Annotated in this window: 50 protein-coding genes, 1 tRNA gene and 1 pseudogene (2 of these 52 only partly in view); 30 read left to right on the top strand and 22 right to left on the bottom strand. The window is 67.8% G+C overall.

Annotated elements, in window-relative coordinates:
* The 6 genes and pseudogenes from zorA to ACUN0C_RS11575 all read left to right on the top strand — a co-directional run.
* Nucleotides 1-1,145, top strand: partial view of an anti-phage ZorAB system protein ZorA gene (gene zorA, locus ACUN0C_RS11600; protein ID WP_445466512.1) — the 3' portion only. Its footprint begins 973 nt before the window's first position; only the last 1,145 of its 2,118 coding nucleotides appear in the window; the start codon falls outside the window, past its left edge; its stop codon occupies nt 1,143-1,145.
* Between the two features lie 9 nt (nt 1,146-1,154).
* The gene (locus ACUN0C_RS11595) at nt 1,155-2,021 is read left to right on the top strand and encodes an OmpA family protein (protein ID WP_445466511.1); all 867 of its coding nucleotides are present in this window, start codon (nt 1,155-1,157) and stop codon (nt 2,019-2,021) included.
* Between the two features lie 95 nt (nt 2,022-2,116).
* Nucleotides 2,117-3,433: an EH signature domain-containing protein gene (locus ACUN0C_RS11590; RefSeq protein ID WP_445466510.1), complete on the top strand. Its 1,317-nt coding sequence runs from the start codon at nt 2,117-2,119 to the stop codon at nt 3,431-3,433.
* 409 nt (nt 3,434-3,842) lie between these two features.
* Complete coding sequence (locus ACUN0C_RS11585) at nt 3,843-6,428, top strand: DEAD/DEAH box helicase (RefSeq protein WP_445466509.1); 2,586 nt, start codon at nt 3,843-3,845, stop codon at nt 6,426-6,428.
* 225 nt (nt 6,429-6,653) lie between these two features.
* Nucleotides 6,654-7,064 (top strand): annotated as a pseudogene (locus ACUN0C_RS11580) (IS110 family transposase); the annotation flags it as partial.
* 50 nt (nt 7,065-7,114) lie between these two features.
* Entirely contained in the window at nt 7,115-7,303 is a 189-nt protein-coding gene (locus ACUN0C_RS11575) for a hypothetical protein (RefSeq protein WP_445466508.1), read from the top strand.
* 45 nt (nt 7,304-7,348) lie between these two features.
* Here ACUN0C_RS11575 and ACUN0C_RS11570 read toward each other — a convergent pair whose 3' ends face one another.
* The 8 genes from ACUN0C_RS11570 to ACUN0C_RS11535 are packed head-to-tail and all read right to left on the bottom strand — an operon-like array spanning nt 7,349 to nt 16,783.
* Nucleotides 7,349-9,388 (bottom strand): UvrD-helicase domain-containing protein, encoded by a 2,040-nt coding sequence (locus ACUN0C_RS11570; protein ID WP_445466507.1) that lies wholly within the window; start codon nt 9,386-9,388, stop codon nt 7,349-7,351.
* Nucleotides 9,385-9,720, bottom strand: coding sequence for a DUF4357 domain-containing protein (locus tag ACUN0C_RS11565; RefSeq protein WP_445466506.1), 336 nt, complete (start codon nt 9,718-9,720; stop codon nt 9,385-9,387). Before ACUN0C_RS11565 ends, ACUN0C_RS11570 begins: the two co-directional genes overlap by 4 nt.
* Nucleotides 9,720-10,619, bottom strand: coding sequence for a hypothetical protein (locus ACUN0C_RS11560; RefSeq protein WP_445466505.1), 900 nt, complete (start codon nt 10,617-10,619; stop codon nt 9,720-9,722). Before ACUN0C_RS11560 ends, ACUN0C_RS11565 begins: the two co-directional genes overlap by 1 nt.
* Entirely contained in the window at nt 10,616-11,596 is a 981-nt protein-coding gene (locus tag ACUN0C_RS11555) for an HNH endonuclease (RefSeq protein WP_445466504.1), read from the bottom strand. The genes ACUN0C_RS11560 and ACUN0C_RS11555 overlap by 4 nt, the downstream gene beginning before the upstream one ends.
* 6 nt (nt 11,597-11,602) lie before the next feature.
* The gene (locus tag ACUN0C_RS11550) at nt 11,603-11,860 is read right to left on the bottom strand and encodes a hypothetical protein (RefSeq protein ID WP_445466503.1); all 258 of its coding nucleotides are present in this window, start codon (nt 11,858-11,860) and stop codon (nt 11,603-11,605) included.
* Nucleotides 11,860-12,768 carry a hypothetical protein gene (locus ACUN0C_RS11545; protein WP_445466502.1) on the bottom strand — a complete coding sequence of 303 codons (909 nt, stop codon included), beginning with the start codon at nt 12,766-12,768 and terminating at the stop codon, nt 11,860-11,862. Before ACUN0C_RS11545 ends, ACUN0C_RS11550 begins: the two co-directional genes overlap by 1 nt.
* Entirely contained in the window at nt 12,765-13,730 is a 966-nt protein-coding gene (locus ACUN0C_RS11540) for a PGN_0703 family putative restriction endonuclease (RefSeq protein ID WP_445466501.1), read from the bottom strand. The genes ACUN0C_RS11545 and ACUN0C_RS11540 overlap by 4 nt, the downstream gene beginning before the upstream one ends.
* Nucleotides 13,727-16,783 (bottom strand): BPTD_3080 family restriction endonuclease, encoded by a 3,057-nt coding sequence (locus tag ACUN0C_RS11535; RefSeq protein ID WP_445466500.1) that lies wholly within the window; start codon nt 16,781-16,783, stop codon nt 13,727-13,729. Before ACUN0C_RS11535 ends, ACUN0C_RS11540 begins: the two co-directional genes overlap by 4 nt.
* A gap of 301 nt (nt 16,784-17,084) precedes the next feature.
* Between ACUN0C_RS11535 and ACUN0C_RS11530 the strand changes: the two genes are divergently transcribed.
* Nucleotides 17,085-17,160 (top strand) — tRNA-Val (locus ACUN0C_RS11530).
* Between the two features lie 65 nt (nt 17,161-17,225).
* Here ACUN0C_RS11530 and ACUN0C_RS11525 read toward each other — a convergent pair.
* Nucleotides 17,226-17,531, bottom strand: coding sequence for a hypothetical protein (locus ACUN0C_RS11525; protein WP_445466499.1), 306 nt, complete (start codon nt 17,529-17,531; stop codon nt 17,226-17,228).
* 394 nt (nt 17,532-17,925) lie between these two features.
* Here ACUN0C_RS11525 and ACUN0C_RS11520 point away from each other — a divergent pair, with 394 nt between their 5' ends.
* Nucleotides 17,926-19,047: a hypothetical protein gene (locus tag ACUN0C_RS11520; protein ID WP_445466498.1), complete on the top strand. Its 1,122-nt coding sequence runs from the start codon at nt 17,926-17,928 to the stop codon at nt 19,045-19,047.
* Nucleotides 19,048-19,519: 472 nt separating this feature from the next.
* Here ACUN0C_RS11520 and ACUN0C_RS11515 read toward each other — a convergent pair whose 3' ends face one another.
* The 7 genes from ACUN0C_RS11515 to cysD form a co-directional block, all read right to left on the bottom strand.
* Entirely contained in the window at nt 19,520-19,897 is a 378-nt protein-coding gene (locus ACUN0C_RS11515; RefSeq protein ID WP_445466497.1) for a sensory rhodopsin transducer, read from the bottom strand.
* 138 nt (nt 19,898-20,035) lie between these two features.
* Nucleotides 20,036-20,254: a hypothetical protein gene (locus ACUN0C_RS11510; protein WP_445466496.1), complete on the bottom strand. Its 219-nt coding sequence runs from the start codon at nt 20,252-20,254 to the stop codon at nt 20,036-20,038.
* Between the two features lie 20 nt (nt 20,255-20,274).
* On the bottom strand, nt 20,275-20,988 hold the full coding sequence (locus ACUN0C_RS11505; protein WP_445466495.1) for a hypothetical protein: 714 nt from the start codon (nt 20,986-20,988) through the stop codon (nt 20,275-20,277).
* Between the two features lie 66 nt (nt 20,989-21,054).
* On the bottom strand, nt 21,055-22,533 hold the full coding sequence (locus ACUN0C_RS11500; protein WP_445466494.1) for a protein adenylyltransferase SelO: 1,479 nt from the start codon (nt 22,531-22,533) through the stop codon (nt 21,055-21,057).
* Between the two features lie 46 nt (nt 22,534-22,579).
* Nucleotides 22,580-23,944 carry a UDP-glucose dehydrogenase family protein gene (locus tag ACUN0C_RS11495; RefSeq protein ID WP_445466493.1) on the bottom strand — a complete coding sequence of 455 codons (1,365 nt, stop codon included), beginning with the start codon at nt 23,942-23,944 and terminating at the stop codon, nt 22,580-22,582.
* Nucleotides 23,945-24,261: 317 nt separating this feature from the next.
* A complete protein-coding gene (gene cysN, locus ACUN0C_RS11490) occupies nt 24,262-26,154 on the bottom strand; it encodes a sulfate adenylyltransferase subunit CysN (RefSeq protein ID WP_445466492.1) in 1,893 nt (630 codons plus the stop codon).
* Complete coding sequence (cysD, locus tag ACUN0C_RS11485; protein WP_445466491.1) at nt 26,154-27,056, bottom strand: sulfate adenylyltransferase subunit CysD; 903 nt, start codon at nt 27,054-27,056, stop codon at nt 26,154-26,156. The genes cysN and cysD overlap by 1 nt, the downstream gene beginning before the upstream one ends.
* A gap of 625 nt (nt 27,057-27,681) precedes the next feature.
* On the opposite strand from cysD, the gene ACUN0C_RS11480 reads away from it, so the two are divergent.
* Nucleotides 27,682-30,480, top strand: coding sequence for a glycosyltransferase (locus ACUN0C_RS11480; RefSeq protein ID WP_445466490.1), 2,799 nt, complete (start codon nt 27,682-27,684; stop codon nt 30,478-30,480).
* Nucleotides 30,477-31,313 (top strand): Stf0 family sulfotransferase, encoded by an 837-nt coding sequence (locus ACUN0C_RS11475; RefSeq protein WP_445466489.1) that lies wholly within the window; start codon nt 30,477-30,479, stop codon nt 31,311-31,313. Before ACUN0C_RS11480 ends, ACUN0C_RS11475 begins: the two co-directional genes overlap by 4 nt.
* Nucleotides 31,314-31,329: 16 nt before the next feature.
* On the opposite strand, the gene ACUN0C_RS11470 is transcribed toward ACUN0C_RS11475, so the two are convergent.
* Together ACUN0C_RS11470 and ACUN0C_RS11465 are read right to left on the bottom strand one after the other, a co-directional pair.
* A complete protein-coding gene (locus ACUN0C_RS11470; RefSeq protein WP_445466488.1) occupies nt 31,330-31,983 on the bottom strand; it encodes an ABC transporter ATP-binding protein in 654 nt (217 codons plus the stop codon).
* 74 nt (nt 31,984-32,057) lie between these two features.
* Complete coding sequence (locus tag ACUN0C_RS11465) at nt 32,058-33,182, bottom strand: hypothetical protein (RefSeq protein ID WP_445466487.1); 1,125 nt, start codon at nt 33,180-33,182, stop codon at nt 32,058-32,060.
* Nucleotides 33,183-33,495: 313 nt separating this feature from the next.
* Here ACUN0C_RS11465 and ACUN0C_RS11460 point away from each other — a divergent pair, with 313 nt between their 5' ends.
* The 3 genes from ACUN0C_RS11460 (at nt 33,496) to ACUN0C_RS11450 (ending at nt 38,377) form a co-directional block, all read left to right on the top strand.
* Nucleotides 33,496-34,653, top strand: a complete 1,158-nt coding sequence (locus ACUN0C_RS11460) for a polysaccharide biosynthesis/export family protein (protein ID WP_445466486.1) — start codon at nt 33,496-33,498, stop codon at nt 34,651-34,653.
* A 68-nt stretch (nt 34,654-34,721) separates the two neighbouring features.
* A complete protein-coding gene (locus tag ACUN0C_RS11455) occupies nt 34,722-36,746 on the top strand; it encodes a capsular polysaccharide biosynthesis protein (RefSeq protein ID WP_445466485.1) in 2,025 nt (674 codons plus the stop codon).
* 371 nt (nt 36,747-37,117) lie between these two features.
* Nucleotides 37,118-38,377 carry a capsular polysaccharide export protein, LipB/KpsS family gene (locus ACUN0C_RS11450; protein ID WP_445466484.1) on the top strand — a complete coding sequence of 420 codons (1,260 nt, stop codon included), beginning with the start codon at nt 37,118-37,120 and terminating at the stop codon, nt 38,375-38,377.
* An 8-nt stretch (nt 38,378-38,385) separates the two neighbouring features.
* Here ACUN0C_RS11450 and ACUN0C_RS11445 read toward each other — a convergent pair whose 3' ends face one another.
* Entirely contained in the window at nt 38,386-39,375 is a 990-nt protein-coding gene (locus ACUN0C_RS11445) for a hypothetical protein (protein WP_445466483.1), read from the bottom strand.
* Nucleotides 39,376-39,773: 398 nt separating this feature from the next.
* Here ACUN0C_RS11445 and ACUN0C_RS11440 point away from each other — a divergent pair, with 398 nt between their 5' ends.
* Together ACUN0C_RS11440 and ACUN0C_RS11435 are read left to right on the top strand one after the other, a co-directional pair.
* Nucleotides 39,774-40,970 (top strand): porin, encoded by a 1,197-nt coding sequence (locus tag ACUN0C_RS11440; RefSeq protein ID WP_445466482.1) that lies wholly within the window; start codon nt 39,774-39,776, stop codon nt 40,968-40,970.
* Between the two features lie 390 nt (nt 40,971-41,360).
* Nucleotides 41,361-41,717 carry a sulfotransferase gene (locus ACUN0C_RS11435; RefSeq protein WP_445466481.1) on the top strand — a complete coding sequence of 119 codons (357 nt, stop codon included), beginning with the start codon at nt 41,361-41,363 and terminating at the stop codon, nt 41,715-41,717.
* 12 nt (nt 41,718-41,729) lie between these two features.
* On the opposite strand, the gene ACUN0C_RS11430 is transcribed toward ACUN0C_RS11435, so the two are convergent.
* Nucleotides 41,730-43,985: a transglycosylase SLT domain-containing protein gene (locus ACUN0C_RS11430; RefSeq protein WP_445466480.1), complete on the bottom strand. Its 2,256-nt coding sequence runs from the start codon at nt 43,983-43,985 to the stop codon at nt 41,730-41,732.
* A 151-nt stretch (nt 43,986-44,136) separates the two neighbouring features.
* Between ACUN0C_RS11430 and dapA the strand changes: the two genes are divergently transcribed.
* Entirely contained in the window at nt 44,137-45,015 is an 879-nt protein-coding gene (gene dapA, locus ACUN0C_RS11425; protein ID WP_445466479.1) for a 4-hydroxy-tetrahydrodipicolinate synthase, read from the top strand.
* A gap of 4 nt (nt 45,016-45,019) precedes the next feature.
* The gene (smpB, locus tag ACUN0C_RS11420; RefSeq protein WP_445466478.1) at nt 45,020-45,493 is read left to right on the top strand and encodes an SsrA-binding protein SmpB; all 474 of its coding nucleotides are present in this window, start codon (nt 45,020-45,022) and stop codon (nt 45,491-45,493) included.
* Here smpB and ACUN0C_RS11415 read toward each other — a convergent pair.
* Both ACUN0C_RS11415 and ACUN0C_RS11410 read right to left on the bottom strand, forming a co-directional pair.
* Nucleotides 45,490-46,143 carry a uracil-DNA glycosylase gene (locus ACUN0C_RS11415; RefSeq protein WP_445466477.1) on the bottom strand — a complete coding sequence of 218 codons (654 nt, stop codon included), beginning with the start codon at nt 46,141-46,143 and terminating at the stop codon, nt 45,490-45,492. The two genes, smpB and ACUN0C_RS11415, sit on opposite strands and share 4 nt — an antisense overlap.
* On the bottom strand, nt 46,140-46,751 hold the full coding sequence (locus ACUN0C_RS11410; protein WP_445466476.1) for a LabA-like NYN domain-containing protein: 612 nt from the start codon (nt 46,749-46,751) through the stop codon (nt 46,140-46,142). Before ACUN0C_RS11410 ends, ACUN0C_RS11415 begins: the two co-directional genes overlap by 4 nt.
* A gap of 176 nt (nt 46,752-46,927) precedes the next feature.
* On the opposite strand from ACUN0C_RS11410, the gene rpoZ reads away from it, so the two are divergent.
* The 13 genes from rpoZ to gatA all read left to right on the top strand — a co-directional run.
* Entirely contained in the window at nt 46,928-47,299 is a 372-nt protein-coding gene (gene rpoZ, locus ACUN0C_RS11405) for a DNA-directed RNA polymerase subunit omega (protein ID WP_445466475.1), read from the top strand.
* A gap of 132 nt (nt 47,300-47,431) precedes the next feature.
* A complete protein-coding gene (locus ACUN0C_RS11400) occupies nt 47,432-49,639 on the top strand; it encodes a RelA/SpoT family protein (protein ID WP_445466474.1) in 2,208 nt (735 codons plus the stop codon).
* Nucleotides 49,640-49,695: 56 nt separating this feature from the next.
* Entirely contained in the window at nt 49,696-50,325 is a 630-nt protein-coding gene (locus ACUN0C_RS11395) for a DUF2062 domain-containing protein (protein ID WP_445466473.1), read from the top strand.
* Nucleotides 50,294-51,058, top strand: a complete 765-nt coding sequence (locus ACUN0C_RS11390; RefSeq protein ID WP_445466472.1) for a pyridoxine 5'-phosphate synthase — start codon at nt 50,294-50,296, stop codon at nt 51,056-51,058. The genes ACUN0C_RS11395 and ACUN0C_RS11390 overlap by 32 nt, the downstream gene beginning before the upstream one ends.
* Nucleotides 51,055-51,471, top strand: coding sequence for a holo-ACP synthase (gene acpS, locus ACUN0C_RS11385; protein ID WP_445466471.1), 417 nt, complete (start codon nt 51,055-51,057; stop codon nt 51,469-51,471). The genes ACUN0C_RS11390 and acpS overlap by 4 nt, the downstream gene beginning before the upstream one ends.
* Nucleotides 51,472-51,546: 75 nt before the next feature.
* Entirely contained in the window at nt 51,547-52,311 is a 765-nt protein-coding gene (gene lepB / locus ACUN0C_RS11380; protein WP_445466470.1) for a signal peptidase I, read from the top strand.
* Nucleotides 52,308-53,006, top strand: a complete 699-nt coding sequence (rnc, locus tag ACUN0C_RS11375) for a ribonuclease III (protein ID WP_445466469.1) — start codon at nt 52,308-52,310, stop codon at nt 53,004-53,006. The genes lepB and rnc overlap by 4 nt, the downstream gene beginning before the upstream one ends.
* Nucleotides 52,991-53,926 carry a GTPase Era gene (gene era / locus ACUN0C_RS11370; RefSeq protein ID WP_445466468.1) on the top strand — a complete coding sequence of 312 codons (936 nt, stop codon included), beginning with the start codon at nt 52,991-52,993 and terminating at the stop codon, nt 53,924-53,926. The genes rnc and era overlap by 16 nt, the downstream gene beginning before the upstream one ends.
* A gap of 9 nt (nt 53,927-53,935) precedes the next feature.
* Complete coding sequence (gene recO, locus ACUN0C_RS11365) at nt 53,936-54,673, top strand: DNA repair protein RecO (protein ID WP_445466467.1); 738 nt, start codon at nt 53,936-53,938, stop codon at nt 54,671-54,673.
* 32 nt (nt 54,674-54,705) lie between these two features.
* A complete protein-coding gene (locus ACUN0C_RS11360) occupies nt 54,706-55,404 on the top strand; it encodes a metal-dependent hydrolase (RefSeq protein ID WP_445466466.1) in 699 nt (232 codons plus the stop codon).
* A gap of 79 nt (nt 55,405-55,483) precedes the next feature.
* Complete coding sequence (gene gatC / locus ACUN0C_RS11355) at nt 55,484-55,771, top strand: Asp-tRNA(Asn)/Glu-tRNA(Gln) amidotransferase subunit GatC (RefSeq protein WP_445466465.1); 288 nt, start codon at nt 55,484-55,486, stop codon at nt 55,769-55,771.
* A 3-nt stretch (nt 55,772-55,774) separates the two neighbouring features.
* Nucleotides 55,775-56,251 carry a GNAT family N-acetyltransferase gene (locus ACUN0C_RS11350; protein WP_445466464.1) on the top strand — a complete coding sequence of 159 codons (477 nt, stop codon included), beginning with the start codon at nt 55,775-55,777 and terminating at the stop codon, nt 56,249-56,251.
* On the top strand, nt 56,248-57,149 hold the 5' portion of the coding sequence (gene gatA / locus ACUN0C_RS11345; protein WP_445466463.1) for an Asp-tRNA(Asn)/Glu-tRNA(Gln) amidotransferase subunit GatA. The gene runs 592 nt beyond the window's last position; 902 of the gene's 1,494 nt are visible here — the first part of the coding sequence; the start codon lies at nt 56,248-56,250; the stop codon falls past the right edge of the window. Before ACUN0C_RS11350 ends, gatA begins: the two co-directional genes overlap by 4 nt.

The following is a 57,149-nucleotide window of genomic DNA, read 5'->3' as shown; positions in this document are numbered from 1 at the left end:
GCCGTATTGAGCAGAGCAGCCAGAGCGGTGTTTCCGAGCTGATCGAGCGGTTCACGCAAGGGGTCCAAAACGGGGCCGGTGCGGAGCTTAGAGAGCTGTCTCTCACTCTGAAGACCGTTCATGACTCCCTCCTCGCAACACAGCGGGGCATATCCGGGACTGGAGAAGACTTTGGTCGGCGCATGTCAGAGTCAGCCGAAAACCTCAACAGACTCATTAGCCAAGCCGGCGAGCGGCTCGACGGTAGCGCCGAAAAGAGTCGCAATGCTCTTCTGGATGCTGTCCAAGCACTTCAGCAGACGTTCGAGCGCGCAAATACGCAGGTGGAGAAGGAGCTCGGAAGCTCCGCAGCCGGCGCATCAGCGAAGATCGAGGAGGCAATGGGCCGAGTGCTTGATCGACTCGAAGCGCAGATCTCCGGACTCAATTCGGGTGTTGGCAACTTCCAACAAACCTTGGCCCGGCAGCTCGACCAGACGCGGGAGCATGTGACGGCCGCGCAGGCGAGCGCCACTGCTGCGATCGGTGCCATCGCGACTGAGGCGGCGACAGCACTAAGAGAAGGGTTGGCGGAGGCAATGCAGGCGATCCGTTCTGAGATTCAGAGCTTCAGCCAAGCCCTGAGCGCCTCGGAAGCCAGCTTGGCCGCGCAGGCGAACGCCGTTCGCGAAGCGAGCGATCAATCGCGCCTGGTCTCGGACGCCTTCAGCCGCACGGCTCAAGACGTCCGCACGGCGTCGGTGCCTTTGGTCCAGTCCGGCGAACGCGTGGCTGGTGCCACCGAGAAGATGTCGCAGGTCATCGAGCGAGCCGTGTCTGCCCTCGGCGTTGAGCAAGAGGCATCGCGGAGTCTGGCGGCTGCGCTACAGTCCCACATCGAGCACTTGGGCAATCTCTGGTCGACCTACGCGGCCCAGTTCGAGAAAGTTGATGCGGAGTTGGGCAGCGCTGTTGCGAAACTCGCAGAGGCAACCCACCAGCAGGGGCAGACGCTCGCTGACTACGCAGCCCGCGTTGACGAGGGATTCGCAAAGGCGATCCAAAACCTGACGCCAACCCTTGAAAGTTTGCAGGAGAGCGCTGAGGGTATTGAAGAAGCGGCCGACGGCCTCCGCCGTGTTCTTGTACGCGAAGCCGCGGAGTAGAGCTCGATTATGATCGCCCAAGAAGAGGTCTCTCCAGGGTCGGCCGAAGAGGGTGAAAACTATTTTGTGTCGATGACCGACATGATGGTCGGTATCCTCTTTATCTTCATCATTATGCTTATGGTTTTCGCTCTTGATTTCCGTACTCAGACTGACGTGCAGGAGAACGCCATTGAGATCGCAAAGGAGATAGCTCAGCGGTTGAGCGAACTGGAGGAAGAAGTGCGAGAGCAGATTTCCTCCTTGGACGAGGCACAGGATACACGTCGTCGTATGCTGGAGGACATTCAGAACCAACTCGCCAGTCGGGGGTTGCATGTCCAGATTGATGAGGCTCATGGGGTATTGAGACTGACAGAAGAGGCCGTGCGTTTTCCCGTTAATAGCACGGAGCTTGGAAGCCAGGCGCGCGCTAATGTCGAGACGATTGCGCTAGTCTTGGCCAACGTCCTTCCGAACTACAGTGCGTGCGATTCCGGATTGACGGATAGAAGATGCTCAAGCTCTGGATTGGCATTCGTTGAGACCGTCTTCGTCGAAGGTCACACCGACGTGACAGGCAATGATGAACGAAACTGGCAGCTCTCAACTGAGCGCGCGGTGAATACGTATCGCGCCCTCGTGACTGCGGCACCCTCCCTGCGTGACCTTCGAAACGAGAAAAGCGAAGAAGTGCTCTCGGTGTCCGGCTACTCCTCCACGCGTCCCATCAATGCGGCCGAAACTAAAGCGGCTTGGGAGGAGAACAGGCGGATCGATTTGCGATTCGTGATGGAGGTCGATAACCGCAAGCGGCTTCAACAGATTATGGGCCTCACTGACGAGATGAAGATCGAGATTGACCGCCTCGTTAACGCGAGCGGGGATGGCTCGTGAGCAGTCTGCGGGAGGCCATCAGATCGATTCTTGAGGCTCGGCTTCCCCCCCTGAAGCTCAGGGCGGTGCCAGTCACGGTAGCGGAAGCTGAAAGAATGGAACAGCGCCCTCCAGAGGACATGGCGACCCGGCGGGGCAAAGACTACGACGCGATTTCGAATGAACTGAGGACTCGGCTTCGGGAGGGCGGCGTGCTGTCATGGAAAGAGGCACGCGACGCAGCCTGGTGCCTCTGGACGACCGACCCGGCACTTGCAGCCGAGCCCGCCCTCCTCGCGGCGATCCTCGCAAGGATCGAACCGTCCGAGCGCCGGAAGCCCTACCGCGCGCTTGCCGCCGCCTTTCTTCGAGACTTCGATCTTGGACGTCCAGGCATTAGGGACGTAGCCCGCACCCTCGCGACCAAAGCAGATGAAGCCGGAAGGCCTTGGTCCGGACTTCAGAAGGAGCTGGCCCTATTCGACATTGAAGAGGGCCCGGCAAAGGTAGGGAGGGTTGCGATTCAGTCGGGAAACTCGCCCAGCGAGGTCCTTCGCGCGAACGGGCTGGGCGCGCTGGGCGCAGATACGGGTTTCGGGCGGGCCTGCGTCGCGGCCATCCTCCGCCACCTTCGCGACGGAGCTGAACCCGATCCCCTTGAACGACTGGAACTCGTCAGACAGGTGGCCTTGAACGAGAGCGCTCGCCTCCGTTTCGACGAGCTTGCGCCTCTCGTCGCGGATGCCCTGCTCATCCCTTTCGGCAACACAATGCCAGACAAGATCCTGCGGGATCGGTTCCTAGGGCTCCTGATCTCCCTCTTTGGAGATCCTCGCATCAATGACCCTCGCCTCCCTCATCGCCGGTGGGTCAGGATGCCTGATGCAGAGGCCATCGTACGCCGGTGGCTCACGGAACAATCTCTGCGCCAGTTCCTCGACATCGTGGACCGCGTGGCAGTCGAGCGGATGTGGAAGTATCGGAGAGCATTCTGGGAGGCAGTTTATCACGCGGGCCTAGTCGAGGAAGCCTGGGTTGTGTTTGATACCTATGGTGTGGAGGAGGCGCGCCGAGCTTTTGGGCGTGCAGCTTCTTTCGGTCAATTTCAGGGAGGCGGCCGGAAGCAGGTTCAGAAGGGGCATGCGGTGTTGCTTCTGCGGGTAGGGCGCGGTGTTGTTGCGGATTGGAGCCATAACGGAAAATGCAATATTTGGAACGATGCATCGGAGAGGGGAGCGCCCGTCCTCTACCGCAAGTACTACACGTCGAGTGAATTCCTGCATGTATGGGATTCCGGCGATGCAATCGATCGCTCCACATTCAGCACGGCACATATGGGGCCCGAGACGTACAGCTGGCAGCGCAAGGTTGCTGCGAAGCTCCACAACATGACTGGCGTTCGTATAAGTCCGTCGAGCTACGTCGTGCGCTGATATGGCCATCCGATTTCGCTCCCTCATTCACGGTGATGGCGTTCGCGTGATTGCGGCCCGTTCGAGGCTCTTCTCGAAATCGATAATCAATCCGGCAGGCTGGACTGACCTCGAGGGGTCTGCCGGCGCCGCCGCTCGCGTGCTCCTTGGCCAGCTGACGACCGGCTCGGCGGAGCTGACAGATAACGGTGTTGTTCTCAGCCATGCCGCAGCCGCAACGCTCCCGCAGTCCATTGCTCAGGCCATCGCCCTACCGCCGCTTGCACGGATGTCGGTTACCCTGTCGTTCGATGGACGCGTGGACACTTTGGGGGGCTCGGTTCGTGCGCGCTGGTTTGACGAGAAGGCCCGGGCTGTAAGCGCCAGGAGGACAGGGGCGTTCTTGCAATGGGGGGAGGAGACCGGTCGCTTGTCCTCCAACCTCTTCACTTTGATGGAGGCGATCGACGGCTTCAACGGCACGGTGGGGCAACCGACGGAGGCGAGAGTTGCTGCATGGCGACCGGTTCAATCCGCCCTCCGCGCCACCATTGGACGCGAGGTCAGGGCCGATGATTATCTCGGCAGCCTGACGATCTACCAGGCTGGGAGCTTCGCTCTGGACGTAAGGGAGACGGAGCGCGGTCCCGACTTCGTGCCAATCCTGATGAGCCACGATTGGGCGAACTCTATTGAAGACGATGCACCTCTCGACGAGGAAGGCGGCGGAGTCAGACCGTCACTGCCCAACGCGGAAGACGCTGCCCTCCTGACGCCGGACTTGCATGACACCTTTGTCCGCGAACGCTGGGCCCGCAGTCGTTCGACAAACGACGCTTATGTGCTCGGGCGCAACACCTTCCTGGTGCTCGATCCAGCGCTGAAATGCGCACTCGATGTCGTTCGGCTGAAGCGCGCAGCACCGCTGACGGAGCGCCGCGATTTCGTCCGTAACCCTCGGCCGTCCATCGCTGAGGCTTTGGGGGGCGACGACGCGGACCTTCTTTCAGCTGTTCTGTTCGTCGAAACCGCTCAATACTCGGAACGAGTGACGGGCCTGCAGGTATGGAACCCTCCAAAGCTGCCGTGGCTGACGAAGAAGGCTCAGCAGTGGCTGCCCGAGCGCTTTTCGGTGGCGATTGGCGACACGAAGATCGACCTTACCCCCGCGCGCGTGGAGGATCTCGCAGACAAGGTCGAGGCCGCCCGGTCGGAGGGTCGGTCGACCATCGATGTGGACGGCACGCCGCATCTGGTCGAGGACGTGGTCCAGGCGATTGCGCCATTCCTCGGAGGCCAGAATCTGCCGGAGCCCGAGGAGAACAAGGAGGATTGGGCCGCTCTCGTGGGTGCAGCGGAGGAAGCGGAAGAGCGGAAGGTGCTCGATATCGACCAGAACCTGGAGGAACTGCGCTTCTCTGCTGCGCTTAAGCCACGCAAAGCAGCTATTCCAAGTGAATTCCCAACTGACCTCTGCCCACATTCCAGGCCGAAAGAACATCAGCGCCACGGATTCGCTTGGCTTGTCGATGCGTGGGCCAGTGGACTCCCCGGGGTGCTTCTGGCCGACGATATGGGTCTGGGTAAGACCTATCAGGCTCTCGCCTTCCTCGCGTGGTTCAGGAAGAACCGACCGTGTGTCGGAAGCGGAGCACAAACGGGTCCCATATTGGTGGTGGCGCCAACGGCATTGCTCCGGAACTGGGCTGCGGAGGCGGAGCGCCACCTAGCTGCGGGCGCTCTCGGGGGGAGGATCGACGCGTTTGCTCCGGACCTGAAACGCCTGAAGAGGCCGAAAACCGCTGACTGGACACCGGAGGATGCGCTCGACGTCCAGGCGCTGCGGGATGCGGACTGGATTCTGACGACCTACGAGACGCTCGCCGACAACCATCGCGCTTTCGCACGCGTCGGCTATCCCGTCGTGGTCTTCGACGAGATGCAGAAGGTAAAGTCTCCGAGCACGATCAATACCCACGCAGCCAAGGCGGTGAATGCGGATTTCGTAGTTGGACTCACCGGCACGCCGATTGAGAACCGCCTTGAGGACCTATGGTGCATCATGGACCGGGTTTTTCCGGGTTATCTCGGTACCCTGAGGGCATTCTCAAAGGAGCATGAGGATGAGAACCCGGCCTCGCTGTCCGCCTTGAAGGACAAAATGGACAAGCCGCATCCGATGCCGCCCGCTCCGGCCGTGATGCTGCGGCGGATGAAGGAGGCGATCCTCGAGGGTCTGCCCTCGAAGACTGTGCAGGTGCGGCGACTGCAGATGCCGGCGCCGCAGGCAGAGGCTTATCAGCGCGCAGTTGGGCTGGCGATGACGGGTGAGCGCTCAAAAGGGGCCATGCTGAAAGCCCTCCAGGCGTTTCGGGGCATCTCGCTTCATCCAGACGGTGCAGAGGGCGTGGATCCTTACGATCCGAAGTCGGTTCAGGAATGGGTTTCTCGATCGGCGCGCCTCACCCAGGCTGTATCAATCCTGCATGAGATTGAACGCCGGGGCGAAAAGGCGCTGCTGTTCCTTGAAGACCGAGCGGTGCAGGCTGCATTCGCCGCAGCATGCACGACACTGTTCGCCATCAGGTCGCAGCCGCCAATCATCAACGGTGCTCTGCCCGGTGCAAAACGACAAGCAGTCGTTGACGAGTTTCAGGCAATGCCGCCAGGCTTTCACCTCCTCGTCCTCTCACCGAAAGCAGCAGGGATTGGTCTGACCATCACAGCCGCAAACCACGTAATTCATCTGAGTCGCTGGTGGAATCCGGCGGTCGAAGACCAGTGCAATGATCGCGTGTATCGGATCGGTCAAGATAAACCCGTCACCGTGCACGTGCCAATGGCAGTCCATCCTGATTACGGCGAGGGATCATTCGATGTTACGCTGGACAGACTGCTTGAGCGAAAGCGCAAGCTCTCGCGCGAGATGCTTACGCCGCCGGTCAGTGAGAGTGATATCGAAACCCTGTTCGGCGCAACCGTCAGCTCCCCAGAACAGAGGGGGCAAGCGCAGTGAACGGTCTCGTCATAAGTGAGGCTTGGATTGACCTGACCCGTTTGTTGAGGGCGGTGGTGGACCTTGCCCGCCGTGAGATGGATGGCGGCCGAGGAGGTCGGCGAGGACGTGCATTTTGGTGGTGCGGCCGCCCCGCGAGACGCCGATCGCCTGTGCCTTCGCCCCCCTTTATGGAATGGCCCGCCCCTCTCCTCCACCATGATCGGGTGGCGACAGGAGGGTAGCATGAAGGGCATTCAGATTCTCGGAGTGGACTTGGGCAAGAACAGCTGCAGCGTGGTCGGTTTGGACGCTGCGGGACGGGTCCTGCTGCGTCGTCGGATGCGGCGAGAGGGCGTCATAGCGCTTGCGACGAAACTGCCGGGCTGCGTGGTGGCGATGGAGGCGTGCTGCGGAGCACATCACCTCGGGCGCGTTCTGGTTGGGCAGGGACATGAAGTGCGGCTGATGTCGCCCGAGTATGTCCGGCCCTACGTCAAGGCGCAGAAGAATGATGATCGCGATGCGGAAGCGATCGCCGAGACCGCGACCCGGCCAACGATGCGGTTCGTGGCGCTGAAGACGGAGGCGCAGCTCGACGTGCAGGTTCTGCATCGCGTCCGCGACCGGCTGGTCGGACAGCGGACGTCATTGATGTGAACCGCGCCGGGTTTGCCGGAGGCTCCGAACCTTGAGAGGACGGAGCCATGACGAAGAAGACGTCAACGAGATACTCAACCGGAGCTTCGTCGCGGCGTCCGGTCAAGTCGTCCAAAGAGATCTTCCAGGGAGTGGCAATTCGTTTGGTGGCGCTGCAGGTGAAAAACACTGTCAAAGCCGCCCGCGACACCGCAGGTCGACCTGTGCCCATCGTGCAACCTTCCGCTCCGGCGTGAGAAGTGGACCACAAAGTATGGGAACAAACATGTAGGCTGCCGCTTCTATTCGCTCAGATCCTGCAGGAACTCCGAGGCGGGCTCGGTGGCGGTGACGAGGAGGTGCTCGCGGGCGCGCGTGCAGGCGACGTAGAGGAGGTGCCGCTCGGTGGCGTAGACCTCCGCGAGGCTCGCTTCGTCCGAAACTTCCGTCATGCGCGCTTCGGACGGGATCACGCCCTCGTCGCAGGCGATCACCGCGACGGCACGGAACTCCAGCCCCTTCACGTCGTGCATGGTCGCGAGGCGGACGGCGTCCAGCTCGGCGCCCGCCGGCGAGGTCGGCGCGTTCGCGGCAGCGGCCGCGGCGGCGGCCCGGCCGAGGAGCTCGGGGGAGCGGACCACGAGGGCGATCGAGCGCGGCTCCAGGCCCTCGGCGAGCCGCTCCGCGAGCCATGCGGAAACCGCCTCGCGCTCCTGCTCGACCGTCACGAACACGCGCACGACCGGGGCCGGGCCGGTGAAGAGCGACTGCACGCCGCGCCGGTCGTCCTCGGAGCCGTCCGCCTCGACGAGGGTCGAGGGCAGGAGCCCGTCGGCCTGCTGCCTGATCTGCTGCGAGGTCCGGTAGTTGACGCGCAGGCTGCGGGAGCGGCCCTGGATGTCGACGCCTTCGGACTTCCAGGAGAAGGGCGGGCGGAAGATGCGCTGGCCGATGTCGCCGGCGAAGAAGAGGCCGTTCGGCCGCGCGCCCGCGAGCGCCGCGAGGATGCGGAGCTCAGCCGCCGAAACGTCCTGCGCCTCGTCGACGACGACATGGTCGAAGGGCGCCGCGCCGGCCGCCGCGAGATGCGTTGCGAGGCGGCCGAGCATGGCCGGGTAGGTGGTGAGGCCTTCGGCGGCGAGCCGCGCCCGCGCGTGCTCGAAGAGGGTCCAGAGCGCCTCGCGGCGTTCGCCCGCGAGCCGCCGCTTGCGGCCGAGGCGGGGGAGGTCGCGATAGGTCTCCCGGTCCGGCACCTGCCGGCCGTCGACGATGAGGCGCCATTCGTCGAGGAGGAAGCGGTCGTCCACCTCGAACCCGACGTCGCGCTTGGCCGCCTGAAGCGCGCGGGCGACGTCATCGTCGTCCGCGAGCCGGACCGGGCCGACGAGGCGCTCGTGAAGCGCGTGCGCGGCGCCGGGAAGGTCCGCCACCGTGATGCGGTCGAGGAGAGGCGAGGCGGCGCCGACCAGCGTCGCGACCTTCCGGCGGAGGGCGGCGGCGAGCACCGTGTTGAAGGTGGTGAGGAGGACGCCCGCGTCCGGGTTTGCGCGGGCGAGGCGGACGGCGCGGTGCAGCGCCACGACCGTCTTGCCGGTGCCGGCGCTGCCGATGACGCGGGCAGGGCCGGCGAAGTCGCGCGCGACGAACTCGCGCTGCGCCGGGTGCAGGAAGACGGCCCAGTCCTCCCAGGGCGCGTCGAGCGCGCGCCGGAGATCGTCCTCGCCGGTGAGGAGCAGGAAGCGGCGCTGCGCGTCCGGGTGGGCGAAGGGGTCTTCGGTGGGGGCGGGCGGCGGCGGCGCGACGCCGGTCGCGAGGTCGAGGAGCGCCTCCATCGCCTCCGCCGGCAGGCGCCCGGCGAGCGCGAAGATGGTGTCCTCGTCGACGGCGCGGACGTCGGCGAGCCAGTCCTCCGGCACGCCGCAGCGCAGCAGCGTCTCCTCCGGCGTGTCGGCGAAGAGGGGCGGCTTGGGCGCCTCCCGCGCGACGTAGACGGGGACGACGATCTCCTCGACGGTCTCGCGGATCTCGACGAGCTGGGCCGCGCCGGTGACGGGATGGGCGTCGAGCCGGTGCGTCTCGGCCCAGCGATAGGCATCGTCGTGATGATCGACATAGGCGAGGGTGGTCGCCTCGCCGCGGCGGTGGAGCACGATGCGGATGTCGTCGTTGACGCGTGCGGTCCAGAAGCCCTTCTCGCGCGCGCGGTCGACCCGGTGGAGCGCGAGGCCGGGGCGGGCGAGGCCCATCTGCAGGTCGAAGGCGGTCTGCTTCACCAGCCCCTGCTCCTGCGGCGTCAACCTCGCGAGCGCGCCGGTGAAGCTGGAGGCGATGCGGAGGGTCACGGCTTACGGATTCTTCGGCGATCTTGGAGCGTTTCTTTGGTTTTCACATGTTTCCAATGCTTCGGCCCGCTGGCATTTCCGTCGATAATCACACCAGTCGCCTTGCTCACGCTAGAAAACTCGTGGTCACAAGTGAAGACATACGTAGCGTCGTCCCAGGGAATCAGTACGCCAGCGTCCACCAAACTTTTCTGATCCTCCTTATCTCTCTTCTGAATTGGGGATCCATGCTTCATCGCTGTCGATCCGACACGCACCAGGAACTTGCCATCTTCTGTCTCTCGCCCCGTTGCCTGAGCACTCTGTTTCTGCATCACGAACCAATCGCCCATCACACCCTCAGCACCTTCATGACCTCGTCGCCGAGGTGGTTGATGACCTTGACCGCGATGCGGCCGGATTTGGGTTTGGGGAAGGGGCGGGAGACGGTGCGCTTGAGGCTGTCCCAGGCGTCCTCGTCGATCTCGGCCTTCAGCGTCGTCTTCAGCGCCTTGTAGGGCACGTCCGCGCCGGGGAAGTAGGCGTGGCGGACGAAGAAGCTCTCCATGTCGTAGTCGGTGTCGACGAACCAGCAGGCGATGTCCTCGGCGTCGGAGGAGACGACCTCGCCGGTCTGCGGCTTGAAGACGTCGAGGCCCTTCAGCTCGACGCGGAGCCCGTCGCCGTCCTGCTTGAGCGCGATGTCGGGCTCGCCGAAGACGACGAAGAGGTTGCCGCCGCCGGCTTTCAGGTCGCCGGCCATGTGGAGGTCGGCGTTCATGCGGGCGCGCAGCACCGGCACGGCGCCGAGCCGCTGCAATTCGCCGGCATGGGCGTCGAAATTGAAGGCGCAGGCGATCAGAACGTCGAAGCCGGCCTCGGCCGCCTCGCGCGCGGCGGCGACGAGATCGGCGCGCTGCACGGTGCCGTATTCCGGACCGATGAAGATCGCGGCGCGCTTCTCGCTCTCGCCCTCCTGGTAGCGGCCGTCGGCGGAGACGTACTCGCCGGGCCAGGGTTTCAAGGTGGTGAAGGCGATGCGGTCGGCCCGGTCGCGCTGCTGGACGCCGGCCTTGCGGAGGTTTTCGAGGATCGCCTCGTAATAGTTCTCCGCCTCCTGCGCCTCGCGCCGGCGCAGCCCCTCGGAGGCGGCGAGCGCATCGATCAGCTCGCCGTCCTCGTCGACGCCGACGGAGCGGTGCGGCGAGAGGCTCTCCACCGTGAATGGGCCGGCGACGCGGATCTCGATCAATCGCCTATGTAGCAGTTTTCGCGATGCCATCGGAGGTTCTCAATCGATGGGCGGTGAGTCTCAAGGCGTGGCGTACGTAAGAGCCTTCCGTTCAGCTGAAGGTATTCATTCCCATTGTTGAAGATCTCCCTGACTTGGGGACTGACCCGAAATCTCATGTCGGGATCGACTGTAGCAAGGCCTGCATCAAGGACGCTGTGGATGTCCTTTCGTAGCAGCAGGCCATTGGCAAACGAGTGGTCGCCACCCCTAGCATAAGGGCGGATGTGCACCGCATCCAGTGCAGGCATCACGCGCGTATCCGACAAGGCACAACGGTGCTCGTACACTCCGGCGATAGCTAGGCGGAACGAGCCTTGCCCGAGTCGAGGAACGATCGTCGTTCTGTTCCCAAATCGTAAGGCAGCGCTCGGCATGTTCGGCGCAATGAAGCTGCTTTGATCTTCCTCCGAAAGTCCTTCAAAATCGCGCCGATCTCGCTCAAACAGAATTGCGTGGGATGTTCGCTGTTCAAGGGCAGTGATAAGCCTTGCGCCTTCCGTCGACTCGGCTGCGTACACTTTTCCGGTGACTATGTTGCTCGACCAATCGGACGGTACATCAAACCAGTCCGATTCCTCAAAAAAGACCGGATTAGCGAGCAGGCGGCAGCCAATAAGAGAGTGTTCACTTGTTTGGCGAGAGGTTCGATAGCGCGCAATGGCTCGGATCATCGAGTCCAAATCCGGAATGCCGTTCCCCTGTCCGATTGAGTCCCAAGCGAGGCGGATGGAAGCGTTGATGCTGCTAACGAGAACTCCGTATCCGCCAATGACGTTTCGCGGTGCCTTAAGGCGAAACACGAAAAGTCCACCTTCCTCAATGGCTTTGAAGTTTTGCTGAGAAGGCTTCCAGAAGTTGATCTCATCCCACGGCTGTCGTGATTTCAGGAAGTCGAACCACTCGTTATCCGTATTGGCAACGTACAACTGGGGCATCTGAATTCACCTCCCAAGGAGGCCTCGTGCAAGCCAGCGAAAACCACCCCTGGGCGGCGCGTCGACCACGAGGTCGGACCAGTCGGAGACGTCCTTGCCGCGCCAGACGAGCTGCGGGTCGAGATCCTCGTTGCGCCGCTCGTAGGCGACGCGGACCGGCCGGCGGTCGTCCTCGGCGAGCACACTCTCCAGCTCCGCCGGCGGGATGTTCGCCCGCTTCTGCGGGTAGGTGATCGCCTCGACGGGGGTTTTCTTGTCGGCCATCATTGCGATCCGATCCGTTCGGCGAGCCGCCGCCGGTAGGTGTGGACGGTCAGGTGGAGCCAGTCGATGGCGGCCGGCCAGTTCGCGCGGTCGCTCATGTCGGCCTTGCGCTCCTGCCCGAGGAGGGCGTCGCCGGAGGCGCCGAACGGCGCCTGGAGCGCGCGCTCGAGCTCGGCCGCGTGGGGCGCAAGCCTTGCGAACGTCTCTTCGCCGTCGGCGCCCCGATGCCCGCGCACGAACACGCCGACGCCGCCCTTGCCGACCCATGCGGAGACGACGACATCGCCGAGCGGCATCCACATGGAGCTGGCAGCGCTCGGCCGGATGCCCAGTTCGAGGTCCTCGGGATGCGCGGCGGCGTATGCGTCCCAGAAGGCGCGTCGGAAAGCGGCGATCTCGCTCGGCTCGGCCGCCGACCGTGCGGCATGGACCTGCCGGTCCCAGCCGTTCGGCTTCTCCACCACCTCGAAGACCGGCGCGTAGGGGCTGTCGCCGATGCGCACGACGCGGAGCTTCACGGCGAAGAAGGCGAAGCCGTCGGCGGTGTGCCGGTTCAGCCAGCGGATGGCGGAGAGGTGCGGCTCGCGGAAGCTCGGCGCGATCCAGACGACGGTGTGCGCCTCCAGCCCGGCGAGATAGGTCATGATCTGGCCGAGATGGGTGTGGTCGGTCGGCTCCAGCTGGTTCTCGACGAGGACGATCGTGTCGTCCTGCGGGTTGCGGGCGAGGATGTCGGCGGCGAACGCCTCGACCCGCACCTCCTGGCCGGTGAGTTCGAGCGGGATGCCGATCGCTGCGGCCAGATGATCGATGTTCGCCGCAAGCCAGGGCGTGAACGCATGGGCCTCATGCCGCCACGCCTCGCGCGGCGGCATGTCCTGGAGCCGGCCGAAGGCGATGTCGCTCACTCAGCGGCTCCGGCCATAAAGTCGTAGCGCTTCCAGAGGTAGTGCACCCACGCCTGCGTGTGTTCGTCCAACTCGGGTTCGGAGAGAAGGCGGGCGAAAACAGCCTCGGTGGTCCGAGAAATGAACTCGTCGGGCTCCTGAAGCACATGTCGGAAGACGGCGAAGGCGTCCGTCCCGAATCTCGCGAGAGCCGGCGCCGTCACACGATGGAGCGCGAGATTTCCGGCCGGCGAGATGTGCAGGACGCGGACCCGGGTCGCACCGTCCTCTTGCGCCCTCTGCATGCGCCAGGCCAGCATCTGCTGGCGCAGGAGCTGATAGAACGGCTCGTAGAAGAAGTCCTCGAGCTTCAGGCCAAGGTCGTTTCGGATTGGACCGTTCGGAGCGAACGCTTTGTCCGTATAGCGTGCAATTCGTGTCGGATTGCCTGCGTCTCCAGTTGGCTTGCGGCTGTAATGTTCTGTATACTTCCACTCAATAAGAATAGTTTCTGGATCACCACTCTTGTTCTCAAATCGGACGACCGCGTCTGCGCTCGTGGCGTTCTGGCCGCGATTAACAACGCCGTTACGCCATTCGCTAAGATGGTCCTGTCGGCCAGTCCACTCAAACCCAACATATGAGGGGTTGCCGTCGGGCGCGGTCTCAACGGGAAGCATATTGGGCGGCGGCATATCAAGCGCACGACCAATTATCTTTGCCAAAAGTACCGGTCGCGATGCAAGCGGCATCAGGAAGTTCAGGCATGCCACCTGCGACGAGAGCGCGTGATTGGCATGGGTGTGCCAAGTGACATTGTGCAGACGGAAATAATCCACCGCTTGCGCCCGGATGAGCGGCGCGAGATTCGCGGACGCTCGCTCTCGCTGCAATTGAAGGCCCGAGGGCAGGACGTCGGCTGGAGCAAACTCATTCTCCCAAGCTTCCTTGAGGCGTCGCCTCTCTCTCTTCTCGAACATCATGCTGCTCTCCCCCCCACATGTTTCATGATCAGCTCGTCGAGCTCCTCGGCCATCCGGTACGGGTCGCGGAGCTCGCCGAAGTCCCAGCGGCCGAAGCGGCCGAGCCGGTTGACGGCCGGGACCCAGCGGTCGCGGATCGCGGCGACCTTCAGCGGCACGTCGTGGCCGCGGAAGCCCTTCACCTCCAGCACGAGGGTGAGCGGCGTGTCGCCGCCATCGTCGACCCGGACGAGGAAATCCGGCCGGTAGCGGCGCGGCTCGCCCTTTGCGAGGTAGGGCACCTCGAAGCCGAGATTGTGGTTCTTGGCGTAGGCGAGGACGCGCGGATGGTCCTCGATCGCCTGCGCGCACTGCGCCTCCCAGCCGGAATCGAGCACGATCCAGTTGACGTGGCTCTTGTCGGGATCGGGCGAATAGAGGTCGGCGCTGGTGACGTTGAAGGCGACGTCCATGGTCGAGCCGGTGGGGGCGTAGGGGTCGAGGATGGCGCGGATCGCGCCCGCGCCGCCGGCGCCGACATTGATGGAGGCGGCGATCTGCTCCGTCACCTCGTCGGCGAACTGCTTGTAGGTGATCTGCGCCGGCACGGTGCCGCCCTTGCAGACGAGGAGGCCGGCATCGAGCCATTGCTTCACGAGCCGCTGGCACTGCGGGAAGAGGTGGAGCTTCGGCGCCTCGTCGGCGTCGCGCAGCTTTTCGGTGAGGAGGTGCGTGGCGAGGCGGAAGACGATCTCCGACGGCCGCATCGCCTTCAGGTGCTCGAGGGTGAGCTTCTCCGGCATGCCGACGATGCCCTGCATCGTCACCTCCGTAGAGCCGACCTTGTCGGGATCGAGCACGTAGGGCTCGAGCCGCGAGAAGTCCGCCGTGAGCCGCTCGCCCGGCAGCTCGAGGCGGAAGCCGGCGACGCGCGGGAACTCGATCTCCAGATGGTCGCGCTCGGGGCTGACTGCGCGGATCGTGACGATCTCGCGCGGCGGCTTCACCGGGGCGGCGATCGCCTGGGCGGAGAAATTGAGGTCGTCGATGCCCATGATGTCGGCATATTCGACGCCGAAGAGGCCGGTCGCGGGGTCCGTCTCGTAGGACAGGCGCCGGAGCGCGCGGCCGATCACCTGCTCGCAGATGAGCTTGGTGGAGAAGGCGCGCAGGCCGAGGATGTGGGTGACGGTGTTGGCGTCCCAGCCCTCCGTCAGCATGGAGACGGAGACGACACAGCGCACCTCGGCGCCGAGCCGGCCCGCCTTGCCGACCGTGTTCAGCACCTCGCGCAGGATCTCCTCGTCTGAGAGCTTCTGCGCCTCGCCGGCGCCGTCGCGCTGCGCCTTCTCCTTTCGGAAGGCCTCGATCTCGGCCTCGTAGGCGTCGCGGAACTTCGCATCGATCGCCTCGCCGGAATCGATGCGCTGGCTGTCGATGAGGAGCGTGCGCGGCCGCGACAGGCGCTCGCCGCCGTCGGTGTAGTTGCGGAAGAGCTCCAGCCGGCCCTGGTGGAAATGGATTTCGCCGTCCTTCGTCTCGCGCTCGAAGCCGGCGATGTAATCGGCGACGAGGGCGGAGTTCACCGTGTCGTTGCAGACCACGATGAAGACGGGCGGCACGCCGATGCCCTTCGCCCTCCAGGCGTTGTAGGTCTTCTCGTAATGGCCGTAGAGCGCTTCGAGCGCGGTCTGCAGCTCGATCGGCAGGCTGAGCGGATCGGGCTTTCCCGAACCGCGCCCCTTCTTCGGCATCTTGTCGCGGATCGTCGGCCAGAGATTGCGGTAGAGCGGCGTGCGGCCGGAGGCGAGATTGTCGGCGACGGGGACGCGCGGCAGCTTCACGATCCCGCATTCGATCGCGTCCATGAGCGAGAAGTCGCTGACCACCCAGGGAAAGAGCGTGCCCTCCGGCCAGCCGGAGCCGGCGAGGAAGAAGGGCGTCGCCGACAGGTCGTAGACCGCGGCGACGCCGAGGCTCCGCTTCACCGCCTCGATGCCGGAGATCCAGAGCCGCGCGGCCTCCTCGTTCTCCTTCGCCTCGGCCTTCTCCTCCCTGGAGAGCGCGACCGCCTCCTCCTGCGGCCGCTCCCGGTAGCAGTGATGCGCCTCGTCGTTGATGACCATGATCGGGCCGAGGCCCATGAGGTCGGCCATCACGCGCTGGAGCATCTGACCTTCGGTCTCGAGCGTCGCGATGTCCGCGCCGTGCCCCTTCAGCGCCTCGCGCGTGCCGCGCGCGAGCGGCATCCGCTCGCGGAGCTGGAAGGCGTGGTAGTTGGTGATGACGACCTTGGCGGCGCCGAGTTCTGGCATCAGCTCGGTCGGCACGAGGTCGAGCCGGCGGTAGTAATTGTCCGGGTCGCTCGGCAGGAGCACGCGGAGCCGGTCGCGGATGGTGATGCCGGGGGCGATCAGCAGAAAGCCGCGCGAGAAGAGCTTCGAGTTCCGCATCCGCGCCGCATTGAGCGCCTGCCAGGCGATCAGCATCGCCATCACGGTGGTCTTGCCGGCGCCGGTGGCGAGCTTCAGGGCGATGCGGAAGAGCTCGGGCGCCCCCGGCGCGGTCGCGCTCGCATTGGCGTCCTTCAGCCAGTCGAGGAAGCGCCGCCCGCGGCGCCCCGCCTTCGGCGCGACCTCGGCCAGCCAGATCGCGGTCTCGACCGCCTCGATCTGGCAGAAGAAGGGGCGGATCGGGCGCGTGGGATCGTTCTGGAGCGCGCGCCAGTGCCTGAGGAGCGTCGCGGTGACCGGCGTCACCTGCCACTGCTCGGGATTGGGCAGGTTCCGCCAGGTCTCGATCTCCTGGCGGAGCTCGTTGATGATCGGGGTCGGGTTGTATTCCTGCGCGTCGGTGGAGAGCCCGTGGCCGGTGTCGTAGACCATCTCGCGCTGCTCGAAGCGCGTCCGCCTGCGCGGCGCCGGTATGGCGGAGACGAGCTCCGCCTTGCGGCGGGAGGGCAGGATCCGGTCGGTCGGGCGGCCCTGCAGGTCGAGCTCCCAGTGCCGGGAGGGCTCCGCGTAAGGCGAATTCAGGATCGGCTGCTCGAAGAACTTCTGTGTCGCGGGTGTCATCCGAGATCAGGCGCCCGATTCAACCGGTGGTCTGGAGAGCGTAGCGGATTCACCTCTCCATGCAATATGACGGGCCGGCTCTGTGCACTGCTCCCCAACTGAGGCGGCAGCGTCGCGGCCGGGCACAATCCTGGCACGGTGAGCTTCGTCTTCCTGGAACGAAGGTCTTGCGGAAGCGCGTAAGAGGCCAAACCTGGCCGACGTGTCAGCCGCTGCGTGGCGTCCAAGAAGAAGGAGGATTTTGAGGAGCTTAGGGGACTTCCGCTCGGGCGCTGCCCCAGTTTCCGGCGCCCCAGTTTCCGGGCGCGTAGCTCAGCGGGAGAGCACTACGTCGACATCGTTGGGGCTCATAGGTTCAATCCGGGTCGCGCCCACCATTTTTCCCTGCGGTTCTCTTGGTTTCTTCCCTCGGTTCCCTTCGCTTGCAGCGCAGGCTGCGCCGTCAGAGCGGCACCACCAGGTCAGGGTCCCAGGGGTCGTCGTCCTCGCCATCGACGGGCTTGTCCTCCGCCACGCGCGCGAACTCCGCCTCGGCCCAGAGGTCCTCGACCTCATGATCCGCAATGATGCGGTCATCGGTCCGGATCCACGCCAGCACGAGTTCCCCGGCACGGTTCCGGCTCGGACGGTGGAGGGCAGCGAGGAGGGCCGAACTCAGCGTGGCGAACTGCCGCGCTTCGTTCCAGGCGCCTGCAGGCGGGGGCCTGCTGGTGACGATGAGCTTTGCCGGCCTCGAGAAATCCAGCATGGGCAAGTCCTCACGGCTTCACGATCAGCCAACCCGGCGCGGATTTGTTTTGTTCCCCGGCCCCTGGTCGACGCTCCCCCGGGGAAGCGGGCCCGCCTTCCTCGCGATCCCGTGCGGGCGAACCCGGCGGAAGGGATGCCCGGGTGAGGAGGCGCGCTCGAGCAAAGCGCGGCGTTCCGAGGTGAGCGCCTGCAGCCGGCGGAAGCGGCGAGGGGCGATCGGCGCGACCGGACGTGCGCCGCATCGCGGCGAGGCCGGCTGCATGGACCGGTCCAAGTCTTCCCCGCCACTTCACCGCCGCCGCATTGCGGTCACAGAAATGGATGAACAGACCGGGCAGCTTAAGGCTCGACTCGTCAGAACAATCCGAGCCGCGAAGCGGAGGCAAGATCTGATGCTCGCAGTACAACCGAAGGAAAGCGTGCCGAGGCCCCACGTCCTGCCGCCGGAGTTCGAGGACGATCTGCTCACCGATCTGGTTCGTGTCGTCGGCGCAGACGCTGCCGGGCAGGCCGGCCAGGCCGGGGCGAGCGCGATTGCCTTTGCCGATTCAGCTCCGGTGCTGCCGGAACTCGAAGATCAACTGGCACGCGAGGTCGAGAAGGCGCTCCGACCGCCAAGGCAGCGGCAGCTTGCAGGCGTGCTTCGAGGCGGCAACCTCGCCGCGCAAGCCCGTCGCGTGGCGGGGCGGGTCTCCGGGCGAGGGCAGGCCTGCATCGCCGTCGCGCGGCGCTCGGTCGGCGCGAGACCGAGAGCCCGACTGGCGGTTGCCGGAGCGGCTTTCCTGGTCGCGGTCGCGGCCGCGGTCGGGTCGGTGGCGCTCCTCGACTATCCGCGCAGCACGGGCGCCGCCTCCGGGCCGCAGGCTCCCTCGGCGAACGCGACGGTGGAGCGCGCGACGGTGGAGAGCGCGAGGGTGGCGAGCGCATCCCCGTCTTCGCCCGTGCCGGACCGTGACTTGCCCGGTTCGGCGCCTCAGGCCGATTCATCTCCCCGCGCGGCGACCGCAGTGGAGAAGACCGTTGCTGCAGCGCCGGCTGCTCCGGCAACGAACGAGGCCGTCGCGGAACGGACCGTTCCGACCTACGTCGTGAGGCCGGACGGCAGCATGCGCCCGACGCCCGCCGGGCTCTCGGCGCCTAGTGCGTCCGGCGAGCATCCGGACGCACGCACGGCGCTGCTCGACGACGCGGCCGTGTCCGAGCCGAGGCCGGTGCGCACCGTCGACGTGCATGTGCCCGAGGGCGAGGCCCAAATCGGGCTGGCGGGCGGGGCGGCCCCGGCGATGCCGACGGCCACAGTCGGGACGGCGGGGACGAACGCCGCAGCCGATGCCGGCGAGGCGGTCGCCCCGGCCGACGCGCCGGTGACGACCGGCTCGACCGCCCTGCAACCCCTGCCGCGGCCCGCCCCGGCGGCGATCCGGCCGAGCGTTCATGCCGAGCGCGCCTCCGGGCCGCGGCTCCCCGTGGCGCGGCCCGAGCCGAGAGACGCTGCGATGACGGCGATGCGCTGAGGCGGGGCCAGTCCCCGCCGTTCATCACGGCACGCGTCCGCCTTCATTCGGGCCCTCGATGCGGGACGTCCGGCCCGTTCGACGTCCGTGCGCCGAACGCCTCCGATCGGCCGGGCATCGCGGCTGCCGCGGCGATCGCGAGCATCGGCGGCAGCAGGTCCTGGAACATCCCCGCTTGTTGAACCGTTCGCCGGCAGCGGAAATGTTCGAGAGGCAGCAATGAACAGCATCATCTACCTGGTCGGTCTCGTCGTGGTGGTCGTGGCGGTCCTGGCGTTCTTCGGCCTTGCCTGAGGCTCGGGCGGCCAAACGGCGCCTGCAGGATTTTCTCTGCGCGGCTCCGCCAGCTGCCGCTCTAGCGGAACCTCGTCGGCGGGACGTGACCTTGCCCGGCGGCTCATAGCGATCGGGCACGCTGCCGAGGGGACCGTGCGCCTGCGCTCTCGCACCCGTCCTCGATCTTCGGCAGCGGTCACTCCGCCGGGAAAGCGAGCGTCGACAGGAGCGCAAGCTCTGCCTTTCGGGAATCGAGGCGGCTGTGCTGGACGACGACCGGCACGTCCGATTGGATGATCGAGGAATATGCCGTGCCGCGGGGGATGGGCTCAGGATCCTTCAGATCGTTGAAGCGGACGTGCCTGGTCCGCTTGGCGGGAACGGCGATCCGATAGGGCCCGACGGGGTCGCGATCCTCGAAGAACAGCGTGATCGAGACGTTCGCGTCGCGATCCGACGCGTTGAGGATGCATGCGGTCTCGTGCGAAGCGAGCGCCGGGTCCGCGCTGGTGCTCTCGGCGGGGATGTAGCCCTCCGGGATGGCCCAGGTCCTGCGCCCGACCTCCTGCCGCATGGCTTTTCCTCCGCCGCCGTCCGGCCCCCAGGCCAGCCAGCATCGAACGCCTCCGGCATGCGGGAGGTTCCTGTTCGCCGCGGCACGGACGGGCTGACGGTCGGCTGTCGGCGACGGGGTGCTTTGGCCGGGCCACCGTCACGCCATCTCCCGCCCGGCGAAGCGGCCGTCGCGGAGGAGGTGGATGTCGTCGAATCGGTCGAAGATCTTCTCGTCACGAGTGACGGCGATCACGGCTGCGTCCCGATCGCCGGCGAGGACGATGCGCGGCCGGTTGGCGAGCGCGCGGGCGATCGCCACACGCTGGGCCCTCGCCGCCGGAGAGCTTCGCCGGAAGACGTGCCCAGCAGCCGTCACCAAGGTGCTGCCGACGGTGTTCAGGCCGAGATCAAGGCGGCGAGCCGTTCTATCGTGCTCCATTGGCCGCTCCGTTGCAGATACCCCGGATGGTACGTGCGGAACGCCATTGCGGGCAAGAGCGAGTGAGACAGGCGCGCGAGTTGCTTCTCAGTGTACTCCGACACGGCAGAATAGCCGATCCCGTCGAAAGTCGCGTTCAGATAGTAGTCGTAGCGAGGGCCGGTAAAGAAGATGACAGCTGACGGGTGAAGCTCGGCGAGCTCGGCCAGGATCGTCTCCTTTTGCCAAGCCGCGACCGCGTCGACCTCCGCATAGGAGAGATTGTCCCACATGCTGGCCTTCGAAGTGCCGGCCCCTGAACAATCGACCTTGACCAGGTTCAGCCAGACGATCCTTCTGTATTCGCCGTCCTCGAGCCGATCGGCCAATTGGCGGTGGGCTCGCCAGAAGGGAGAACTGCGCACCCGCGGATAGGCTTCTTCTGCGAAATCGAACCCTTCGTAGAAGGAGGCCAGCTCGTCGACGATACCGTCGGTCGCCTTGGCCTCGAGCAGGCTCGAGTGCCATTCATTGGTTTCCTGACCGTAGATTGCCAAGCGGTGCCGCGACGACCACCAGACGCCCGGAACATCGACCACGAAAGGACAGCTGAGCTTCGCCGCCAGTTCAGGCGTCAGCGCGCTCGACGTGGCGAGCAGTCTTTCGATCGAAGCTCGTGCCAGTATGGTCATTGCCTGAGGCTCAGAGCAGCGTGCGACGGAGACCGATCCTAGATGGCCATTCCCCATGTGCAAGGGTCAGGTTCCGCAGAAGGTCCTGAGCACGCGTTCCTCCGGCTTCGGCGGGTCGGCATAGTGCGCGAAGGCCGGCTGGTCCCGGTAGGGGTCCGCGAGCACGGCGAGGAGCTCCTCGAAGGGTGCGAAGTCTTCACGGTCGACCGCCGCGCGGATCACGGCCTCGACGCGGTGGTTGCGCGGGATGAAGGCCGGGTTCGCGGCGCGCATCGCGCGGGCGCGCTCCGCCCCGTCCAAAGGCTCGCGGGCAAGGCGCCGGCGCCAGCCTTCGGCCCAAGCGTCGTAGGCGGCCGGCTCGGCGAAGAGGCGGCGGACGCCGTCATCGCCCTCCGGCCCTGCCGCCGCGTCGCAGAGCCTGCGGAACGTGAGCGTGAAGTCGGCGCGGTTCTCCGCCATCACGCGAAGAAGATCCCGCCCGAGCGCGAGATCGCCGTCCTCCGCCGTCGCCAGTCCGAGCTTTGCCCGCAGGCCCGCCAGATAGGCCTCCTCGAAGCGCGGCGCGAAGGCCGCGACCGCCGCTTCGGCTTCGGCGACCGCCTCCGCCTCGCTCCCGGACAGGAGCGGCAGGAGGGTCTCGGCGAAACGCGCCAGGTTCCATTGCGCGATGCGCGGCTGGTTGCCGTAGGCATAGCGGCCGTGCCGGTCGATGGCGCTGAAGACGGTCGCCGGATCGTACTCGTCCATGAAGGCGCAGGGGCCGTAATCGATGGTCTCGCCGGCGATCGACACGTTGTCCGTGTTCATGACGCCGTGGATGAAGCCGACATTGAGCCAGCGCGCGACGAGCGCGGCCTGCGCGGCAACGACCCGTTCGAGCAGCGCGCAATAGGGGCGGGCACTTTCCGCCGCCTCCGGATAGTGCCGGTGGATGGCGTGGTCGGCGAGGAGCCGCAACGCCTCCACGTCGCCCTGCGCGGCGAAGAACTGGAACGTGCCGACACGGATATGGCTCGACGCGACACGGGCGAGGACCGCGCCCGGCAGCGCCTCTTCCCGGTATACGCGCTCGCCCGTCGTCACCGCGGCGAGCGCCCGGGTCGTGGGGATCCCGAGCGCCGCCATAGCCTCGCTGAGGACGTATTCCCGCAGCACCGGGCCGAGCGCGGCGCGTCCGTCCCCGCGCCGCGAGAACGGCGTCGGTCCGGAGCCCTTCAGCTGGACGTCGCGGCGGGTGCCGGTCCGGTCGACGACCTCGCCGACGAGAATGGCGCGGCCGTCGCCGAGCTGCGGCACGAAATTGCCGAACTGGTGGCCCGCATAGGCGGCGGCTAGCGGCTCCGCGCCGGCCGGGACGTGGTTGCCGGCGAGGAACCCGACGCCGTCGGGCCCGGCGAGCCAGTCGGGGTCGAGGCCGAGCCCGGCCGCGAGCGCGCGGTTCAGCCGGACGAGCTTCGGCGCGGCGACGGGCGTCGGGCCGAGCCGGGCGAAGAAGCGTTCCGGCAGGCGGGCATAGCTGTTGTCGAAGGGAAGCGGGACGGTCATGCCGGGTGTTCCTCTTCCTCGTCCTCTTCCTCTTCCTTCGACGACCTCAGCCGAATCCGGCGCGCGGCGCCGCCGCGGGATCCGGCACGGCGGCGACGCCGCCGGGGCGGCCGAGGCCGACACCGAAATGGCGGAACCCGCAGGCCTCCACCTCGGCGGACTTGTAGATGTTCCTGAGGTCGAAGAAGGCGGTGCCCTGCATCAGGCGCCGGAGGCGCGTGATGTCGAGCGCCCGGTAGGCATCCCATTCGGTGATGATGACGAGCGCGTCCGACCCTTCCGCGGCATGGTAGGGGCCGTCGCACCATTCGACGCCGCCGATCAGCTTAGCCGCCTCTTCCATGCCCTCCGGATCGTGCGCGCGGATGCGCGCGCCGGCGGCCGCGAGCGCCGGCAGGATGGCGAGCGAGGGGGCATCGCGCATGTCGTCGGTGTTCGGCTTGAAGGTGACGCCGAGCACCGCGATCGCCTTGCCCGCGACCGATCCGCCCAGTTCCTCGACGATGCGTTCGGCCATCGCCTTCTTGCGTGCCTCGTTCACCGCCACGACGGTCTCCACGATCCGGGTCGGGGCGCCGGCGGCGCGGGCGGTATGGACGAGCGCGAGCGTGTCCTTCGGGAAGCAGGAGCCGCCGTAGCCCGGGCCGGCGTGGAGGAACTTCGGCCCGATGCGCCGGTCGAGCCCGATCCCGCGGGCCACTTCCTGGACGTTCGCGCCGACCGCCTCGCAGAGATCGGCAATCTCGTTGATGAAGGTGATCTTGGTGGCGAGAAACGCGTTGGCGGCGTACTTGATGAGCTCGGCAGTCTCGAGCCCGGTGAAGAGGATCGGCGTCTCGTTCAGCGACAGCGGCCGGTAGAGCTTCCGCATCACGTCCCGGGCGCGGTCGCTCTCCGCGCCGACGACGACGCGATCCGGCCGCTTGAAGTCGCCGATCGCCGATCCTTCGCGCAGGAACTCCGGATTGGACGCGACGTCGATCGTCGCATCCGGCCGCGCGGCCCTGATTCGGCGCAGCACCTCCCGGTTCGTCCCGATAGGCACGGTCGACTTGCAGACCACAATGCAGGGGTCGGAAAGCGTGCGCGCGATCTCTTCGGCCGCCCCATAGACGTAGGTGAGGTCGGCGAAACCGTCGCCGCGGCGGGCCGGCGTCCCGACCGCGATGAACACGGCCTCGCTGCGCGGCATCGCCGCGGCGAGACTGGTGGTGAAGGAGAGCCGGCCCTCCTCGCGGTTGCGGGCGACGAGCTCGTCCAGCCCCGGCTCGTAGATGGGGATCTCGCCGCGCTCGAGCCCCTTCACCCGGTCCTCGTTGGTGTCGACGATGACGACCTCGTGGCCGAAATCGGAGAAGCAGGCGCCGGAAACGAGCCCGACATATCCCGCCCCGATCATCGTGATTCTCATCGTGACTGCCCTGCTTGCGAGTGCCGGCTCGAGGCGCGAGCCGAAGGGGGAAAGGTGCGGCCCGGGCCGGCGTCACCGGGCATGGCGCGCGACTGCGGCCTGCCGGGTCCGGTGCGGCATGCCGCATCCGCACCTCGGCGGCGCACCCCGCCGGGAGCCCGGGAGGCCAGGTCCTCCGATGCGGGCGGAATGCGCGTCATCCGGTCGCGGCTCCATGCCGGCACCCGAACCGCCCGGGCCGATGCCGGCTCGAGCCACGATATGGCGCAGGTCCGCGGACTTTCCAATGGGCGAGGAGAGGGGGGTGTCGCGGGCGCTCAGATGCCCGCGAGCCGGCCTTCCGCCTCGAGAAAGGCGACGATCCGGTCGGCCAGGGCCTCCGGCGTCTCGTCGACGGTGCTGAGGTGCACCTCCGGGGCCTCCGGCGCCTCGTAAGGCGAATCGATGCCGGTGAAATTCTTGATCTCCCCGGCGTCGGCGCGCGCATAGAGGCCCTTCGGATCGCGCTCGCGGCAGATCTCGATCGGCGTGTCGACGAAGATCTCGATGAACTCGCCCTCCGGCAGCAGCCGCCGCGCCATGTCGCGCTCCGATTGGAACGGCGAGATGAACGAGACGAGGACGATGAGGCCGGCATCGGCCATCAGCCGGGCGATCTCGGCGACGCGGCGGATGTTCTCCACCCGGTCGGCATCGGTGAAGCCGAGATCGCGGTTGATGCCGTGGCGGATGTTGTCGCCGTCCAGCATGTAGGTGTGGCGGCCGCGGGCGTAGAGCTTGCGGTCGACGATGTTGGCGACCGTCGACTTGCCGGAGCCGGACAACCCGGTGAACCAGAGGACCGTCGGCTTCTGGTGCTTGAGCCGGCCGCGGGCGGCCTTGTCGACTTCCAGCGCCTGCCAGTGGATGTTCGACGCGCGGCGCAGCGAGTGCGCGATCATCCCGGCCGCCACCGTCGCATTGGTGAAGCGGTCGATCAGGATGAAGGCGCCCGTCTCGCGGTTCTCCGCGTAGGGGTCGATGGCGATCGGCTCGCCGAGCGCGAGGTTCGCGAATCCGACCTCGTTCATCTCGAGCACCTTCGCGGCGTTCTGCTCGAGCGAGTTCACGTCCAGCCGGTGCTTGAGGTCGGTGACCTGGGCCGCGACCACCTTCCCGCCGTTCTTCAGGAGGTACTGGCGGCCGGGGAGCAGATGCTGCTCGTCCATCCAGATGAGATGCGCGGCGAACTGGTCTGTGACCTCCGGCCGGGCGTCCTTGGCGACGAGCACGTCGCCGCGGCTGACGTCCACCTCGTCGGCGAGCGTCAGCATGATCGACTGGCCGGCGACGGCGTGATCCCGCTCCTCCGCCCCGATCATGATGCGGGCGATGCGGCTCTCCCGGCCGGACCTGGCGACGACCACCGGATCCCCGACCGAGGCCCGCCCGCTGCCGACAAGGCCGGAAAAGCCGCGGAACGTGCGGTCGGGCCGGCAGACCCACTGGACGGGCATCCTGAACGGTTCGGAATCGGCGCGCGCCCCGATCTCCACCGTCTCGAGGTGCTCGAGCAGGACCGGGCCGCGGTACCAGGGCGTGTTGGCGCTCCTGAGCGTCACGTTGTCGCCGCCCCGCGCGGACATCGGGATCGCCGTGATCCGGCGGAATTCCAGCTGGCGTGCGAACGCCTCGAAATCGGCCACGATGTCGTCAAACGTGGCCTCGTCGAACCCGACGAGGTCCATCTTGTTCACGGCCAGGACGACTTCGCGGATGCCGAGCAGGGACACGATCAGAGCGTGCCGGCGGGTCTGGGTGAGCAGGCCCTTCGTGGCGTCGACGAGGAGGATGGCGAGGTCGGCTGTCGAAGCGCCCGTCGCCATGTTGCGGGTGTACTGTTCGTGCCCGGGCGTGTCGGCCACGATGAACCGCCGCCGCGGCGTGGCGAAGAAGCGGTACGCCACGTCGATGGTGATGCCCTGCTCGCGCTCGGCCTCCAGGCCGTCGACGAGGAGGGCGAAATCGATGTCGTCGCCGGCGGTGCCGTGCTTGAGCGAATCGCGCTCGAGCTCTGCGACCTGATCCTCCATGAGGAGCTGCGAGTCGTAGAGGAGCCGCCCGATGAGGGTGGACTTGCCGTCGTCGACGCTGCCGCAGGTCAGGAAGCGGAGGGTGTCGGCGGAGGCTGCCGCGGCGACGGCCTCCAGAGAGAAGGTGCCGATATTCATCAGAAGTAGCCCTCGCGCTTCTTCTTTTCCATGGATGCCGAGGACTCCCGGTCAATCAGGCGTCCGCCGCGCTCGGAAGTCCGCGCCGCGATCATTTCGGCGACGATCGCCTCGAGGGTCGTCGCGTTCGACTCGATGGCGCCGGTCAGCGGGTAGCATCCGAGCGTCCTGAAGCGGACCATGCGCATCCGCGGCTCTTCGCCCGGATTGAGCCGCATGCGCTCGTCGTCGACCATGATGAGCTGGTCGGACCGTTCCACGACCGGGCGCTCTGCGGCGAAGTAGAGCGGCACGATGGGGATGTTCTCGCGCAGGATGTAGGCCCAGATGTCGAGCTCGGTCCAGTTGGAGAGCGGGAACACGCGCATGGACTCGCCGTCATGCACGCGCGTGTTGTAGAGGTGCCAGAGTTCCGGCCGCTGGTTCTTCGGGTCCCAGGCGTGGCTGGCGCTCCGGAAGGACAGGATGCGCTCCTTGGCGCGGCTCTTCTCCTCGTCGCGCCGGGCGCCACCGAAGGCGGCGTCGAAGCCGTGCGTCTCGAGCGCCTGCTTAAGCCCCTCGGTCTTCATCACGCGGGTGTAGTTCGCGCCATGGTCGAACGGGTTGAGGCCGGCGGCGATGCCATCCGGGTTCGAGTGCACGATCAGGCGCATGCCGGCCTCGGCCGCCATCCTGTCGCGGAACCGGATCATCTCCCGGAACTTCCAGGTCGTGTCGATGTGCATCAGCGGGAAGGGCGGCGGCGCCGGATGGAAGGCCTTCATGGCCAGGTGCAGCATCACCGAGGAATCCTTGCCGATCGAATAGAGCATGACCGGATTGCGGCACTCGGCCGCCACATCACGAATGATGTGGATGCTCTCCGCCTCGAGGCGCTGCAGATGGGAAAGGCGATCAGACATTGACGCACCGCAACATGAATGGGCGTAGGTCCTTACCGGAACCGGCAGTGTAGCTCAAGCGGGCCGTTTCCGGATACCGGCAGATATGCGGCGGTTCGCGCGCGGTCGCCATGCGGTTCGCACCGGATCGAAAGCGCATTACCGGAGGCCACGCGTCCGTTGCTCTCAGGATGTGGAGAAATCTTGACCAAGCCCGAACTTCGTCGCCGGCGGAGGGATCCGGCCCGCGCGCCGGCGCATTCGCATTCCTTCAATTCTTGCGGCGCGTGTTGTACGGTGAGGCGGTTGCGGCGAGCCGATCAGGCGCACGCAATCGCGGCGGGGGCCCGGGGGATGCGGATGGACTCAGGCATCTGGGTCGGCCATGCGTGACGGGACGGGTTCGGGAGATCGGCGACTGCGGCCCGCTTCGTCATTGACTTCACTGGCACGGGCGGGCAGACGAAGGCGCCGCGCCGGCCGGCTCCGTGCGGGTTCGGAGCCGATCGGATCGGACGTTGACGACGCCCTGTCGGCGGGTCGGGCCGCCGGACGGTGCCCTGGAGCGGTCGGGGCATTCCCTCTGCCATCTGCCGGACGTGCGCCTTTCAAGGCCGGTTGAGAGTCCTCAAGGAGACGGGATCAGTTGGTCCGGACCCACGACGACATCGGGAATGCCTTCAAGCCGGCAGGTCGGGACAGCGCCGATCCGGATGCGGGGGAGCGAGGGGCGCCGGCCAGCGGCGGGATTTCGGCGGCGAGCCTCAATCTCGCGGCCCGCAGCACGGTCAAGCAGCTGAAGCGCCTCGGGCCGCGGACCATGATGGCGCAGCCGGTCGTGCAGCAGATGCTGCTCTCGCTGCTGGTGCTCATGCTGCCGATGCTCGAGCGGCGGCCGTTCCGGCGGCCCTGGGTCCAGGTGCAGCGGTTCTGGCTGCGCAGAACGCCCCTGTTCGACCCGGCTTTCTATCGTCACCAGTATCGGGACATCGCCCAGTCGGGCATGTCGCCGCTCCTGCACTTCATCCGTTACGGGCACAAGGAAGGCCGCTCGCCGCATCTCGTGTTCAACACGCAGCATTACCGCAATCAGATTGCGAGCCCGCGGGAGCGGGAACTCAATCCGCTCATCCACTACCTGCTCGCCGGCGGCCGTCAGCGGTTCAGCCCCAGCCCCTGGTTCGAGCCGGAAGTCTATCTGGAGCACAATCACGACGTCCGGCGCGCGGGCGTCGACCCGTTCCTGCATTTCTGCCGCTACGGGATGCGCGAGAACCGGAAGGCCAGCCGATGGTTCGATCCGCGCACCTATCTCGAGCAGCTTCCCGCAGTCGCCGGCAGCGGCATCTCCGCGCTCGAGCACTTCCTGCGCGTCCATGGCGGCGACGGGTCGGACGTGGACAGGCTCGACGCGCTCTGGGACCCTCCCGCCATCCCGGGCGGCATCGAGACCGATTACGGGGCCCTCCTGGCGGGGCTCGCGCCGCGCGACCATGCCGCGGACGCGATCCTGGTGGACGTCGTCGTGCCGGTGCATCGGGGCTTCCAGGAGACGCTCTCGACCATCTACCACGTCCTCGCCTCAGAGAACGCGACTCCGTTCCGGCTGACGGTGATCGACGACGCGTCCCCGGAGCAGGGGCTTTCCGAGGCGCTGCAGGGCCTTGCCGGAGAGGGGCTCTTCGATCTCCTGCGCAACGAGGCGAGCGAAGGCTTCTGCGCAAGCATCAACAGGGGCTTCTCGGTCAGCGCCGACCGCGACGTCGTGATCCTGAACGCGGACACCGAAGTCTACGGCGACTGGCTGGACCGGCTGCGGCGGGCGGCCTATTCGGATGCGCGTGTCGCGACCGCGACGCCGATGACGAACAACGGCACGATCGCCAGCTACCCGCGCTTCTGCAGCGACAATTCGGTTCCGCTCGAGCTTTCCTACCCCGCGCTCGACCGCATCTTTGCCGAGGCCAACAGCGGCGAGACGGTCGTGGTCCCGACGGCGGTCGGGTTCTGCACCTATATCCGCCGCGACGCGCTCGACCAGATCGGGCTCTTCGACGCCGAGACCTTCGGCCGCGGCTATGGCGAGGAGAACGACTTCTGCCTGCGGGCGCAGGCGAAGGGCTGGCACGACGTGATCGCCTGCGACGTCTTCGTCCGCCATATCGGCGGCACGTCGTTCCGGGGCGAGCGGCAGGCGAGGGTCGAGCGCGCTCTGAAGATTCTCGACCGGCGCTATCCGCACTACCGTCCGGCGGTGCACGAGTTCATCGGGCGCGATCCGCTGCGGCCCGTGCGGACGCGCGTGGATCATGCGCGGCTCCTTCGGCTGTGCGGCGACAACAACGCGATCCTCGTCACGCACACGCGCGGCGGCGGAACCGAGCAGAACGTCCAGAACCACGCGAGGGCGCTCGCCCGAGCGGGCAAGTCCGTCTTCCACCTCCGCGCTGCGCCGGGGTCGCGCACGGAGGTCAGGCTCTACCATTCCGAGGCGCAGAACTTCCCGAATGCCGGGCCCTTCTTCCTCGGCGACCGGACCGGAGCGTTCTCGCACATGCTGCGCGAGCTGCGGATCGGAGAGGCCCACGTCCATCATCTGATGGACTTCACGGCGGACGCTGCGGACCGCTTCAGCGAACTGTTCGTTGCCCTCGGCATTCCCTACACGTTCATGGCCCACGATTACGCCGCCATCTGTCCCCGCATCAACCTCGTCGGCGGCGACCAGGTCTATTGCGGCGAGCCGGGCCTCAAGGGGTGCAATGCCTGCCTCAGGCGGAACGGCAGCGAGCACGCCGTCAGGAGCATCGGCGCCTGGCGCGGGTCGCATCGCCGATTCCTCGAGAACGCGGCCGAGATCACCGTGCCGAACGAGGACGTGCGCGAGCGGCTCCTCAGGTATTTTCCGGACCTTTCGATCGCGGTGCAGCCGCATGACGATGTCCGTCCCGCGCCGGTGCGGCGTTCGGCGGCCTCAAACCGCCCGATGCGGATCGGCGTCATCGGCGCGATCAGCCGGATCAAGGGGTACGATGCGATCCGGCACGCCGCCGCCTATGCGCGCCAGCGCCGGCTGCCCCTGCAGTTCGTCGTCGTGGGCTACACGATGAACGACAGGCAGATGCAGAAGCTCGGCGTGGAAGTGACCGGCATGTACCACAACAAGGCGGTGCACGACCTCATCGAGCAGACGGATATCGACCTCATCTGGCTGCCCTCGCTCTGGCCGGAAACCTATTCGTACACGCTCTCCATCGCGCTCTCGACCGGCCTGCCGGTCGCCGCCTTTGACATCGGTGCGATTGCGCGCCGGCTGCGCAAGGCGGGAACGGGCATCATCCTGCCCCTTTCGAAATGGGACGACCCTGCCTTCGTCTGCAGCCAATTCCTGTCCGTGCGCGAGGATGCCCAAAAGGTGAAGCCGTCTGCAGAGGCCCTCAGTTGATCCTGCGGTCTGCGTTTCTCGCCGGCGAGTCCCCCAAGACGTTCTTCAGGGATATCGCCCAGTCGCTGCACGAGAAGGAGATCAAGAAGCATTTCGGATCGCGGACGGAGTTCCGGCGCGGAGACCCGGTCGTCGAGGCGCCGGTGTGCTTCATGCTCTTCACCAACCGCTCCGGCTCGAACTACGTGGCGGAGCTGCTCAAGGCCACCAAGGCGTTCTCGGGTTTCGGCGAATCGACCAATTCCGATGCCGTCATCAACAACTCGGTCCGGTTCGGGGCGAAGTCGCTCGCGGAATACTATCACACCCTCGTGCAGACCTACGGCACGGCTGCGCCCGTCTTCGGGCTCAAGGTCAACGTCCAGCAGACCGTGTTCCTGCTGAGGGCGGGCATCATCCCGAACGCCTTTCCCGACGCCAGATGGATATGGATCCAGCGATCCGACATCCTGTCCCAGGCGATCTCGCTCTACTTTGCGCAGAGCACCCTGCAATGGACGAGCGAGCAGGAGGGCAACGGCGCTGACGTCGCCTACGATTTCGAGGAGATCGCCAGCCGGATGCGCGGCATCAGCAGGAACAACGCCAATCTCGGCCGCCTCGTCGGCGCGCTCGGGCTGGATCCGGCGACGGTGATATACGAAATGGTGCTGAAGCGGCCGCATTGGGCGGTGCGCACCATCGTCGAGCATTTCGGCATGGAGTACACGGCGCCGCGCCTGCGCAGCATCCCGATCAGCAAGCAGGCCGATCCGCGGAAGGAGGCGTTCCGGGCCCGCTTCATCGCCGAAGCGCGCGCCGCGCTCGGGTGGACGCCCGCCCCTCCGGGCTGAGTGACCGCGCCGTCCGTCAGCCCTGATTTTCCTGGTGGGCGTCGAACGCTTCCTCGAGCGTGTCGTAGAAGGTCAGCTTTCCGGCATGCACGACGCCGCCGACATCGCAGAACTGCTTCAGCAGGTCGTTGTTGTGCGAGACCATGATGAGGGAGGAGCGCTGCCGCCGCTCGGCGAACACTTCGGCGCAGCGTTCGCGGAAGCGCTTGTCGCCGACCGCGATGACCTCGTCGATCAGGTAGTAGTCGAAGTCGAAGGCCATGCTGAGGCCGAAGGCGAGGCGCGCGCGCATGCCCTGCGAGTAGGACTTGATGGGGAGGTGGAAATACTCGCCGAGCTCGGCGAAATCGGCCACGAAATCGAGCGTCTCGCGATAGTCGCGGCCGTAGATGCGGCAGGCGAAGCGCAAATTCTCCGCCCCGGTCATCAGCGGGGCGAAACCGCCCGCGAAGCCGAGCGGAAAGGAGACGCGCGCGTCGCGGATGATCTCGCCCGAATCGGGCGCTTCCGAACCGGCGATGAGGCGGATGAGCGTCGACTTCCCCGCGCCGTTGTGGCCGAGGATCCCGATGTTGCGGAGCGGCGGAAAGGTGGTCGAGAAGCGGTCGAAGATCACCCGGCGCCCGCCCCGGACGGGGTAGGTCTTCACGACGTCTCGAAGGGTGATCATGGCTCTGCGGCTGTCGCTCGTGCCTCAGGGGGCCGGCGCGCAGGAGGCGTTTGCGGGCGTGCCGGCCAGACGGCTCATATGGTGTGCTCGCGCACCGCCGCAACCGTCAGCAGCCCGATCGCCCATAGCCCGGCCGCGGCGATGAACACGAGGAACGTGTTCAGGAGCCGCTCCGGATAGAGCGCGACCTCCGGGACCCGCGGCTCCACGAAGACGCCGAAATAGCGCTGCTGCTTCCGCCCCTCGGTGATGGCAGCCTCGAGCGCCCCAAGCGCGCTGGTATAGGCCTTCTGCGCGAACTCCTCTTCAAGCAGGATCTCGGTATAGTCGCCGTAGACGCTGCTCAGCGTGCGCTGCGCATCGACGGGCACCCCCTGCTCGTTGCTGAAGCCCGGCCCGCCGCTTCCCAGCCGCGCGCGCTGGTCCGAGATTTGGCGGTTCATAGCCGCGATCTGCCGGTCCAGCACCCTGACGGACGGAGAGTTCGGATCGACCGACTGCATCAGCGCGTCCCGCCGCGCCCGGTATTCGGCGAGCTGCGTCTCGAGCTCGCCAATCAGCTTCAGCTGGCCCTGCGCGATCAGCGAGGGATCGATGGTCTGCTCCTTCTCCCGGAAAGCCTGCATCCGCTGCCTGGCCTCGCGCAGCCGCGCCTCGGTGCGGTCGACTTCGGCGCGCGCCACCCGTATCAACTCCTGGCGCGCCTTGGTCGACAGCATGTTGATGAGGCGCTCGCTGGCGGTCAGGACGGCCTGCCCGACCTTGGCCGCGTCCTCTGCCGTGAAGGCCCGGACCTCGAAGGTCACGATCCCCGTCGTCGAGTTGAAGCCGACGTCGATGCGATCCTGCCAATAGTCCACGAAGACGTTCATGGGCTCTTCGGCGTTCGCGCGGACGAACCAGTCGGCAGCATCCGAAGCGAAGATCTTGCGGACGTCCAGCCCCTGATCGCGCTGGATGTCCTCGAGGATCTCGGCGCTCTGGATGTAATCCACGACGATGTAGGAATCGGAATGGACGATGGAGCTGGAGCCGAGGAACTGGGTGAAGCCGAGCATGTCCACGCCGGTCTCCACGCCGCGCACGGCGAACTGGGTCCGCACGCCGTACTGATCGGCGGCCATGAACATGTAGTAGACCCCGACGAGCAGCGTCGGCAGCAGCACCAACAGGAGCCACGACGCCTTGACCAGCTGCATGGAGGAGCGCGACCGGCGGACGATCGCGGATGAGAACGCGCTCCTGCTCGCAACTGCCCCCGAACCCTTCGCCAGCGGTGTCACCGTTGCGGGCTGTGTCACTGTCCGCTCGGAGCGGTTGACCATTCTCAATCACCGAAGGCGGATGACGCTCGGCACACTCTTAACCTGCCGCCGCGGCGAATAAAACTGTGCCGCGGGGGCCACACCGCCGCAGGATCGACGCCGGACGGCCATGTCCGCTTGCCAGCGGTGCGGCGACTCCCTTACTCAGCCAACCTGGATTTTGCGCGGCGCGAGGGCAAAGAAGCGAATGCGGCAGGGATTCGTAGCCGGTGTAGCGTTCGTGGTCCTGGCTGCGCTCGGTGGATGTTCTTCGGTTCCGAGCGAGGGACCGCTGGCCAGCACGATCGAAAGCGCTGCGGCCTCCGACCCGAAGTTCGCCTATACCGTCGTCGACATCAATTCCGAGGTCGCGAACATCCTCGCCTGGTACGGCACGTCGGTGTTCGAGGAGCGGTTCGGGGCGGCGTCCGGCTCGGTGCGGGAGGAGATCGGGATCGGCGACATCCTCGCCATCACGATCTTCGAGGCTGGCCCCGACGGCCTGTTCTCGACGGTGGAGAGAAAGCAGACGCCGCTGCAGGTGACGGTCGATTCGAACGGCCGCGTCGCTGTTCCGTACGTAGGAAGCATCACCGTCGCGGGCCGGACCACCGCGGAGGTGCGCGAGACCATCAACACGGCACTGGCGGCGCGTGCGCTGGAGCCGGACTCCACCGTCCAAATCATGACCAACAATTCGCGGGTGGTCTATGTGAACGGCGCGGTGACCCGGGCCGGAATGGTTCCGCTCGCGACCTCCGGCAACCGCGTGCTCGACGCAATCGCGCTCGCCGGCGGTCCTGCCAACCCCGCCTACGAATCCTTCGTGTCGCTCTCCCGCGGCAACGTGGAAGCACGCGTCCTGATGCAGACGCTGGTGGACCGGCCGAGCGAGAACGTGTTCGTGCGGCCGGGCGACCGCATCTTCGTCATCAACGATCCCCAGACCTTCACCGCGCTCGGTGCGGTCAAGGTCGGCGGGCAGGTCAAGTTCGCCGAGGAGCGGATCAGCCTGATCGAGGCGATCGGGCTGACGAGCGGCCTCGCCGACGAGCGGGCCGATGCCACCGGCCTGTTCGTGTTCCGCTACGAGGACCGGGCGCTGCTCGAGCAGGTCGTGCAGGCGCCGACCGCGATCGTCAGCAAGGACCCGGCGGCGAAGTGGTCGACCGAACAGGTGCCGGTGGTCTACCGGCTCAACCTGAAGGATCCGAAGTCCTACATCGTGGCGCAGACCTTCCCGGTGCGCGACAAGGACGTCGTCTACGTCGCGAACGCCTTCGGCACCGAGTTCCAGAAGTTCATGACGATCATCGGGGCGGCCCGGCCGGTGGTGCTGGCGGCTAAGGACATCAGGAACTTCTGACCAGGCTGCCAAGGGCCATTCAGACGGCGCGGCGCTCCGCCGCCGCTCGCGGAACCGACCCGGAGACCATGACCGTGCCGGCCCGCATCGCCCTTCCCAGCCCGGGACTCTGGCGAATCCGGCATGACCTGCATGTCCTCACCGGCCTCCAGCCGACGCCGCTGATTTCACCGTCGGCGGCGGCCGTCGGAGGCTGGGGCGACAAGAGGTCGGGACGGCGCGCGGCGCGGTGGGCGGCCCGAGCGGGCGTCCCCTGCCTCGCCTTCGAGGACGGCTTTCTGCGGAGCGTACGGCCGGGCCGCCACGAGCCCGCGCTGTCCTACGTGATCGACCGGACCGGCATCTACTACGCCACCGACCGTCCGAACGACCTGCACGCGCTCATCGCGCGCGAGCCGCAGCCTGAGGCGCTCCGGCGCGCACGGTCAGCAATCGCGGAGATCCGGGCCAGGCGCCTGTCGAAATACAATGACGGGCGGATGGCACTGCCCGACGAGCTCCACGGCGCCGACGGCCTCGTCATGGTGGTCGACCAGTCGCTCGGGGACGCCTCGATTCGGGGGGCGGGCGCCGGCGCGTCCGCGTTCGAGGCGGCGCTCGCGGCCGCAGTCGCGGACCATCCGTCGGCCAGGATCGTCGTGAAGACCCATCCCGACAACCTGCGCAAGGGATCGGCCGGGCACTTCGCCTCGGCGCGCCAGGTCGGCGCAACGATCGTCGCCGACCGCATCAATCCGTGGCTGCTCCTGGAGCGCTGCAGGGCGGTTTACGCGGTGTCGAGCCTGCTTGGCTTCGAGGCGCTCATGGCCGGCCTCCCGGTGATCTGCTTCGGCGCGCCGTTCTACGCCGGCTGGGGCCTGACCGACGACAGGGGCGCCCGCCCGCGGGCCGGGGTCGAGCGCTCGCTCGAGGCCGTGTTCGCGGCTGCCTACCTTGATTATGCACGCTACCTGGACCCCTACGACAGGCGCGAGACGACGCTCGAGGACACGATCGACACCCTCGCGTTCCTGCGCGACCGGTTCCACGAAAACATCCCGCGCACCGTCACCGCAGGGTTCTCGCCGTGGCGGCAATGGGCGACGCGGCCTTTCCTCGACGGCCCGGACGGGCCGCCGATCAACCGGCTCACCCTGCGGAGCGCGGATGAAGCGGCCGGCCGGATCGGGGGCCGGGTGGCGCTGTGGAGCGTGGATGGCGACCGGACAACGACCCGCAGCCCGCTCGTCCGCATGGAGGACGGCTTCCTGCGCTCGCGCGGCCTCGGCTCCGAGCTCGCGCTGCCGGCGTCGCTCATCGTCGACGAAGTCGGGATCTACTTCGATGCGCGCCATCCGAGCGGATTCGAACGGATCGCCAATGAAGCGACGTTCGACGAGGCGCTGCTTGCCCGCGCGGCGCGCCTGCGGGAGCGGATCGTGGCGGCCGGCGTCACCAAGTACAATGTCGGGAGCGTTCCCGACCCGCTGCCGCGGGACGTTCCGGGGCTGCGGATCCTGGTCCCCGGTCAGGTGGAGAACGACGCCTCGATCCGCTTCGGATCGCCTGCCGTGCGGACGAACCTCGCGCTGCTGAAGGCGGTCCGGGCGGCCCACCCGGACGCCTTCATCGCGTATAAGCCGCACCCGGACGTCGAGGCCGCCATGCGCAGCGGCCGCATCGACCCCGCCGAGGCGCTGCGTCATGCCGACCGCGTCGTGACGGGCGCCGCGATCGGACCGCTGTTTGCGTGGTGCGACCGGGTCGAGACGATGACGTCTCTCGCCGGTTTCGAGGCGCTGCTGCGCGGCCGGGCCGTCGGCACGCACGGCCTCCCGTTCTACGCCGGATGGGGGCTGACGGAGGACCGCCTGGCGGTTCCGCGGCGCGCGCGCGCGCTGACCCTCGACATGCTCGTGGCGGCGGCCCTCGTGCTTTACCCGCGCTACGTCGATCCCAGGACGCGGGTCGCGTGTCCTCCCGAAATCGTGATCGAACGGCTGCTCGACGACCCCGAGGGGCGTGTCGGATTGGCGCGGCAACTCGCCGTCCGAACCGGGCGGCTCGCGGGCTTTCTGCGGAACATCATGCGGGCAGGGCCACGGCGGCGATGATGCACTGCAGCGTCATTGAGGTATCGCCTGCCGCAGTGTAAGTTCGTGCCGGTGTTCCGGTGAGTTTCACGGGGGTAGCGCACAACGTTGCGCTGCGGGCGGGGTTCATGCTGCTGGTATCTGGCGATGCGTCGCGCATCATTCGCCGTGTATTTCCTCGCGTTCGGCCCGGTGGACCCGGCACCGCGGCAGGTGCGGCGGCGAAACGCGCCGCGGCAGGTGCGCCTGAAACCGCGCGGCATCACGAACGGGCTTTGGCTCCCGGCCGCCCCGTTGGCCTCGAAAGGCCCCTGATCGTCCTGCTGCAAGGCCCGGTCGGGCCGTTCTTCGGCCGGCTACAGCGCCATCTCCAGGCAAGCGGCTACCGCACGGTGCGCGTGAATTTCAACGCGTCGGACTGGTTCTTCTCGGAGAAGCGGAACGTGATCAACTTCGCCGGCGACCTGGCGGGGTGGGAGCGGTGGTTCTCCGCATTCGTGGACGATGCCCGGCCGGATTGCATTCTCTACTTCGGATGCCAGAGGCCGATCCACCGCATAGCCCATGAGATCGCGGCGCGCGCACGCATCCCCGTCTTCAGCTTCGAGGAAGGCTACATCCGGCCCGGCTTCGTCACGATGGAGCGGAACGGGAACAACGCGATGTCGCCGCTCGCGGGACGGGAGCGCGCGCTCACCACGCCGGTCAGGCGGACCGAGCTGCCGGAGCCCGGGGCGGCGTCGGGCTTCTTCGCGATGTGCGGGTATGCCTGGCTCTATTACGTGCTGCGGAGTGCGGCGGAGATCGTCTACGGCCGCACCCTGTTTCACCGCGAGCGCCGGGTCGTGCCGGAATTCGGCCGCTGGCTGCGCAATGTCTCGCGGAAGGCGTTCCACTGGCGTGCCAACCGGCGCACGATGGCCGAACTCACCGGCGGCGCCAAGCCGCACTATCACGTCGTCGCGCTGCAGGTGCACGACGACATGCAGATCCGCTGCCATGGCCGCGACTGGGACAACGAGAGGCTGATCGTGGCGAGCCTCGCCTCCTTCGCGCGCTCGGCGCCGGCGCGGTCGCTGCTCGTGTTCAAGGTCCATCCGCTCGACCGCGGCCATTTCAACTACCGCGCCTTCATCCGGCGCAAGGCGAAGCTGTTCGGCTGCGAGGACCGGGTGCGCGTGCTCGACGACGGCTCGATCGCGCAGGTGGTCCGCTCGGCCGCCGGGCTGATCACCGTCAACAGCACGTCCGCCATGTCCGCGCTCTATCACGGCACGCCGCTCCTGGTTCTGGGCGACGCCCTGTTCCGCCATCCGGAACTGGCCACCTGCGCCGAGGACGCGGACGATCTCGACAGGTTCTGGACCGAGGCGTTTCCCGCCGACCCGATCAAGGCGCACAACTTCCTCGACAATGTCCGCAAGGAAGCGCTCGTCCCCGGCTCCTACTACAACAGGGCCGGGCAGGATTCGATGTTCGCCCGGATCGTGGAGCGAATGGAGACGGCCGGTGTGAGCGCGTCGGCGCGCCGGCGGAGGCTCTTGATCGTGCGCGGCGGCCAGGGCGCACGACGCACGGAAGAGCCGAAGGAGGGGCCGGCGCTCGGCCTGGCCGAGCCGGTGCGGCATGCCGAAGGCGCGACCGAGGGCTGACCCGCTCCTCAGGCCGGGCGAACCGGTCCGAGCCGTTCCATCCAGAACGTTCTGACGCGGGCCGGGTCGCCGATCCGGAGCGCAGTCTCCTGGCCGGCGAGGGCAAGGTCCCGCGCCCGCGCCCGGTCTTCGACCAGGCTCAGGATCGCTTCGGCCCACGCGTCCGGGTCGTCGGGCAGCAGGAGCCCGTCTTCGCCGTGGCGAATCACGCCGGCATAAGGCTCCCTTGCGCTGTAGAGCCCGGCAGCCCGAAGCTGCGCGACGTCCAGGATCTTGCTGGTGGAGCGCGCGCGGTTGAATGCCGTGTCGCGCGCGGGCGCGAGCGCAATGTCGTAGCAGTCCTCGGCCAGGCGCCGCCGGTAGCCCGGCCACGCGCTCTGCCGCTCGTTCCGGACGTTCGGCAGCCCGGCGAGCTCCGCGGGTGCCCGGTCGCCCAGGAAGGTCGTGACGACGACGTCCGGCCGCCGCGCCACGACAGATCGTATCGACGCGGCAATCATGCCGACGTCCTCCGCATGCGAGCCGGTGGCCGGGATGACGATGCGCGCCGGCTCGGAGAGGCCTCCCCGCGGCGGCGCGAGCCGCGGCGCAGGGAGGCACGGCGCGAGCAGGGCGCCCGGGATCGGCTTCAAGCGGTCGAGAATCGCCTGCGACGGCGTGACGATGGCCGTCGCGACATCGAGTATCCCCGGCAGGACCTCGTCGCGGAAGCGGGCAAGCCGCCGGCGATAATACTCCGGCAGCCCCGCATCGGCATCGAGCGCCCAGAGGTCGTCGTCGAGGAGGTAGAAGACCTCGCGCGCGCTCCGGGCGGAACGCAGCGTGGCCGGATCGGCGTAGCGGACGATCACCAGGGCGTCGCCGCAGCGGAAGCCGGTCCGGCCGGCCGGCACGACCGGACGCCCGCGCTGCCACGGCCAGTCCCGGATCAGATCGCCGACGGCGTAGCGGACGTAGATGTCGACGGTCGGTATCGGTGCATGCCCTCTTCGGCGCATCGACCGCGGTCCTCCTCGAGTGCCCCCGGCGACCGGCACAGGAGCGGCTGTGCGACGGCCGGCGGGGCGTTTCCGATTCTCTCTTGCCACATTTGGCGCTTGCCGGGCGGCGTGAACTTGGCGGATTACCCGCCTCCCGCGCTATCCGCCGGCTGCGAAGCCCGGAAACCCGCCACTTTCGTGGCAAAACTGCAACATGGATTTGCAAAGGCTGCGGCGGTCCCAAGAAGGCGTTGCTCCGGGCACGGGGATGAATAGTGTCACCTCAGGCAGCCGATCGGCGGCCACTGTTCCACAGCGGACAGAGAGGGGCAGGGGGCCAAACTTTCCGACCGGACGGCTGTTCGGGGCCAGGAGAGAAACTCTCTTCCCATTCAACTTGGACTGGAGGTCTAGTAATGAACCTTAAGAGCCTTCTCTTCGGCTCGGCGGCCACTCTGATGGTCGTCACCGGGGCACAGGCCGCCGACCTTCCCGTTGCGGCCGAGCCGGTCGACTACGTTCGGGTCTGCGATGCCTTCGGCACCGGCTTCTACTACATCCCGGGAACCGAGACCTGCCTGAAGGTCGGCGGCCGGGTGCGTGTGGAAGCGCACTACACCGAGGGGCCGCGGAACGGCTTCAACAACTACACGACCCGCGCCCGCGGCTACGTGACGTTGGACGCCCGTACCCAGAGCGACATCGGTCTCGTTCGCGCCTACGTGAACATGGCCATGACGGTCGGCCCGCAGAACGGCGTGAACTACGCAACTGCTCCGGCAAACGCCAGCGGCGCCTGGCTGTGGGAAGCCTTCGTTCAGATCTCGAACGACATGGGCACCTTCACCGCCGGTCACACGGCGTCGCAGTTCGACTTCTGGGGCACCAACCTCTACGCGACCCGCGTCGGCATCGACGATCCGACCACCGAATTCACGCTGTTCGCCTACAGCTTCAACGTCGGTAACGGCGTGTCGGCGACCGTGTCGTTCGAAGACGCTGCGTCGGGTGGCCGGAACAACGGCATCATCGACGTTCTTGCGCCGAACCTCGGCGGGAATGGCGGCCAGCGCTACCCGGACGTGGTCGCCAACGTCCGCATCGACCAGGGCTGGGGCTCCGCCCAGGTCATGGGCGCGCTGCACAACGTCCGCTCAGCCTTTGCCGGCATCGGCAGCGAGCTCGGCTGGGCGGTCGGCGCCGGCCTCAGCGTGAAGGTCCCGGGCACGGGCATCAGCTTCGACTCGCAGGGCACCTACGCCCGTGGCGCTTCCGGCTATGCCTCCTCGCTCGGCCAGCCGGACGCAGCCGTCAACGCAGCCGGCACGAACCTCGACCTCTACGACGTGTGGTCGATCCGCGCCGGCCTGAGCGCCGACATCACCTCGACGATCGGCGTCGCGATCGACGCGTCCTACACGGACACCGATGCGCCGGCAGTCGTCGGCCGCGCCGGCGACTCCCAGGATTGGGGCGTGGGCGGTCACATCGAGTGGCGTCCGGTTCGCGGCCTGATCATCGGCGGCGAGGTTGCCTACAACCGCACCAACCCGCGCGTCGGGCCGGATGCGGACATCTGGGGCGGCATGATCCGCGTGCAGCGGACCTTCTGATCCTCCGATCAGTTCGATCCAAGGGAGCCCGGCCTTGCGCCGGGCTCTTTCTTTTGGGGCGCATGGGACAGCGGCGCCAGGCGTTGGGAACGCCGCACGCAATGCTCCCGGCGGCACGCGCTGCGGCTCCCCTGGCGATGACGGCGTTCGGGGAACGCGCGAGCGACAGCCAACCTGATCGAGGCCCCCCCCCGGGCCGCGAAGGGCCGGAGCGGCCGAAGCCGCTGCTGCAGGCCAGGGGCACTGGAGATCGGGCAGACCTGGGGCGTGCCCCTCTCGCGCTCGCGCAGCCTGGCGCCTCGGCGATATGCCGTCATGCCCGCGAAAGGCGGGTAGCCTCACCAGTGGGCGTCTCGCGCGCGCTTCCTCGATGACTGCGACATCCACAGCGTGGATCCCACGACGCTCGGCCGCTCTTGCCGGGTATACCACCGGCTCATCGAGCACTGGCGGACGGTCCTGCCGGTCGACATGGTCGACGTCCGCTGCGAGGATCTCGTGTCGGATCGGGAGACGGGCATCCGGGCGCTCGCTGCGGCGGCGGGACTGGAATGGAATGGGATCCCGAGTGCCTCGCCTTCCACCGCTCGTAGCGGCTCAGACGGCGCGCTAGGTCGCAGGTGCGGGAGCCGATCCACGGGCCGCCGGCGCGAGGGCTGGCGGCGCTATGCGCATCACCTCGGGCCGCTCTTCGAAGCGCTCGGCGACCTTGCCCCGCCGTTCGATGGCGGGAGCGGGGCAGGCTGACGCGGACGACGATCAGCCGCCGACCGGCACGCCGCGCATGAGGTCCTCGGTGAGCGAGAGCGGCTTGCCGAGGCGCGAACGGTAGACCTGCACGTTCTCCATGACCTTCTGGACGTAGTCGCGGGTCTCGTCGAACGGGATCCGCTCGATCCAGTCCACTGGATCGACGGTGCCGCCGCGCGGATCGCCGTAATTCGCGACCCATCGGATGGCGCGGCCGGGGCCGGCATTGTAGCCCACGAAGGTGAGGATGTAGGACTTGCGCAGCCGGCCCAGGAGGTCGCCGAGATGCTCCGCCCCGAGCGTGGCGTTGTAGTGCGGGTCGGACAGGCGGTGCAGCGCGAACGGCATGTTGATCGAGCGCGCGGTCGCCTCGGCCGTCGCCGGCATCAGCTGCATCAGCCCCTGGGCGCCGACATGGCTCCTCGCGGTCGGGTTGAACGCGCTTTCCTGCCGCGCAACGGCATAGACGAGCGCCCGATCGACGCTGTTCGGCACCTTCACCTGCGCCGGCACGCCGATAAAGGGCGCGAGCGCCGCCACCGGAATGCCACGGCTGTCCGCGAGCTTACCGGCGGCCATCGCGGTGTGCGGCTGGCCGATTCGGCGCGCGAGCGTGGCCGTCATGGACAGCTGGCCGGGGGAATCCAGCGTCGAGCCGAGCGCGCGGAGGAAGATGCCGGCGCGGTCGGCGTGGCCCGCGGCGGCGAGCCGGCGGACCGCCTTCGCCAGCTCGTTGGAGGCGAAGCCGACCCGGTCGCTCGCGGAGGGGCGGCTGATCCGCTCCAGGCCCGTGGTCTTCAGGCCCATCTTCTCGCGGGCGAGCTGACCGTAGAAGGTGGCGCCGTAATTGGCGGCCTTGTCGTAGGCGAGGCGGGCGGAGAGGTGGCGCTCCTGCGCCTCAAAGGCGCGGGCGAGCCAATAGGCCGCGCGCGCCGAGGTCCGCGCCATCCCGGCGATCTCGGAGAGCTTGCGGAAATGCGCCTCGGCCACGCGCGGACGGTCGAGGAAGCGGAGCGCATACCAGCCGGCATGGAACTCGGCCTCGGCGCGGTCGCGGGCGGATTCGGCATGATGGCCGGCGACCACCTCGTAGGCGAGCTCCGGCATGTTGCGGTCGAGCAGCTGGCGCGAAAGGTCGCGCCGTTCGTCCCACCAGCGGTCGCCGTCGCCGAGATGCGCCTCGTCGCCGTCGACCGCCAGCATGATCTGCGCGGCCGCGAGCGGCTTGTCTGCCCGCCTGAGCAGCCTGATCTGGGCGAAGCTGTAGAGCGGGTCCTGCAGGAACCGGCTCGAGACGCCCTTGAGGAGCGTGGGTCCCTCGTCGCGGCGGTCGAGGACGGCCGTCACCGCGCGCGCGAACTGGTCGTAGCCGGCCCCGAGCCGCTGCGCCTGGTCGATCGCGTCCTGGGTGCGCCCGGCGAGCACGAGCTGGCGGAATCGGCCGAGATGATCGGCGCGGGTGAGGTAATCCGGGAAGTTGACCGCGATCTTTGCGGCGACGGTCCGCGTGACCTTCTTGTCGCGCCAGAGCTCCCGGACGATGGCCTCCGCCTTCGCCCCCTCGCCGTGCGCCTGCAGCGCGCCGGCATAGGCGAGCTTCGCGCCCGTCGTCACGGGCGGCGCCTCGGCGAAGAAGGCGAGAATCTCGCCGCGCGAGGGACTGGAGCGGAACAGCGCTTCCTCGGCGCGCTGGGCCATGCGAGCGGCGTCGGGCCAATCGGCATGGCCGTCGACGAGGGCACGGATCTCGCGTGCGGAAAGGCCGGAATTCGGCGCCCGCGCCACCCACCAGGTGACCAGCCTGCGGTCGAACTCGCTGGGCAGCGCCGAAGCGAGCCGGAGCGCACGGGGATAGTCGTCGGCGCTGACGGCATCGAGGGCCGCCTTCAGCCGCAGGTCGGGCTCGAAGCCGTAATAGGGGGCGCTCGGCGCCGCGTTGCGGGCAATCACCGGCGCCGGCGCAACAGCGGCGTCGGCTGCAGCGGCGCTGAGGGCCGCCAGCCCGACCGCGCCGGGGCGCGGGCGCGGCAGAGCGGTCGCGCGCGGCGCGGCGGAGGCGCTCTGAGCAGGCTTGCCGGCCGGCTTCGCGGCCCTGGACGCCGAAGCGCTCTTCGGCTTCTGGGTCGGGGCCTTCGCGCCCGCCTTCTTCACCGCCGGGGCGGCTTCGGAATGAGACGACGCCAGAACCGGCGCCATGACGAGCGCAGCGCTCCCCACGCCAAGCACGAGGAACGCTGCGGCGAGCGCGGAACCGCGCCGTCGCACTGAGGCAACCCCTTCCACCATCAGGGCAAAGCACCATGAACTTGTGTCTGCAAGATGGCACGAAAATCGCATCGGCGGAACTGCGCTTGCCCTGGCACGGCCGCCTCTCTATCGTCCCGCGCCGAATTCGAACCAAACATTCGAGGAAACGATGTTCAGGGGGTCGATACCGGCGCTCGTGACGCCCATGCGCGACGGGGAGTTCGACGAAGCCGCGTTCCGGGCCTTCGTTGACTGGCAGGTCAGCGAGGGCAGCAACGGCCTCGTTCCGGTCGGCACGACGGGCGAATCGCCGACGCTGTCGCACGACGAGCACCGCCGCGTGGTGGAGGTCTGCATCGAGGTCGCGAACAAGCGCGTGCCGGTGATCGCCGGGGCGGGCTCCAACAACACGCGCGAGGCGATCGAGCTCGCGGAGCACGCCGAGCGCGCGGGCGCGGACGCGGTCCTCGTCGTGACGCCCTATTACAACAAGCCGAGCCAGCAGGGCCTCTACGCCCATTTCAAGGCGGTGGCGGACGCGATCACGATCCCGCTCGTCATCTACAACATCCCGCCGCGCTCGGTCGTCGACATGAGCGTCGAGACGATGAAGCGCCTCTTCGAGGATTGCGAGAACATCATCGGCGTGAAGGACGCGACGGCGAACCTCGCCCGGCCGAGCCTGCAGCGCCACGCGATGGGCCCGGACTTCGTGCAGCTCTCGGGCGAGGACGCGACCGCGCTCGGCTTCATGGCGCATGGCGGCCACGGCTGCATCTCGGTGACAGCGAACGTCGCGCCGCGGCTCTGCGCCGAGTTCCAGGAGGCCTGCGCGGCGAAGGACTTCGCGACCGCGCTCGAATACCAGGACCGGCTGATGCCGCTCCACCGCGCGCTCTTCCTGGAGCCGAGTCCGGCGCCGACGAAGTACGCCCTGTCGGTCCTCGGCCACATGAGCGAGGAGGTGCGCTGCCCGATCATGACCGTGTCCAAGGAGACCCGCACGGAAGTCGACGCCGCTCTCCGCCATGCCGGCCTGCTGAACTGAGGCGATGGCGAAGAAAGCGAGCGAGCAACGGGCGATCGTAGCGGACAACCGGAGGGCACGCTTCAACTACGAGATCGGCGAGACCTTCGAGGCCGGGATCCAGCTCGCCGGCACGGAGGTGAAGAGCCTGCGCCAGAGCAAGGCCAACATCGCCGAATCCTACGTGAGCCCGGAAGGCGGCGAGGTCTGGCTGATCAACTCCTATATCCCGGAGTACCAGCAGGCGAGCTTCTTCAACCACGAGCCGCGGCGGGCGCGAAAGCTGCTGCTCCACAAGCGGCAGATCAACCGGCTGCTGGGCGCGGTCAACCGCGAGGGCATGACGATCGTGCCGCTCAGGCTCTACTTCAACGACCGCGGCCGCGCGAAGGTCGAGATCGCGCTCGCCAAGGGCAAGAAGGTGCACGACAAGCGTGAGACGGAGAAGCAGCGCGACTGGGCGCGCGAGAAGGGCCGGCTGCTGCGCGAGAAGGGTTAGGCGTCCCGCAGGTCGGCTCTGATGCGGGCGACGACGGCGTCGAACATCGCGGGCGTCAGCACGCCGGTGTTCGTGTTGAGGCGGGAGCAGTGATAGCTGTCGTAGATCCGCAAGCCGCCCGGCGTGGCGTGGACGGCGCCGTGGGCGAAAGGCACGTCCTTCAGGCGCAGCCCGAATGCCCGCGCGACGCTCTCATGCGCGATCCGGCCGAGGACCAGCATCGCCCGCACATGGGGGTGCGCGGCGAGGGTGCCTTGCAGATAGAGCCGGCAGGTGCCGATCTCCGTCGGCAGGGGCTTGTTGGCGGGCGGCACGCAGCGCACCGCGTTCGTCACCGCGGCGTCGACGAGCGTCAGGCCGTCGTCGATGCGGGCCTCGAAGCGGCCGGCGGCGAAACTATGCGCGATGAGCGTCCGGTAGAGCAGCTCGCCGGCATAATCGCCGGTGAAGGGGCGGCCGGTGCGGTTGGCGCCGCGCAGCCCGGGCGCGAGGCCCACGACGAGGAGCCGTGCCGCCGCCGGCCCGAAGGTCGGCACCGGCGCGTTGTGCCAGAGCGGCTCGCGGGCGCGCCATTCCTCCCGGAAGGCGACGAGGCGCGGGCAGAGCGGGCAGTCGCGCGGCGGCTCGGCCGGGCCGGGAGCCGTGCTCACAGGTCCTCGTACTCGTCGTCTTCCTCGTAGGCGTCGCCCTGCGGCGGCGCGTAGTCGCGCTGCTGCCGGGCCGGGCGCTGGGCCGGATCGCGCCCAACCGTCTCCGCAAGCGTCGAGAGCTCGAGGAAGTGGTCCGCCTGGCGGCGCAGGTCGTCCGAGATCATCGGCGGCTGCGTCCGCATGGTCGAGGCGACGGTGACCTTCTTGCCCTTGCGCTGCAGGGCTTCCACCAGGCAGCGGAAGTCGCCGTCGCCGGAAAAGAGGACGATGTGGTCGACGTGCTCCGCGAGCTCCATCGCGTCGACGGCGAGCTCGAGATCCATGTTGCCCTTCACCTTGCGCCGGCCCTGCGCGTCGGTGAACTCCTTGAGCGGCTTCGTGACGATGCGGTAGCCGTTGTAGTCGAGCCAGTCGATGAGCGGCCGGATGGAGGAGTATTCCTGGTCCTCGGCGAGCGCGGTGTAGTAGCTCGCGCGGACCAGGTAGCCCTTGGCGCGGAAGTCGGCGAGCAGGCGTCGGTAATCGATGTCGAAGCCGAGCGAGCGGGAGCTGGCGTAAAGGTTGGCGCCGTCGATGAAGACGGCGATCTTCTCGCGGGGGTCGAACACGGCGGTCTCCAAATGGCTCGAATGAAATGGCCGGGCGCGGGCCCGCTGAAAGGCGTCGTCGATAAGCGTTTGCCGGCTTAGGTCAAGCCGTCGCGCGGCTTCGTGCACAGGAACCTTGAATCGGGCGGCCGGACTCTCTACACAAGCGGGCAATTCCCGACATAGGAGGCCCATCCATGGCGCGCGTCACCGTGGAGGATTGCGTCGACAAGGTCGACAATCGCTTCGAACTCGTCCTGCTCGCAGCCCACCGCGCCCGCATGATCTCGAACGGATCGCCGCTCACCGTCGATCGCGACAACGACAAGAACCCGGTCGTGGCGCTGCGCGAGATCGCCGACACGACGGTCTCGCCGGAGGATCTGGCCGAGGACCTGATCCATTCGCTGCAGAAGTACGTCGAGGTCGACGAGCCCGAGGCGATCCCCTCGGCGCTCGAGGCCGACAGCCCGATCGAGGACAGCGACGTCACCTTCGACCGCATGTCGGAGGAGGAGCTGCTGCGCGGCCTGGAAAGCCTCGACCCGCCCGAGCGGCGCGAGGACTGACGGTCCGGCCCGGAGCCGGTGGGGCGCAGCCGGGCTGCGCCCTTTCTTTTTGCGGCGAATGCAGGCGCGGCGGCGGCCGGGCTTCTATATTGATGGTGTTTTCAGCGGCTCGACGCGACGGAACTGCCGGCGATGATGCGCCAATACGAACTGGTGGAGCGGGTCGCGGCCTATAACCCGCAGGTCGACGAGGACCTGCTGAACCGCGCCTACGTCTACGCCATGCAGAAGCACGGCACACAGCGGCGCGCCTCCGGCGATCCCTACTTCTCGCACCCGCTCGAAGTGGCGGCGATCATAACGGACATGCATCTCGACGACGCCTCGGTCGCGGTGGCGCTGCTGCACGACACGATCGAGGACACGAGCGCCACCAAGGAGGAGATCTCGAACCTCTTCGGCCCGCAGATCGCCAACCTCGTCCAGGGCCTCACCAAGATCGACCGGCTCGACCTCGTCTCCCGCGAGGCCCAGCAGGCCGAGAACCTCCGCAAGCTCCTGCTCGCGGTGTCGGACGACATCCGCGTGCTCCTCGTGAAGCTCGCCGACCGCCTGCACAACATGCGGACGATCCAGTACGTCAGCGAGGACAAGCGGGCCAGGATCGCCGAGGAGACGATGGAGATCTATGCGCCGCTCGCCGGGCGCATGGGCATGCAGGCGGTCCGCGACGAACTCGAGGATCTCGCCTTCCGAATCCTCAACCCGGACGCCTACGCCACCATCTCGAACAAGCTGCAGGCGCTGCTGGAGCGCACCGGCGGGATGGTCGACACGATCAGCACCGGCCTTCGGGAGCGGCTCGCCAAGAGCGGGATCGAGGCGATCATCAAGGGGCGCCAGAAGCGGCCATACTCCATCTTCGCGAAGATGCAGCGGAAGTCGGTCGGCTTCGAGCAGCTGTCGGACATCTTCGGCTTCCGCGTGCTCGTGGAGAACCTCGAGGACTGCTACCGCGCACTCGGCGTGGTGCACACGGCCTGGCCGATGGTGCCCGGCCGGTTCAAGGACTACATCTCGACGCCGAAGCAGAACGAGTACCGCTCGCTCCACACCACCATCATCGGGCCGAAGCAGCAGCGCGTCGAATTGCAGATCCGCACGCACGAGATGGACCGGATCGCCGAATTCGGCATCGCCGCGCACCCGCTCTACAAGGACGGCATCGCGGCCGACCGCGACCGCCTCGCCGCCGAGAGCCGCGCCTATGCCTGGCTCCGCCAGACCGTCGACCAGATCGCCCACGGCGACGCGCCCGAGGAGTTCCTGGAGCACACCAAGCTCGAGCTCTTTCAGGACCAGGTCTTCTGCTTCACCCCGAAGGGCCGGCTGATCGCGCTGCCGCGCGGCGCCACGCCCATCGACTTCGCCTATGCCGTCCACACCGAGGTCGGCGACACCTGCGTCGGCGCGAAGGTGAACGGGCAGCTCGCGCCGCTGGTCCAGGCGCTGCAGAACGGCGACGAGGTGGAGATCATCCGCTCCGAAGCGCAGCGTCCGCCGCCGGCCTGGGGCTCGATCGTCGTCACCGGCAAGGCGCGCGCAGCGATCCGCCGCGCCACGCGCGCGCATGTCCGACGCCAGTATGCCGGCCTCGGACGGCACACCCTGGAGCGCGCCTTCGAGCGGGCGGGGAAGGCCTACGCCGACGCGGCGTTCAAGAACGGCCTGCACCGGGTCGGCTACACCGACGTGGAGGATGCGCTCGCCGCCGTCGGCCGCGGCGACCTCAAGCCGGAAGCCGTGCTCAGGGCGCTCTTTCCGGATTATCGCGAGGATCGCGTCCACCCCATCCTCGCCGCCTCGGAGGAGGGCTGGACGGCGGCGGGCCGGACCGGGCTGAAGTTCCGCCTGCCGCCCGAACCCGCGGTGAACGGGAAGAAGACGCGCGCGCTGCCGATCCGCGGCCTCGACAAGGACGTGCCCGTCCGCTTCGCCCCCGAGGGCGGAGCGGTTCCGGGCGACCGGATCGTCGGCATCATGATGCCGGGCGAAGGAATCACCATCTATCCGATACAATCGCCGCAGCTCGGCCGATTCGACGACGAGCCGGAGCGCTGGGTCGACGTCCGGTGGGACATTGCGGAGGATTCCTCCGAGCGGTTCCCCGCCCGGATCCGGGTGAGCGCGCTGAACGAACCGGGGTCGCTGGCGATGATCGCGGACGTGGTCGGCGCGTCGGACGGCAACATCGACAATCTGCGCATGGTGGAGCGCGGCCGCGACTTCACCGAAATGGAGATCGACCTGGAGGTCTGGAACCTGAAGCACCTCAACCGGATCATAAACGACTTGCGGGCAAAGCGGGTCGTGAGCAGCGTCTCCCGGGTGAACGGCTGATGGCGCTCGTCATGCTTGCGAGGAACACGGCGTGATGCGCTGCGCGGGGCGTTCGGATGCTCTTCAGGCGGCGTAGCAAGGCGAGCCTCGCGGAGCGCTGCCGCGTGTGGCTCTGGCCGCGCGTGAGCTGGCGGCGCTCGACCCGCTACTTCACGAAGCGCGTGCTGCGCGTCTCGGCGCGCCCCTACGCGGTGGCGATGGGCTGCGCGGTCGGCGCATTCGTCTCGTTCACCCCGTTCATCGGGCTGCACTTCATCCTCACCTTCCTGATCGCGTGGCCGCTCAGGGGCAACCTCATCGCGGGCGCGATCGGGACGGCGGTCGGCAATCCGCTCACGTTCCCCTTCATCTGGATGGCGACCTACAAGGTCGGCCACATGATGATGCACGGCGAGGCCGAGCCGCCGCCGGAGCGGCTCGCGCACGATCTCCTGCACAAGTCGTTCGACCAGCTCTGGCCGCTGATAAAGCCGATGACGCTGGGGGCCATACCGCTCGGAATGGTCGCGGGCGCTATCGTCTATTTCCTGGTCTACAACGCGGTCTCGACCTACCAGAGCGCGCGCCGCGCCCGCTTCGCCGCATGCAGGCCCGACGGTTCCGAAGTGCCGGCCGCGTCGGAGCCCGACCCGTCCTCTCCAGAAAGTCTCACCTATGGCAGCTCGGCCCCTGCGCCTCGGCGTTAACATCGACCATGTCGCCACCGTGCGGAACGCGCGCGGCGGCCGGCACCCGGACCCGGTCCGCGCCGCGATCAAGGCGGAGCGCGCCGGCGCGGACGGGATCACGGCGCATCTGCGCGAGGACCGGCGGCACATCACCGACCGCGACATCGAGCGGCTCCTGGCCGAGATCGGCCTGCCGCTCAACCTGGAGATGGCCGCCACCGACGAAATGCTCGGCATCGCGCTGAGGCACCGCCCGCACGCCGCCTGCATCGTGCCGGAGCGGCGCGAGGAGCGCACGACCGAAGGCGGCCTCGACGCCGCCGGCGCCCGGCGCCACCTCGAGCCCTTCGTCGGCCGGCTGGTAGACGCCGGCATCCGCGTTTCGCTGTTCGTCGAGCCCGACGCGGTCCAGCTCGAGGCGGCGAAGGCGCTCGGCGCCCCGGTGGTCGAACTGCATACCGGGCGCTATTGCGAGATGGCGGAAGAGGCGACGGGCGGCGAGGGCGAACTCGCCCGCCTGGCGCAGGCGGCGCGACACGGCGCCGCGCTCGGGCTCGAAGTGCATGCCGGCCACGGCCTCGGCTATGCCACGGTGAAGCCCGTTGCCGCGCTGCCGGAGATCGCGGAGCTCAACATCGGCCACTTCCTCGTCGGCGAGGCGATCTTCGTCGGGCTCGAGGCGAGCGTGCGGCGCATGCGCGCCCTCATGGACGAGGCCCGGCCGCTCGGCAGCGCGGAGGCGGCGAAGTGATCGTCGGGATCGGCAGCGACCTTATCGACATCCGCCGCGTCGAGAAGACGCTGGAGCGCTTCGGCGAGCGCTTCGTCCAGCGCGTCTTCACCGATGTCGAGCAGCGCAAGTCGGATCGCCGCCGGGCGCGCGCGGCATCCTACGCCAAGCGCTTCGCGGCGAAGGAGGCCTGCGCCAAGGCGCTCGGGACGGGCCTGCGCGACGGCGTGTTCTGGCGCGACATGGGGGTGGTGAACCTCCCGTCGGGAAAGCCCACCATGCGGCTCGCCGGCGGTGCGGCCGAACGGCTCGCGGCGCTCATGCCGGCCGGCTGCGACCCGGTGATCCATCTCACGATCACCGACGAGTGGCCGCTCGCGCAGGCTTTCGTGATCATCGAGGCGCTGCCGAAAGCCGCCGTCCCGCCGCAATGATCCGGTCCAAGACGCGCATTGCGGCGGCCGGCCATGGCCGCTACACCGAACACACCCATCGAGCAGGACGGAGCCATGAGCGTGGCTGAACGCAGCGCCGGTACGAAGCCGAAGGAGCACGGCGGGATCGGCGAGACCATCAAGGTCATCATCCAGGCGCTGCTGATCGCGCTCGTGTTCCGGACCTTCCTCTACCACCCGTTCAACATCCCGTCCGGGTCGATGATGCCGACGCTGCTCGTCGGCGACTATCTGTTCGTGTCGAAGTTCAGCTACGGCTACAGCCGCTATTCCTTCCCGATCGACCTGCCGTTCGTCAAAGGACGCGTTCTGGGCTCCGCACCGGAGCGCGGCGACGTGGCCGTGTTCCGCCTGCCGCGCGATCCGAGCACCGATTACATCAAGCGCGTGGTCGGGCTGCCGGGCGACAAGATCCAGGTGAAGGACGGCGTCCTCTTCATCAACGGCGAGGCGGTGAAGCGCGAGCGCGTCGACGATTACATCGGGCAGACGCCGTTCGGGCAGACGGTGCGCATCCGCCAGTACCGCGAGACGATGCCGAACGGGGTGAGCTACCTGACGCTCGACATGACGGAGACGGGCGAGAAGGACAACACCGAGGTCTACGAAGTGCCGCCCGGCCATTACTTCATGATGGGCGACAACCGCGACAACTCTACCGACAGCCGGTTCCTCCAGTTCGTCGGCTACGTGCCGGAGGAGAACCTCGTCGGGCGCGCCGAGATCATCTTCTTCTCCGTCGACGAGGACGCCCGGCCCTGGGCGGTCTGGCAGTGGCCGGAGACGCTGAGGGTCGGCCGGTTCTTCGATCTCCTATGAGGCGCGACGCGGGCCTGTCGGGGCTCGAGGAGCGACTCGGCCACCGCTTTCGCGACGAGGGCCTGCTGGTGCGGGCGCTCACCCATGCGAGCGCGATCGCCAACGCATCGGAGCAGCTGGACACCTACCAGCGGCTGGAATTCCTCGGCGACCGGGTGCTGGGGCTTGTCATCGCGGACATGCTGGACGAACATTATCCGGAGGCGCCGGAGGGGGAGCTGTCGCGCCGTCTCGCCCGTCTGGTGAGCGGCGAAACCTGCGCGAAGGTCGCCAAGGACATGGGCCTGCCGTCCCACCTGCGCATCGGGGGCAGCATCCGCAGCGCCAGCCGCGCGACGAACGGCGTGCTCGCCGACGTCTGCGAAGCGGTGATCGGCGCGGTCTATCGCGACGGCGGCTACGAGGCTGCCCGGCCGCTCGTCGAGCGGTTCTGGCGCGACCGGCTGGAGACGATGCGCGGCCCGCTCCGCGACGCCAAGACCGAGCTCCAGGAATGGGCGCACCGGCACGGCTTCGAGACGCCGGTCTACGAGGAGGTCCAGCGCTCCGGGCCGGATCACGCGCCGAAGTTCGAGGTCGAGGTGAAGATCGGCGGCACTGAGGGCGGCAGCGGCAGCGGCCCCTCCAAGCGCGAGGCCGAGCACGAGGCCGCCGCCGGCGTGCTCCGCAGGGAGGGCGTATGGAAGCCGGCGTGAAGGAAGAGGATGCCGGGGTGCCCGCGACGCGCGCCGGCTTCGTCGCGCTCATCGGCGCGCCCAATGCCGGCAAGTCCACGCTCCTCAACGCGCTCGTCGGCTCCAAGGTCTCGATCGTCACGCACAAGGTGCAGACGACGCGGGCGCTCGTCCGCGGCATCACGATCCACGATGCCGCCCAGATCATCTTCGTCGACACGCCCGGCATCTTCGCGCCGCGGCGCCGGCTCGACCGCGCCATGGTCACCACCGCCTGGGGCGGTGCCGCCGACGCCGACGTCGTCGCGCTCCTCATCGACGCGCGGAAGGGGCTGACGGATGAGGTGCGGGACATCGTCGGGAGGCTCGGCAGCGATTTCCCCGCCAACCGCCCGAAGGTCCTCATCCTCAACAAGATCGACGTGGTGAAGCGCGACCGGCTGCTGGCGCTCGCGGCCGAGGCGAACGAGGCGGTCGCGTTCGACCGCACCTTCATGGTCTCGGCGCTGACCGGCGACGGCGTCGCCGACTTGATGAACTACTTCGCCGCCGTCATGCCGGCGGGCCCGTGGCTCTACCCGGAGGACCAGATGTCGGATCTTCCGCTGCGCGCGCTCGCCGCCGAGGTGACGCGCGAGAAGCTGATGATGCGGCTCCACGAGGAGCTCCCCTACGAGTCCACGGTCGAGACGGAGAAATGGACCGAGACGCCGAAGGGCGTGCGCATCGACCAGGTCATCTACGTGGCCCGCGACAGCCAGCGCAAGATCGTGCTCGGCAAGGGCGGCCAGACCATCAAGGCGATCTCGATGGCGGCCCGCCACGACCTCGCGGAGATGGTCGGCAAGCCCGTCCACCTGTTCCTGTTCGTCAAGGTGCGGGAGAACTGGTCCGACGATCCCGAGCGCTATCGCGAGATGGGCCTCGAGTTCCCGCGCTAGGGGCCGGCGATGCAGTGGAGCGAGGAAGCCATTGCCGTCGGCACCCGCAGGCACGGCGAGGGCTCCGTCATCCTCGAGGTGATGACGCGCGAGCGCGGGCGCCATCTCGGCATGGTGCGCGGCGGCCGCTCGAAGGCGATGCGCCCCGTCCTGCAGCCCGGCAACACGCTCGTCGTCACCTGGCGCGCCCGTCTCGACGAGCATCTCGGCACGTTCCGGGCGGAGCCGGTGCTGGAGCGCGCGGCCGCCATCATGGCATCGAGCGTCGCCACGTTCGGGCTGCAGCTCCTGGCCGAGCACCTGCGGCTCCTGCCAGAGCGCGACCCGCATCCGCGGCTCTACGACGTGCTGGAGATTCTCGTCGACCATCTCGACGACCCGATCGTCGCCGGCGCGCTCCTCGCCCGCTTCGAGGTGCTTCTCCTCGACGAGCTCGGCTTCGGCCTCGACCTCGACAGCTGCGCGTTGACCGGGGCCGCCGAGGATCTCGCCTATGTCTCGCCCCGGACGGGCAGGGCGGTCTGCCGCGCGGCGGCCGAGCCTTACGCCGCGCGGCTCCTGCCGCTGCCGGCGTTCCTGACGAGCGCCGGCGCGGCGCCGGCCTTCGACGGCGCCGACCTTGCCGCCGCATTCGCCTTGACCGGGCATTTCCTGGAACGGCATGTCTGGGAGCCGCGCGGCCGGCCCGCGCCCGATGTGCGGCACGCCTTCCTGCGCGCCGTCCACGACCGGGCGATCGCCGCCTGACGATCCTGACCACCGAGCGCACGGAGAGCAGCATGAAGATCACCTGGTTCGGCCATTCCGCATTCCGCGTCGAGTTCGGCGAGGCGGTCATCCTGATCGACCCGTTCCTGTCGGGGAACCCGACCTTCGAGGGCGACCTGAGCGACGCCTCACGCGGCTGCACGCACGTGCTCCTGACGCACGGCCACGACGACCACATCGGCGACGCGGCGTCGATCTGCGGCGCGACGGGCGCGCAGCTGGTGAGCTCGTTCGAGGTCTGCATGTTCCTGGCGGCGCAGGGGGCGGAGAAGGTCAACCCGGGCAATCACGGCGGCACCGTCGATTGCGGGCCGTTCACGGTCTCCTTCGTGAACGCCCTCCATTCGTCCTCGACGATCAAGGACGGGCGGCCGATCTATCTCGGAAACCCGATGGGCCTCATCGTGAAGGCGCCGGGCCAGCCGACGCTCTATCACATGGGCGACACGGAGATCTTCGGCGACATGGCGCTCATCGAGGAGATCCACCGCCCGGAAATCGGCATCGTGCCGATCGGCGACCGCTTCACGATGGGGGCGCGGACGGCGGCGATGGCCTGCCGGCGCTTCTTCAACTTCCGGCACGTCGTCCCGGCGCACTACGCCACCTTCCCGATGCTCGACCAGAGCGCGGACCGCTTCCTCGCCGAGATGGGCGACCACGCCTCGCGCGTGATCGTGCCGGAGCGTCTGACCCCGTTCGAGGTGTAGGGCGGCCCGCAATTGTCTCGCCGGCCGCCGCGGTCTATAGCCGGGCGATCCGAGCCCACCGGCACCCGCGGGAACTCCCATGTCCGTCGATCTCGCCACCGTTAAGCGCGTCGCGCATCTCGCCCGCATCCGCGTCACGGACGACGAGGCTGCGGCCCTGCAGGACGAACTCAACGCCATCCTCGGCTTCGTCGAGCAGCTGAACGAGGTGGACGTGGAGGGCGTGGAGCCGATGACGTCCGTCATTCCGATGACGGTGAAGCGGCGCGAGGACGTGGTGGACGACGGCGGCATCGCGGACGCGGTCGTCGCCAACGCGCCGCTCACCGAGGAGAACTATTTCCTCGTGCCCAAGGTCGTGGAGTAGGCCGTGGCGATCGCCGTCGCCGTCGAAAGCCCGCTGCAGGACGAGGTGCGCCTGCTCGTCGGCGAGCTCAACGACGCGCTCCTCGCGCTCACCCCGCCGGAGTTCTGCTTCCACATGAGCGTGGAGGAGATGGCGGACGCGGAAACGACCGTGTTCGTCGCGCGGGACGGCGGGCAGGCGGTCGCCTGCGGCGCGCTTCGCCGGCATTCGGACGGCATCGGCGAGGTCAAGCGCATGTATACCCGACCGCACTGGCAGGGACGCGGCATCGGCGGGGCGATCCTCGCCGGCATCGAGGCGCTCGCCCGGCGCGAGGGCCTGACGCGCCTGGTCCTCGAGACCGGCGACCGCCACCCGGCCGCGTGGCGCGTCTACGAGCGGGCCGGCTTCACGCGCTGCGGGCCGGTGCTCGACTACCCGGATTCGGAATGGTCCGTCTTCTACGAAAAGCCCCTCAGCCAGCACGAACAGGCCGCATGAGCGATCTCACCGCCCTCACCATCGCCGCCATCCGCGAGGGGCTGCGCAAGAAGGAATTCTCGGCGGCCGAGCTGACCGAATCCTATCTCGGCGCGATCGACCGCTCCAACGAGGCGCTCAACGCCTATGTCGCCGTTACCCACGAGCGCGCCCGCGACATGGCGGCGGAAGCGCAGCGGCGGATCGCGCGCGACGAGGCGCGCCCGCTCGAAGGCGTGCCGCTCGGCATCAAGGACCTGTACTGCACCCGCGGCGTCCACAGCCAGGCGGCGAGCCACATCCTGGACGGCTTCGAGCCGCCTTACGAATCGACCGTGACCGCCAACCTCTGGCGCGACGGCGCCGTCATGCTCGGCAAGCTCAACATGGACGAGTTCGCGATGGGCTCGTCCAACGAGACGAGCCATTACGGGCCGGTCGTCAATCCGTGGCGCCGAAAGGCGGCTGCCGGCGGCGCAAACGACGTGCGCCTCGTTCCGGGCGGCTCCTCCGGCGGCTCGGCGGCCGCCGTGGCGGGCCGTCTCTGCGCCGGCGCGACGGCGACCGACACCGGCGGCTCGATCCGCCAGCCGGCGGCGTTGACCGGCACCGTCGGCATCAAGCCGACCTATGGCCGCTGCTCGCGCTGGGGCATCGTCGCCTTCGCCTCGTCGCTCGACCAGGCCGGGCCGATCGCCCGGACCGTGCGCGACGCCGCGATCCTCCTGAAGAGCATGGCCTCCGTCGACCCGAAGGACACGACCTCGGCCGACGTCGAGGTGCCGGATTACGAGCTGGCGGTCGGCGAGAGCGTCCGCGGCCTGAAGATCGGGATACCGAAGGAGTACCGCATCGACGGCATGCCGGCGGAGATCGAGAAGCTCTGGCAGGACGGCATCGACTGGTACCGCGCCGCGGG

Source organism: Faunimonas sp. B44, from assembly GCF_052655945.1.
This window is presented reverse-complemented; position numbering and strand designations above follow the sequence as displayed.

What these genes read in the sequence shown, in the direction of transcription:
- ACUN0C_RS11525 (WP_445466499.1), bottom strand. Translation starts at nt 17,531, where the DNA reads ATGCTGGATTTCTCGAGGCCGGCAAAGCTCATCGTCACCAGCAGGCCC.
- ACUN0C_RS11500 (WP_445466494.1), bottom strand. Translation starts at nt 22,533, where the DNA reads ATGACCGTCCCGCTTCCCTTCGACAACAGCTATGCCCGCCTGCCGGAA.
- ACUN0C_RS11550 (WP_445466503.1), bottom strand. Translation starts at nt 11,860, where the DNA reads ATGGCCGACAAGAAAACCCCCGTCGAGGCGATCACCTACCCGCAGAAG.
- rnc (WP_445466469.1), top strand. Translation starts at nt 52,308, where the DNA reads ATGAGGCGCGACGCGGGCCTGTCGGGGCTCGAGGAGCGACTCGGCCAC.
- ACUN0C_RS11465 (WP_445466487.1), bottom strand. Translation starts at nt 33,182, where the DNA reads ATGCAGCTGGTCAAGGCGTCGTGGCTCCTGTTGGTGCTGCTGCCGACG.
- ACUN0C_RS11575 (WP_445466508.1), top strand. Translation starts at nt 7,115, where the DNA reads ATGACGAAGAAGACGTCAACGAGATACTCAACCGGAGCTTCGTCGCGG.
- era (WP_445466468.1), top strand. Translation starts at nt 52,991, where the DNA reads ATGGAAGCCGGCGTGAAGGAAGAGGATGCCGGGGTGCCCGCGACGCGC.
- lepB (WP_445466470.1), top strand. Translation starts at nt 51,547, where the DNA reads ATGAGCGTGGCTGAACGCAGCGCCGGTACGAAGCCGAAGGAGCACGGC.
- ACUN0C_RS11460 (WP_445466486.1), top strand. Translation starts at nt 33,496, where the DNA reads ATGCGGCAGGGATTCGTAGCCGGTGTAGCGTTCGTGGTCCTGGCTGCG.
- ACUN0C_RS11445 (WP_445466483.1), bottom strand. Translation starts at nt 39,375, where the DNA reads ATGCGCCGAAGAGGGCATGCACCGATACCGACCGTCGACATCTACGTC.
- ACUN0C_RS11535 (WP_445466500.1), bottom strand. Translation starts at nt 16,783, where the DNA reads ATGACACCCGCGACACAGAAGTTCTTCGAGCAGCCGATCCTGAATTCG.
- rpoZ (WP_445466475.1), top strand. Translation starts at nt 46,928, where the DNA reads ATGGCGCGCGTCACCGTGGAGGATTGCGTCGACAAGGTCGACAATCGC.
- ACUN0C_RS11395 (WP_445466473.1), top strand. Translation starts at nt 49,696, where the DNA reads ATGCTCTTCAGGCGGCGTAGCAAGGCGAGCCTCGCGGAGCGCTGCCGC.
- ACUN0C_RS11590 (WP_445466510.1), top strand. Translation starts at nt 2,117, where the DNA reads ATGGAACAGCGCCCTCCAGAGGACATGGCGACCCGGCGGGGCAAAGAC.
- ACUN0C_RS11515 (WP_445466497.1), bottom strand. Translation starts at nt 19,897, where the DNA reads ATGCGGCAGGAGGTCGGGCGCAGGACCTGGGCCATCCCGGAGGGCTAC.
- ACUN0C_RS11505 (WP_445466495.1), bottom strand. Translation starts at nt 20,988, where the DNA reads ATGACCATACTGGCACGAGCTTCGATCGAAAGACTGCTCGCCACGTCG.
- smpB (WP_445466478.1), top strand. Translation starts at nt 45,020, where the DNA reads ATGGCGAAGAAAGCGAGCGAGCAACGGGCGATCGTAGCGGACAACCGG.
- ACUN0C_RS11400 (WP_445466474.1), top strand. Translation starts at nt 47,432, where the DNA reads ATGATGCGCCAATACGAACTGGTGGAGCGGGTCGCGGCCTATAACCCG.
- ACUN0C_RS11565 (WP_445466506.1), bottom strand. Translation starts at nt 9,720, where the DNA reads ATGGGCGATTGGTTCGTGATGCAGAAACAGAGTGCTCAGGCAACGGGG.
- ACUN0C_RS11470 (WP_445466488.1), bottom strand. Translation starts at nt 31,983, where the DNA reads ATGATCACCCTTCGAGACGTCGTGAAGACCTACCCCGTCCGGGGCGGG.
- ACUN0C_RS11520 (WP_445466498.1), top strand. Translation starts at nt 17,926, where the DNA reads ATGCTCGCAGTACAACCGAAGGAAAGCGTGCCGAGGCCCCACGTCCTG.
- ACUN0C_RS11455 (WP_445466485.1), top strand. Translation starts at nt 34,722, where the DNA reads ATGACCGTGCCGGCCCGCATCGCCCTTCCCAGCCCGGGACTCTGGCGA.
- dapA (WP_445466479.1), top strand. Translation starts at nt 44,137, where the DNA reads ATGTTCAGGGGGTCGATACCGGCGCTCGTGACGCCCATGCGCGACGGG.
- ACUN0C_RS11390 (WP_445466472.1), top strand. Translation starts at nt 50,294, where the DNA reads ATGGCAGCTCGGCCCCTGCGCCTCGGCGTTAACATCGACCATGTCGCC.
- recO (WP_445466467.1), top strand. Translation starts at nt 53,936, where the DNA reads ATGCAGTGGAGCGAGGAAGCCATTGCCGTCGGCACCCGCAGGCACGGC.
- cysN (WP_445466492.1), bottom strand. Translation starts at nt 26,154, where the DNA reads ATGAATATCGGCACCTTCTCTCTGGAGGCCGTCGCCGCGGCAGCCTCC.
- ACUN0C_RS11495 (WP_445466493.1), bottom strand. Translation starts at nt 23,944, where the DNA reads ATGAGAATCACGATGATCGGGGCGGGATATGTCGGGCTCGTTTCCGGC.
- gatC (WP_445466465.1), top strand. Translation starts at nt 55,484, where the DNA reads ATGTCCGTCGATCTCGCCACCGTTAAGCGCGTCGCGCATCTCGCCCGC.
- ACUN0C_RS11595 (WP_445466511.1), top strand. Translation starts at nt 1,155, where the DNA reads ATGATCGCCCAAGAAGAGGTCTCTCCAGGGTCGGCCGAAGAGGGTGAA.
- ACUN0C_RS11555 (WP_445466504.1), bottom strand. Translation starts at nt 11,596, where the DNA reads ATGCCCCAGTTGTACGTTGCCAATACGGATAACGAGTGGTTCGACTTC.
- ACUN0C_RS11540 (WP_445466501.1), bottom strand. Translation starts at nt 13,730, where the DNA reads ATGATGTTCGAGAAGAGAGAGAGGCGACGCCTCAAGGAAGCTTGGGAG.
- ACUN0C_RS11360 (WP_445466466.1), top strand. Translation starts at nt 54,706, where the DNA reads ATGAAGATCACCTGGTTCGGCCATTCCGCATTCCGCGTCGAGTTCGGC.
- cysD (WP_445466491.1), bottom strand. Translation starts at nt 27,056, where the DNA reads ATGTCTGATCGCCTTTCCCATCTGCAGCGCCTCGAGGCGGAGAGCATC.
- ACUN0C_RS11440 (WP_445466482.1), top strand. Translation starts at nt 39,774, where the DNA reads ATGAACCTTAAGAGCCTTCTCTTCGGCTCGGCGGCCACTCTGATGGTC.